This window comes from Bartonella sp. SD1336NMGDW (genome assembly GCF_042193565.1).
GTDB classification, from domain to species: domain Bacteria; phylum Pseudomonadota; class Alphaproteobacteria; order Rhizobiales; family Rhizobiaceae; genus Bartonella; species Bartonella grahamii.
Genome location: NZ_JBHILW010000001.1, coordinates 56,782 through 114,452, shown reverse-complemented (window position 1 = coordinate 114,452; position 57,671 = coordinate 56,782). Strand labels below are relative to the sequence as shown.

The window sequence follows — 57,671 nt, the reverse complement described above, 5'->3', positions numbered from 1 at the left end:
ACATTGTCTTTTAAGTTGATCCGTTTGCCGCCACGCAAGCCGTGATCAGCGGTAATGATGAAGGTTGATTCGCAGTCAACAAGGCGTCCTGCTATTGCCTCTGCAGAAAAGCCAGCAAAGATAACCGAATGAACAGCACCAATGCGGGCACACGCGAGCATAGCATAGGCTGCTTCGGGTATCATGGGAAGATAAATGGTTACTTTATCGCCTTTCTTAATGCCACGACTTTTCAAAAGATTGGCAAAACGACAAACATGTTCATAAAGCTCGTTATAGGTTATTTTTTTATCATGATAAGGATTATCTCCTTCCCAAATAAGCGCGATTTTGTCTCCATGGGTTTTCAGGTGGCGATCAATGCAATTATAGGCAACATTTGTTATCCCATCTTCGTACCATTGAATGGAGACATCTCCGTTAAAAGAAGTGTTTTTTACTTTTGTAAAAGGTTTAAACCATTCAATGCGTTGACCATGTTTGGCCCAGAAGCTTTCTGGATCATCGATGCTTTCTCGATACCATTGTTGATAAGTTTCCTCGTCGAGCAAAGTATTTTTTTTGATCTCTTCTGATACTGGATAGATTTTTTCAGTCATGTTTCCCTCTTTTTATTTTTTAGAAAAATCAGCCATTGTATTTTTATATTTGTGGCAGAGTCGTCCCTAAAGCTTTTCATTGTGAGGTTAGACTAAATGACAAAGATTGGAATAGTCAATTTTTAAAATCTGATGTGATGATATTAAAGAGGGTATTCTATGTTTTTAGGATACTCAAATGTGGCAAAGCCTATTGCGGTATAGAGCTTTTTATAAACGCATAAAGACATTTTAAAAATGTCTATTATAAAATATTTTTTATAAGTTGATATAAACCAATATCGTTAAATAAAAGACTAACAAGAAAGAATATACAGCTTATTAATAATGACTTTTTTAGAGAATCTTCCCAATTGTAATAAATAAACTTATAATAAAAAATATATATAAAACCAGAAAAAAACGTTGCTATAAGCGATTCAATAATTTTATGAGTAAAATCTGTCATTATAAATCATAACCACTCATTAATAGTATCGTCGCTACTTTATTCAGCGTGCTCGGAACTCATCCAATAAAGATTAATATAACCCAAAATATCTACGCAAAAAATTAGAAATAAAGAACATAATAAATGACGATAATGCCATTATAATAGACAATCTCCAACCTACGCCATTGAATATTTTAAAAGAAATGGCAATTATAGGAGTAATTATAATTAACATGCAAAACATTCTTACAACTTCATAATGAATATCCATTATAACAAAATCCTAGTTATAGTAATGAGATTAATAAATACTTATGAAAAAATTTGTTCAGTATACTCGAAACTCATCCGATAAATATTAATATAAACCGAAGTATCTACACAAACTATCAAAAATAAAAAACACAATAACTGACAATAAGGCTATTTTTATAGATAGTTTCCAACTGTAGCCACCAATTTTTTTTAAACCAATAGCATATATAGGGATAACGATAATGAGAATGCAAAACAGTCTTATGATTTCATAAAGAATATTCATTATAACAAAATCCTGATTATAAGAGGTGATCCGCAATAGATATCCCTGAAAAATATTTTATCCATAGATGTAGATACTTAACTTTGGTATATTCTTTCAAATATACTTACAAAAATACTAATTTCAGAGATATCTTTGTCGCTATTCTCTATAAATTAGAACTAACACTCATGACCTTTTTCTATAAAGCCCCAAGCAGCACCTCCTATGTATCCCAATGACAAAGCTCCCATTCCACCTGTAAATGCACCCACTGGTCCCCCAGTTATACCACCTTGAATTGCACCAACTACTCCTGCCGGAACTCCTACTTCCCTGCCACGTGCATTCATGTGAGACATAAAAGCACCAGGACTACATGCATTTCCATGAAAAGGTCTTGAATTGTGCGAATGACCAAAAGAAGGCTTTGTCACCATATGACCGAATGTGTTGAATGAACCAAACATATTAATTCTCCTTAATTATCCACATTAAAAGTAGTATCATAATGATACATTTGAAATGGCTATCGCGTATTTTTAGAAAAATGTAAAATATAAACTTTAAAAATGGCAATAAAATACTGTATAAATAATAACTATATTATGTATATGAAATATTATTCTTTATAATATAATAATATTATTTATAATATTTTTAAACACAAGAAATGACACCATATTTTTTATTAATTAAAGTTTAAAATTAGAAAAATGTGCATCTGAAAAAATTGGTGTTTTTCTCTTTGTTTATGAGATTGACAAAGAAATAATGATAAAGAAATATCGTTATTGAAATCGATCTCATTGCCATTGTTTTGCCTGCATGTATTATGCGCATATGCTTGGGATTAGTTCTTTTATTTTTCAGGCGAATATTGACCGTATTTTACGCTTTGTAGAGCATAGAAAGTCTTTATGCTATTGTTGGACCTTATAGATTGCTATTCATGTTGTTTAGCGCGGCTCTTGGTGCTCTATTGGGCAATTGAGATGTTTATTTTTCTCAAGTGGCTTACATGAAAGAGTTTTGTTACTGTATTATGCAGCCATAAGCCTCTTTTTGCCTGCTTTACGCCATTGGCATGTGGGGAAATTGTTTACGCGTGTTGGAGAAGTTAAGAGAATTCGTGGTTTTTAATGGAAATCATTGCGATAATCGTATTAAATATTCTTTTGTAATTAGTGATTTTGCGATAGTTTTTTCATGAATGCGCAACGCCCCTCTTATCATTTTGCCTTTATATAAGGATTTATTTTTTACGTTGCTTTTGCTGGAGAGGCGGTCAGAGGGGAGGCGAAGTAGAGCCAATGTGCGAGAATATGAGAGCCAAATTGCAATGCTATCTTGAAGCTATTGTACGCGTTGTGGATGTGCCGGTGAGAAATTTGAGAAGATCAGCTTTTTTGCTTATTTTGCTAACAGGATGAAAGAGGGACTGGAATCTTTTTTGCTAGAATTGCTCTTATTGATATTGAAGGAAATATTTTTTCTCATTTCTGTTGTTTTTGGCTTGTTCGTAGAATTTTCAATGGGAATTTATATGAAGGGGGAATGAATTTATATGAGAGGAAATTGCTTTACACAGGGCGTTTTCCAAATAAAGCGGAGCCAATGCGAAGGACGTTAGAGCCAAACTGTAGAGCGGTTTTGAAGTCACTGGACATACCCATGGAAAGCTTTGGAAGACCTGCTTGTTTTGCTAATTTTGCTAAGAGCGCGAAATAGGGTCCGGGGTTTTCATCGACAGGGGGGATGCCCATAAGACCGATGATATCAAGTCCATAGTTGTTTTTGCATTGGTTGACAAAAGATGTCGCTTCTTGTGGTGCGATACCACTTTTTTGCGGTTCTAAGCCAATGTTAACCTGAACATAGCAAGGAAGATGCCTTTTTTGTTTTTCCATTTCTTCAGATAAGCTTTTTGCTATTTTTTCACGGTCAACCGTTTGAATAACATCAAAAAGTTTGATCGCCTCTGCTGTTTTATTTGATTGTAGGGGACCGATGAGATGAAGCTTAATATTTTCAAATTGTTGACGTAAAGCAGGCCATTTTTGTGCCGCTTCTTGTACGCGGTTTTCTGCAAACAAAGATTGGCCTGCTTGTAAAAGGGGACGTATATCAGCGGCAGAAACAGTTTTTGAAACAGCGATAAGTTCAATTTCTTCTATAGGGCGTTGTAGCTCTTGACATGTTTCAGCAATGTCTTTTTGAAGGTTTTGCCATGCTTCAACGGAAGGGGCATTGAGGGGCGTTTGTGTATTCATATTTTTGTGCTTTACCTTTTTTATTCAAGAGTTGGTCGTTTTTTTTAAAGTTTTATAAAATACTTAGGGAAATATTTCACGAAAATGTTGACGATGAGGTTAATCCATGGTCAAGCATAATAAAACAAGTTTTTGGTTCTGTTTTATTAAAAGAGTATAATGGGAATGACGATTGGACATTATAATATAGGCGAACGCTATAATCCACGTGCGAGAGAAAAAAAATGGCAAGAAATTTGGGATGAAAAGAAAATTTTTCAGACTGTTCAAGAAGATGCTCGTGAAAAATATTATGTTTTAGAAATGTTTCCTTATCCGTCAGGCCGCATTCACATGGGGCATGTGCGCAATTATGCCATGGGGGATGTGGTGGCACGCTATAAAAGGGCAAAGGGATTTAATGTGCTTCATCCTATGGGGTGGGATGCTTTTGGTATGCCGGCTGAAAATGCTGCTCTGCAAAGTAAAGTGCATCCTAAAACTTGGACTTATCAAAATATTGCGGTCATGCGCGGGCAATTAAAACAATTAGGGCTCTCTTTAGATTGGACGCGTGAATTTGCGACTTGTGATGTGGAATATTACCATCGTCAACAAATGTTGTTCCTTGATTTTTATCAGAAGGGTTTGGTTGCGCGTAAAGTGGCTAAGGTGAATTGGGACCCTGTTGACCACACCGTTTTGGCCAATGAACAGGTTGTTGATGGGCGGGGATGGCGTTCTGGTGCGTTGGTGGAACAGCGTGAATTGACGCAGTGGTTTTTCAAAATTAGCGATTTTAGTGAAGATCTCTTGGCTGGGCTTGAAGAGCTGGAGCAATGGCCGGAAAAAGTTCGCACCATGCAGAAAAATTGGATTGGAAAATCACAAGGTTTGCTGATTCGTTGGGCTTTAAAGGCAACAAGTGATGCTAATGAAGTTTGTGAGACATTTGATGAGGTTGTTTGTTATTCGACACGTCCTGATACACTTTTTGGCGCCTCCTTTTTAGCTCTGTCTGTTGACCATCCTATTGCACAAGCTTTGGCAAAGAAAGATAAAGCGTTGAGTGCTTTTATCGAAAACTGTCGGTGTGGTGGGACGACAACAGCAGCACTTGAAACAGCTGAAAAACAAGGGTTTCTCACGACTCTTTTGGCAGTTCATCCTTTTGATTCAACAGTATATATTCCTGTTTATATCGCTAATTTTGTGCTCATGGATTATGGAACAGGGGTTGTTTTTGGTTGTCCGGCTCATGATCAGAGAGATTTTGATTTTGCGCGTAAATATGATCTTCCAATAAAACCGGTGGTTTTGCCAAAAGGAGAGCAAGCAGAAGATTTTGTCATTGCTGAAACAGCTTATACAGGTGATGGTGTGATGATCAACTCCAGCTTTTTGGATGGTTTGACACCTCAACAAGCTTTTGAAGAAGCAGCCAAAAGGCTTGAAGAACAAATGCTCAATGGGCAACCGCAAGGGAAAAAAACAGTGCAATTTCGTTTGCGTGATTGGGGGATTTCGCGGCAACGTTATTGGGGGTGCCCCATTCCGATGATCCATTGTACATCTTGCGGAGTGATTCCTGTGCCGCGTACTGATTTGCCGGTTGTGTTGCCTGATGATGTTACTTTTGATCAACCTGGAAATCCTCTTGCACGGCATGAAAGGTGGCAGAATGTTACTTGTCCTTCCTGTGGTCAACCTGCTAAACGTGAAACCGATACTATGGATACATTTGTTGACTCTTCTTGGTATTATGCACGCTTTACGGCTCCTTTTGCGCAGGAACCTGTCGACAAACAAGCAATCTCTGAATGGTTGCCTGTGCAACAATATATTGGTGGAATTGAGCATGCCATTCTTCATCTTCTTTATGCACGCTTTTTTATGCGTGCCATGAAATTGATCGGCCATGCGACTGTTGATGAGCCTTTTAAGGGGCTTTTTACCCAAGGTATGGTGGTTCATGAAACCTATCGAGATGATCAAGGGTGGGTTTCTCCAGCAGAAATTTCCATTGTTGAAAAGGATGGAAAACGACAGGCTTATAAATTGACTGATCAAAGTGAAGTGATGATTGGTTCGATTGAAAAAATGTCGAAATCCAAAAAGAATGTCGTTGATCCTGATGATATTATCGCATCCTATGGCGCGGATACTGTGCGTTGGTTTGTGTTGTCAGATTCTCCCCCTGATCGGGATGTCATCTGGACAGAATCTGGTGTTGAAGGAGCCCATCGCTTTGTACAGCGTGTTTGGCGCCATGTGGCTTTGAGTGCTTCTGTTTTAAAGGATGTGGCGCCTTGTGCAGGGCATCAGGGGGCAGCTTTGGAACTCTCAAAAGCTGCACATCGCACGCTTTGCGCTGTAGAAGATGATTTGGAAAAATTTGCTTTTAATCGGGCTATTGCACGCCTTTATGAATTCTTGAATATTATGGCACCGTTGCTCAACAAGATAGCAAGTGTTGACGATGAAATGAAAGCTTCTTTACGTCAAGCCATGGATTTTTTTCTTGCCATGATTGCACCGATGATGCCTCATTTAGCAGAAGAATGTCATGCTGCTTTAGGGGGAAAAACTTTAATGTCTGCGCTTGCTTGGCCTGTTTATGACAGCGCGTTAATCGTTGCGGAATGCTATACTTTGCCAGTACAAATTAATGGTAAGAAACGCGGTGAGGTGAGCGTTGCAGCAACAGCAAATGAAACGATGATTAAAGAAGCGGTTTTGGCTTTAGATTTTGTAAAGGCACAGCTGGTTGAAAAGCCTGTGAAAAAAATCATTATTGTTCCACAAAGGATTGTGAATGTCGTTTTTTAAAAGTTTGATTCTTGTCGTTTTAGCTGGTGTATTCACACTGTTGTGTGGATGCAAAGTTGAACCGCTTTATCGTCAAGAATTGCAGAGTGCAATGACAATGAATTCTGCTTCTTATGGGAAGCCTGTTTCTGGGCAAGCTTCTTTGGGGCTTTCAGCAAAGCTTGCTTCTATTGTTGTGGAAGAGCCTTCGGATCGTTTTGGTCAAATGGTGCGCAATCATCTGCTTTTTCTTTTGTATGGAAATGGTGCTAAACCTTCTCTACCTGCTTATCGATTGGCATTGCAGATATCTGTATCTACAAGAGAATCTATGCAGATAGAGGTTGATTTCGAGAAAAAACGAAAAGGACGACCTTCTGTTGGAACTGTTATGAGCAGAGCTTCTTATACTTTGCAGGATATGAAAAATACTCTTGTTGCAAAAGGAACAGCAATGATGAATGCATCTTTTGACCGACTTCGTCAAGAATATGCAACGATGCAAGCAGAAGAAGATGCAAAAAAACGGGTTGCTGAAGAGTTGGCTGAACAGATTTTTTTGTTACTTTCAAAAGATCTTTCCAATAAAAACTCTAGATATTAAGCAATATTTTGTCCTGTTTTTTTCCAGTCGTTGAGAAATATTTGCAACCCTTTATCAGTGAGAGGGTGTTTGACCAGTGCTTTTAAGATTGCTGGTGGAACTGTTGCAACGTCAGCACCACTGAGTGCTGCTTCTTTGACATGATTAACGGTGCGGATTGAAGCGGCCAAGATTTGTGTTTCAAAGTTATAGTTATCATAAATTGTGCGAATTTCATGAAGCAGTTCACTTCCATCATTTCCACAATCATCCAGTCTACCAATAAAAGGTGAAACGAATGTTGCGCCTGCTTTGGCAGCAAGTAAGGCTTGATTGGCAGAAAAACAAAGTGTAAGATTTGTTTTTAGTCCTTCTTTTGTGAGGGCTTTACAGGCTTTTAATCCATCGAATGTTAAAGGAAGCTTGATACAAATATTGTCGGCAATCTTTGCTAAAACAGCCGCTTCTTTCATGATGCTCTCAAATTCCGTTGCTGCAACTTCAGCAGAAACAGGTCCGCTAATGAGAGCACAAATTTCTTTTGTAACATCAAGAATATTGCGTCCTGATTTTAGGATAAGAGAGGGATTGGTGGTGACACCATCAACAAGGCTTAAATTCTGTAACTCTTGAATTTCTTCTATATTGGCGCTATCCACAAAAAACTTCATATCTAACCTCTTCTTTTTAGCTTTTATCCTATTTTTTGTTATGCGCTATTGTTGACTGCAAAAGCAAGAGAAAGAATTAATCTCTGTATAAAGAACAAGAATGCTATGATGTTAACCATGTACCCATTTTATATCGTTGCTCTTGATAAGGCATAGGGCTCATTGCGTACCAACATTTTTGCGTATTGGAATCTTTGCGTAGCGGTATTTTTATACTTATGAAAATAAGCTAGCATTATCACACACTTTGCTCATTTCCTATTTGCGATTGCTCTTGATATTTGAGAGAGCATCATAAGATACCTCCTTTTTTCAGGGGGGTACGTTTAACCTCATTTTTGATAGAAGTGAATGGATTTATTTTATCGTAAAACACCATTGAAGAAGGCATGTAAATTTTACATATGAAGTGTTTTTTTATGGTCAATACATTGATTTATTCTGTGTTACCCATTCTTCAACAATACGCTTTTGTGCTACTTGTATTGTTGCTTGATTCTCAATCAAGCTGAAAGATGTAGGCACGTGTTTTCACTTTTTGGCACAAAGCCAAGGTGAATATTGTAACGGTTCCATTTGCAATACTATTCTCCCTGTAATTCAAATCATAGGAGACTCTCTCATTGATAAGGATTTACAAATGTTCCTCGATGAGTTTGAAATGAGAAAAATTCATCGTACTGATGGTTTTTATTACAATAGGTATAATGATGATTATATTTTTATAAATCAGTTTGTTGAAGATAAATTGAGATATGAAGCGGTAAAAAAATAAACGTGTGTGTTGGGAAGAAGTTACACTATGGGATCGCTTTGTTGAAGAGCGCACTGACGATATCATGTTGAATGCTTAATAGTGATGCGCTTTATTTGCACAGAAGAAAGGCGCTAGTTTTTTTGCTATAAAGTTTTTTGTTATAGAGGATGAGATTGGTTCTTTTATTGACACTTTGGTGATGGAATGAGTGTTAAAAAGAATTCTTTTGAGAAAAGTGTTGTGATAGGGGGGATTGAATCCTGTAATGAATTTTATAAGAGTGTTTAAAGATAAGGTTTAGACCTGTTGGTGTTTAAGAGGTCGTAGATTGGTTTAAAAGATGAATTCAAACATGATAGAGGAAAAGATTGTATCCGTATTGGTTCCTCTTCCTGTTGCTCACGCTTATAGTTATAAAGTTCCATCTTCTATGGAGGTGAATGTTGGTTCCTTTGTTCGGGTTCCGGTGATGGGGCGTGAGCTTTGCGGTTTTGTTGTGGATGTTGGAGAGAAGGCAGCAGGTGGGCAAAGGTCTGGTTCGGTGGCACGTGAAAAATTACGCTCTTTGCTTCATGTTTTTGATTGTCCCCCCTTAAAGGCAGAAATGATTACATTTTTGCGTTTTGTTAGTCGCTATACAATGGCGCCTTTTGGTCTTGTGGCGCGATTGGTTTTGTCTGTACCGGCTGCTTTAGAGCCGGAAGCTCAAATGCTGGGTTTGCGATATTGTGGTGGAAATGTAGAACGTCTCACACCAGCGCGATTACGGGTTTTGGAATTGGTGCGTAATGAGAAGATATGGACACGTTCTGGTCTTGCGCATGCGGCTGGAACTTCGGTTTCTGTTGTTGAAGGTTTAAAAGCGCTAGGGGTTTTTGAAGATATTATAGTTCCTGCTCCTGATCTTGTGGCAATGCCTGATCCTGACTTTTGTCCTCCTCAGTTGCAGGGAGCGCAAAATGAAGCAGCAACAATGTTGCGGGAAGGTGTTTTATCTTCTCAGTTTCAAGTTTTTTTGCTTGATGGTGTTACGGGATCAGGAAAGACAGAGGTTTATTTTGAAGCGGTTGCTCAAGCCTTTAAAGAGGGCAAGCAGGTTTTAATTTTATTGCCGGAAATTGCTTTAACACAGCAGTTTTTAGATCGTTTTTATGCACGCTTTGGAGCTGCAGCAGCAGAATGGCATTCTGATTTGACACCACGTCGTAGAGAACGTGTCTGGCGGCAGGTTGCAGAAGGGCGGGTGCGTGTTGTTGCGGGGGCTCGTTCAGCGCTTTTTCTTCCCTTTCATGAGCTTGGCTTGATTGTTGTTGATGAAGAACATGATAGCGCTTATAAACAAGAAGAGCGCATTTTTTACCATGCGCGTGATATGGCTGTTGCTCGGGGATCTTTTGAGCATTTTCCTGTTATTTTATCTTCAGCCACACCGTCGATTGAAAGCCAAGCCAATGTTTTAAAAGGGCGTTATCAAAAGGTGCATTTACCTTCGCGTTTTAAAGAAGTAGCACTTCCACAGTTGCGGGTGGTTGATATGCGCCAAGGAGGGGTGCAAAAGGGGCGCTTTATTTCCTTTGCTCTTGAAAGGGCTTTAAAACAAACGCTTGATAAGGGCGAACAAGCTCTTCTTTTTCTTAATCGTCGTGGTTATGCACCTTTAACTTTATGCCGAATTTGCGGACATCGTTTTCATTGTACTGATTGTTCAAGTTGGTTGGTAGAACATCGTGCGCAAGGGCAATTGAAATGTCATCATTGTGGGTATCATGAACCACTTCCTCAAGCCTGTCCTGAATGTGGGACATTAGATCATCTCGTGGCTTGTGGACCGGGTGTGGAAAGAATTGCAGAAGAAACACAAATGCTTTTTCCTCAAGCGCGATCATTGATTCTTTCAACAGATCTCAAAGGAGGGATTGGGCAATTGCGAAGCGAATTACAAGCCATTGCAAATGGCGATGTGGACATTATTATTGGAACACAGTTGGTCGCTAAAGGACATCATTTTCCCAAGCTCTCTCTGGTTGGCGTTATTGATGCTGATCTTGGTCTTGCCAATGGCGATTTACGCGCAAGTGAACGTACCTATCAGCTGCTTTCTCAAGTTACCGGAAGAGCAGGGCGTGTGGGATTGAAAAGTTTAGGATTATTGCAAACTTATCAACCAGATCATCCTGTCATCAAAGCCCTACTTTCATGTCAGCCAGAAGATTTTTACACACGTGAGATTACAGCGCGTCAGCATTATCATTTGCCTCCCTATGGGCGGCTTGCCTCTTTGATTGTGTCTGCACAACAGCGCCAAGCAGCAGAACATTATGCGCGCGCATTGCGTCAAGCAGCGCCACGGGAAAAAAATATCTCGGTTATGGGACCAGCAGAAGCGCCTTTGGCTTTGGTTCGGGGGCGTTATCGTTTTCGGCTTTTGCTGCAAGGACAGCGCTCCTTTGATATACAAGGGTTTATACGTGCAATGCTTAGTGGTACACCCAAAATGCCCAGTTCTGTTCGGGTTCAAATTGATATTGATCCGCAAAGTTTTTTCTAAAACCAGTCTCGCATAAAGTGAAGGTCTCTTTAGCTTAAGGTGCTTTACTTTGATATTATATATTTCAGAATAAGCATTCAAGCAGCAGAATATGATACATGTGCATTGCATTAAGCAGAGCTACGGGAAAAAATATCTTTGTTATGGAACCAGCAGAAGCGTCTCTATTATTCGAGGACACTATCATTTCGGCTTTTACTCCTTTTTTGTTTTAGGGACAGTATCCTTTTGATAGGCGCATTCTTTTTATAAGGACGGATTATAGGGGCTGAAAATGCTTAGCTGTACACCCAAAATATCCAATTTTATACAGGTTCAAATTGATATTGATCTATGCTTTTTCTAAAATCAGTGCAATATAGTGCCATATAATATAGTGCCATATAAAGTGAAGCTATGTGGACTTAATGAAGGTCGTGTTTTTGATGTTATTTGACCTTAAAACCTTATGAAGCAGCATTCATAAGATGTATTAGTGCTGTACAAGTCGTACTTGCTTTTGTATGTTAGATTAGGGCGAGAATATTGCATATATCTATTTTATTTATCTTTGACGAGAACACAGACTCATTTTGGAGCGTAAAGGTCAAAATGAGCATTCATCGTTGTCGTCCTTATTTATGGCTCTAGAATTTTCAAAAGCGTCCATAATTATAATTTTTATAAATAATAAAATATTGATTTATAGTGATAATATGCCGTTATTCATATTACAATCTCAACTATCGTAGGATTCTCTTATTTTAAATCTGGTTATATTGATCCAACAAAATCATTCGTTTGCATTTTACAGATGGGGGAGTCTGTGTCGAGTGAAACTATATAAGAAAGGACTAAAATACCTCATCATCTCAAGTGTTAAGGGCTGTCGTAAAATTGGGAGATGGCAAAGTATGTGATGGTGCCGGCTTGTTCTTTCATAAGTGTAAAGATGAGGCTGCTCAATGGAGCTACCATTATAGCATTTATGGGCGCTGTCGTGAAATGGATATTATCCATTGCTTCATGCTTTTGTTACTTTTGTTCTCTAATGGGGGCACATTTTTCATGTAAAGCTTCATGTAAAGCTTCATGTAAAGCAGAACGCCCAAAACGGAATATTACAGAACATCTATTGTATTACTGTATTCATATGCTTTTTTAAACAAATGTTTCTCAGCATGCTCGAATTCATTTTACGATGTTTCTCGAGTGTAGAATGTAAAAGCTTTCATGAATGAAAAAACCGCGTTAAGGCTCCCCATTTTTATTTCATAAAGGTATAAAATGGCGCCATTTATTATTTAGCTTTTAGGATTACGAAAGCTCTTGGTACTTGAGAGCGTTTATACGAGGTGTTTTTTCTTTAATCATTTCATTTTTTGTTTGTGATGGAGCAAGGGAGTGATTTTGATAGAAAGATTTGAAATAAGAGAATCTTTCGATGTTTGGGGCTCATCTGGTATGAAAAATGATACATTATCATTATAAATCAATGCATTGTATGCTTAAAGAGTGTGTTTACAAGAAAATATACTTGGTGAATTTTTTTAAAAGGAGTGGGTATTTGAAGAAAAAAGATCAATTTTTTCTTTAATTTTTAGGAGGATATTCATTACTTTTTTTCTTATCAGTTTGCAATAATAGACTTTTTCAGTCGCATTCGCATCTCGTTAAAGGTCTTGTGGTGATAAAGGGAGTGTTTTTTAGAGAAGAAGTGTTTTATTATGGTGGCAAGAGCATTTGAAGCAAAATCAAAGAGAGTGAAAAAATCGCTCAGAGAATGTCAAAAAGAGGCATAAAAAAACTGTGTTGCCATCTTGTATATCTAAAAAAAATTCTTTTCAAAAATATTTTGAATATTTTATTAAAATTTTTAAAAAGCAGCGATTTGTGGTGTTGCGAGTCGGCTATGTCTATGCTAGAAACCAAGAGGTTTTTGTTCTAGGTTTTAAGAAGAAGATTCTTAAGATTGAGAATTTCTGTTTCATTTCATCTGATAACTATCAGAGAGTCGCTCAAGGGAAAGAGGCGGTATTTCGTGTCGGATTCATTTTCTCTCATACCGCTGCCGTTGGTAGATCAACGCTATGCGCAAGCGCTTTTTGATTGCGTTCAAGAAGCTGGAAATGTTGAAAAGGTTGAAAAGGCAGTGGAAGATCTTTTGCTTGTTTTGGAGCAAAATAAAGATTTAAAACGCTTTGTGCTTAGTCCATTCTTTTCAGTTAAAGAGCAAATTAAGGTGATGCAATCTGTTTGTGCAAACATCAAATTTGCTGATAAAAACGCAGGTCAGGTTATTGGTAATTTTTTACGCGTTATTGCAACAAATCGTAGGCTTAGTGCCGTATTTGGTATTTTACATGCTTTTCAGCGTTGTGTTGCACGCGCTCGTAGGCAGGTTACTGCGCAAATTATTTCTGCGCGCCCCTTAAGTTCTCAACAAAGACAAGAGTTGTGTGAGGCTTTGGAAGGTGTCGTTGGAGGAAAAGTTTTGCTACACAGCATTGTGAATCCAACAATTCTTGGTGGATTAATCGTTCGTGTGGGGTCGTCTCAAATTGATACGTCTCTTCTCACAAAATTGTCTTCGCTTAAGCTTGCATTGAAAAAAGAGGTCAGCTGATGGATATTAGACCATCTGAAATTTCAAAAATTCTAAAAGAGCAAATCAAAAACTTTGACCAAAAGGCTGAGGTTTCAGAAATTGGTTGGGTTCTCTCTGTAGGGGATGGTATCGCTCGCGTTTATGGTTTGGATAATGTCCAAGCAGGGGAAATGGTTGCTTTTCCAAACGGTGTGCGCGGTATGGCCCTCAATTTGGAAGTTGATAATGTTGGTGTGGTCATTTTTGGCTCAGATCGCGATATTCGTGAAGGTGATTGTGTAAAGCGGTTAGGCGCTATCGTCGATGTTCCTGTGGGGCCCGCTTTGCTGGGGCGTGTGGTTGATGCGTTGGGAAACCCTATAGATGGGAAGGGTCCCATTAAAGCAACGGAGCGTCGTCGTGTTGATGTTAAGGCTCCTGGAATTATTCCGCGTCAGTCTGTCCATGAACCGATGTCGACCGGATTGAAAGCAATTGACGCACTTATTCCTATTGGACGGGGGCAGCGTGAATTGGTGATTGGTGATCGCCAAACAGGAAAAACAGCAATTTTGCTCGATACATTTTTAAACCAAAAACCTTTTCATGAAAAAGGGGCTGGACGAGAGCAAGACAAAGTTTATTGTATTTATGTGGCTATCGGTCAAAAACGTTCAACGGTGGCACAATTCGTTAAAGTTTTAGAAGAACGTGGAGCGTTGGAATATTCTATTATTGTTGCAGCGACCGCTTCTGATCCAGCACCACTGCAATTTATTGCACCTCTTGCTGGATGTGCTATGGGTGAGTATTTCCGTGATAATGGGCAACATGCTTTGATCGGTTATGATGACTTGTCAAAACAGGCGGTGGCATATCGTCAAATGTCTCTTTTATTGCGTCGTCCTCCAGGTCGTGAGGCTTATCCGGGGGACGTTTTCTATCTGCATTCGCGTCTTTTAGAGCGGGCTGCGAAGTTGAATGCGGAAAATGGATCTGGGTCGTTGACAGCTTTGCCGGTTATTGAAACGCAAGCAAATGATGTTTCTGCCTATATTCCTACAAATGTGATTTCGATTACTGATGGGCAAATTTTTCTAGAGACTAATTTGTTTTATCAAGGAATTCGTCCTGCTGTAAATGTTGGTCTTTCTGTGTCGCGTGTTGGTTCTGCCGCACAAATTAAGGCGATGAAGCAAGTTGCTGGCTCGATTAAAGGTGAATTGGCGCAATATCGTGAAATGGCAGCTTTTGCGCAGTTTGGCTCTGATTTGGATGCGTCAACCCAGCGTCTGTTAAATCGGGGTGCGCGCTTGACAGAGTTGTTGAAGCAGCCACAATTTTCTCCACTCAAAACAGAAGAACAAGTGGTGGTTATTTTCGCGGGTGTGAATGGCTATCTTGATGCTTTGGCGGTTTCTGATGTTGCGCGGTTTGAGCAGGGACTTTTGGTGCTTTTGCGTAGTGATTATCAAGATCTCTTAAAGGCAATTGCTGAGCAAAAGCAAATAACAGACGAGCTGAAAGACAAGTTGATAACTGTTCTTAATACTTATGCGAAAAATTTCTCGTGATGAATTGATGGAATGCTTGAATGGCCTCACTAAAAGATCTTAGAGACCGTATCGCTTCGGTTAAAGCAACACAAAAGATCACCAAAGCTATGCAGATGGTTGCAGCGGCGAGGTTGCATCGTGCTCAAGAGGCAGCGCAGTCTGCGCGTCCTTATGCGAAGAAGATGGCTGATATTTTGACCAGTGTTGCTGCTGATGTAGATGGTGTTGATGCGCCTGCTCTTATGCGTGGTACGGGGCGAGATGATGTGCATCTCTTGGTGGTGTGTACTGCTGAGCGCGGTTTGTGTGGTGCTTTTAATGTGCAAATCGCTCGTCGTGCACGTGAACAGATTAAGGCATTGTTGGCAGCGGGTAAAATAGTGAAAATTATCACTGTTGGCAAAAAAGGTGCGGATATTTTATCGCGTGATTACAAAGGCTTGATAATTGATCATATCGATTTGCATGCTGTAAAGCGCATTGGTTTTGCAGAGGCGGTGATGATTAGTCAACGGATTGTTGATTTATTCAATGAAGGCGCTTTCGATGTCTGTACGCTGTTTTATTCTGAATTTATTTCTGTGATTAATCAGCGTCCAACAGCTTTTGGCTTGATTCCGATGATTGCTCCAAAAGCAGCTGTTGAGGCAATAGATGTTGAGGAGCAAACAGATCATAGCAAAGGTTCACAATCAATTGTCTATGAGTATGAACCTGATGCGGCTTCTCTTTTAGAGGCGCTTGTGCCACGCAATCTTTCGGTGCAAATCTTTCGGGCTTTGCTAGAAAATATTGCTGGGGAGATGGGTGCCAAGATGACAGCTATGGACAATGCATCGCGCAATGCAGGTGAAATGATTAATAAATTGACGGTAGCTTATAATCGTCAACGTCAGGCACAGATTACGACAGAATTGATCGAAATTATTGCGGGCGCTGAAGCGCTTTAAATGGAAAAGGTAAGGATTGATGGTAAAAGCAGTAACCTCAAGCAAAGGAACAGAAAAAGGTGAAAAAAAGAAACCAGCTGCTCGTTCCGGCGTGAAAAAAGCCGCTTCGAAGTCTCAAGTGGATGTAACGGCTTCAGTGGATGTAAAGGCTTCCTCTGCGCCTGCGCGTAGTGCAGCTAAAGATACACCTGTAAAAAAAGATACATCCGCAAAAAAAGAAGAGCGTGCACAAGGCGCTGTTGGTGAGATCAAGCAGGTTATTGGTGCTGTCGTTGATGTGCAATTTGAAGGTGAATTGCCAAATATTCTTAACGCTTTGGAAACAGAGAATTTAGGCAATCGCTTGGTATTAGAAGTTGCGCAGCATTTGGGTGAAAATACCGTGCGTACGATTGCTATGGATACCACTGATGGTTTGATGCGGGGCCAAAAGGTTGTGGATACAGGCACGCAAATTAGCGTTCCTGTAGGAGAAGCAACATTGGGACGTATTATGAATGTGATTGGAGAGCCGGTGGATAATGTGGGACCAATTCCTGCGACCAAAACGCGTTCTATTCACCAAGAGGCACCTGCATATGTTGAGCAATCAACCATTTCAGAAATTCTCGTCACCGGTATTAAAGTTGTGGATTTGTTAGCTCCTTATTCTAAAGGAGGTAAAATTGGCTTGTTTGGTGGCGCTGGTGTTGGAAAAACCGTTCTTATTATGGAGCTTATAAACAATATTGCAAAGGCTCATGGTGGCTATTCTGTATTTGCTGGTGTGGGAGAACGTACACGGGAAGGAAATGATCTTTATTATGAAATGATTGAAAGCCGCGTGAATGTGAATCCAAAAGAGAATAATGGTTCAACGGAAGGGTCGAAGTGTGCCCTTGTTTACGGGCAAATGAATGAACCACCAGGAGCGCGTGCGCGTGTGGCTCTCTCAGGATTGACAATTGCAGAAAGTTTCCGTGATGAAGGACAAGATGTTCTCTTCTTTGTAGATAATATTTTCCGTTTCACGCAAGCTGGTGCTGAAGTGTCAGCGCTTTTAGGGCGTATCCCTTCTGCTGTGGGGTATCAGCCTACCTTGGCAACGGATATGGGGGCTTTGCAAGAACGTATTACCAGTACAAAAACAGGCTCTATTACTTCCGTTCAGGCAATTTATGTTCCTGCCGATGACTTGACGGATCCAGCGCCGGCAACGTCTTTTGCTCATTTGGATGCAACAACTGTTCTTTCGCGCTCTATTGCGGAAAAGGGAATTTATCCGGCGGTTGATCCGCTTGACTCCTTCTCGCGTATGTTGGATCCATTGATTGTAGGAGAAGAGCATTACACTGTTGCTTGTCAAGTGCAAACCATTTTACAACGTTATAGAGCGCTTCAGGATATTATTGCTATTCTTGGAATGGATGAACTTTCTGAAGATGACAAATTGCTGGTGGGACGGGCGCGTAAAATTGAACGTTTCCTTTCGCAACCTTTCCATGTTGCGGAAGCCTTTACTGGTTCGCCAGGGAAACTCGTTCCTTTAGAAGAGACAATCAAAGGCTTTAAAGGTCTTTGTGCTGGCGATTATGATGATTTGCCAGAAGCTGCTTTTTATATGGTTGGTTCGATTGATGAAGCACTTGAAAAAGGAAAGCGTCTCATGGCAGAGGCGTCTTAATAAGAAGCTTCTTGTTCAAGAGAAAACTGTCATGAATATTTTTCGTTAAAAAGGACAAGTCGTTGAAGAAAACAGAGAGTCCTTATATCGGGTATTGTGGAGACTTTTGTGGAAAACAATAGAGAAGAGCATTTTTTATTTGAGCTTGTATCGCCTGAAAAAATTGTGTTTTCAGAGCAGGTAGTGTCTGTTGTTCTTCCTTCAGCTTCAGGTTATTTGACAGTTATGGCGCATCATGCGCCATTGGTAGCAAGCATTGTGTTGGGTAGTGTGCGTGTTCGCACCTCTTTGGGTGAAAAATTGTTTGCTGTATGTGGGGGCGTTGCAAATATCACCTTTTCGGGCTGCTCTTTATTGGTAGAGCACGTTGTGGCTGTAGAGCATCTTTCTTTTGATGTATTGGAACAGCGGATTTTGCAGGTTCAAGCGACATTAGAAGGAGGGACAAGAGATGAGGATAATCACAAAATAGAGGCTTTTTTCCAGCAATTGTCAGCTGATGGTGCTGTGTTGATAGAAGCGTAGCAGCGTATACAGGAAAAAGGTGACATGAGCGGAAAAAAGAGTACGGTTGTGTTTGCTAAAAGGGGCGGAAAACCTTTTCCTCGTCCTGGTCGTGTTTTTGCAGGACCTTTGCCGAAATGTTTTGTTTATATTTTTGCTTCTCTTATTTTGCAATGGGCTTATGGTTTAGGGGCTAATATTGTTCAGTCTAACATTGTCCATCTTACGGGTGATTTTCACGCAACTTTGACCGAGACAACATGGTTGGTAGCGGCCTATATGGCGCCAAATGTGAGTGTAGCGATTATGTTGATCAAAATCCGCTATCAATTTGGGTTGCGTGCTTTTGCTGAATTATCAATCCTTGGTTTCGTTTTGGTTTGCGTGTTGCAACTCTTTGTTACGGATTTGCGTTCTGCATTGATTATTCGCTTTTTTGCTGGGATTGCTGCTGCTCCTTTGGCTTCACTTGCGCTGCTTTATATGATGGAGGCTTTTGCTCCAGCAAAGAAGTTTACTGTTGGTCTTAGTTTGAATTATATGAATGCGGCTTTAGCGGCACCTTTATCGCGTTTGATTTCTCCTGATTTGCTGGAAAATGGTGGTTTTTCTAGTCTTTCCGCTTTGGAAATGGGGTTGGTTCTCATCAGCTTGGTCTGTATCTATACTTTGCCTTTAACGCCTGTTGTCCGCAGTAAGGTTATTCAAAAGTTAGATTGGATAAGTTATGGTTTGATTGCTCTTGGTCTTGGATTAAATGCCGTGATTATGTCTGTTGGCATATTGTATTGGTGGTATGAAGCGCCATGGATTGGTTGGGGGCTTGCACTTGCTATTTTCTCGTTGGCTATTGCTATTATTATTGAGCTTAATAGAGAAAAACCGCTGATTGATTTACGTTGGATTTTCAGTAAAGAAATGGTTCAATCTGTTTTTATTTTATTGATCTTTCATGTTTTTTTGTTGGAACGGTCAAATTTGCCCGTAGGTTTTTTTAATCTTTTTGGTTTGCTTAATCGTGAGATGGCGCCCATGTATCTTGCGGTGACATTGGGTACTCTGTTAGGGGGGGCTGTTTGTGTCTTTTTTTTACGGGCGGGGCGTGAAGATTATTTTTATTTGTTATCTTTAGGTTGTTTGGCGCTGGGAGCTTATTTAGACAGTCGTGTAAACTATTTAACACGTCCGAAAGATATGATGTTGAGCCAAGGGTTGGTGAGTTTTAGTTATGCACTTTTTTTGCCTCCTGCTCTTTTCAAAGGGTTTGTGATTGCTGGTGAGCGAGGACCGCGTTATGTTTTGAGTTTTATTGCGGTTTTTTTGCTAACACAAGTGACAGGGGGATTGATGGGATCGGCTTTTTTTGGCAGCCTACAGTTTTATTTTGCCCATAAAAACTTTGAGTCCTTAACACAAAATATTGTTGTGACTGATCCGCTTATTTCTGGTGAGATGAATACTTTGTTTTCGCCTTCTTATGGTGCTTCTGTTCCCCATGGCTTGAGGAGTGAACAGGGTACTTCTATGTTGATAGAAAAATTTAAGTTAATAGCAAATATTTTTGCTTATGATGACGTTTTTCGGCTTTATTTTTATATTTCAATGATTGTATTCATTATTTTTCTTGTCACAATGGTTGTTAAGTCATGCTCTTTGCGGGCGTTAGAAAAGTAGAATGATGCCCATAGAAGAGGGGTGCAAAAAATGATAAAAGCATTACGGTCAAAAGCTACGATTGTTGCATTCTTGTCAGGTGTTACGGGTGTTTTGCTGATTTTGTGGGCTTGGAGACTTCCTCCTTTTGTGAGTAACATTCAAATAACGGATAATGCTTCCATTAAGGGCAATGTTACTCTGGTTAGTTCACAGATCTCTGGGGTGATTGCACGGATTTATGTGCAAGATTATCAACGTGTTGAAAAAGGAATGCTGCTCTTTGAGCTTGATGATTCTCTTCTTCGTCAGCAGCTTGCACGGGCACAGGCTGTTCTCGATTCAAAAAATGCAAAACTGGCAAGTATTGAATTGCAAGCTCAGATTTTACAGGGAGAAGTTAATGCTGCAGAAGCAGAATTAACGCGTTCACGAGCATTCTCTAATGTTGTTCCTGATAGTAAAAAGTTAGGCTTTGGTGATGCTGCAATTTCTGTTTCTCGCCCTCTTTCACAACTCTTGGCAGCCCTAGAAACAAAACGACAATTGCAAAAACAATTAAATCTTGAACGGCAAAGTTTACAGTCAGAAGTTTCGGGAGCAAAGGTGAGTGTTGAGTTGGCAAAACTTAATCTTGATCATACGAAGATTTTATCTCCTAGAACAGGCTATATTGGATTGGTTGGCGCTAAGGTAGGGCAATATGTTATGCCGGGTACGCAATTGGTTTCTGTTATTTCTGATGATATTTGGATTATTGCTAATTATAAGGAAACGCAACTTTCTCAGATGCGTGTGGGACAACCGGTTGTTTTTTCTGTTGATGCATTGAACAACAAAAAGTTAACGGGGCGTGTGGTTCGTTTTGCTCCGGCGACAGGTTCAGAGTTTTCATTGTTAAAAACAGATACGACAATTGGTAATTTTATCAAAATTGCGCAACGTATTTCAGTACGGATTTCTTTAGATCCTGGGCAGGAGGGGATTGAAAAGCTCATTCCTGGGATGTCTGTGGTTACGTATGTGGATACTTCGCAGCGGGTCGATTCTGGAGGATAAATTTTGGGTTTTTTCAGTTTAATTCTTGTGTCATTTACTTATAGCAAATGGGTATTCACATTGGAAGATTTCGTTTGGTTTTTTATAATACATCTTTTAAAGCTCTTAGGCTCCTTAATCTTCTATATCATGATGTAAAATAATGTTCCTTAAAATATTAAAGCGCATGCATCTTTACTGACTTCCATTTCTTTTGAAATAACTCGGTAGGGGGGATAGATGCAATGTTGAAAACTTTTCTTATAGTTTCTCACAACACTGTCCTTTGAGATGTGGTGCTACCGCGTGTTTTGAGGATAGGGGTAAGGAGACTGCCAGATAGAAAATTGGATAATAGATTGGTGGAATGGATGGAAAACTTATCTTTTGGAGGAAAGCGTAAAGTTAGGGGGAAAGATGTAAAGTTTATATTTTGTAAACTATAAAAAATGCCCGCTTTGAGTCGGGCATTAAAAGGGAAGGTTGTTGGTTGTGTTGTTAATTTTTACGGATCAGCAAGAAGCTTACTAAAACGACTCCTGCTGTTAGTGCGAGGGTTTTTTTAGGATTTTCTTTCGCTTTTTTCTTTAATTCTGCAGCATGTTCGTTGAGGTGATAAAGCGCGTGACGGACTTTTTGTTTCCATGTATCAAACAGCTCAGAAATGTTTTCAAAGTTATCATTTTGAGAACTCCAATGATTTACGGGGACCAGCTCTCTTTTTAATTGTGCTATACGTTTTTTAATTTTAGCATTTTTTCTATGGGGTGAAAATAGACACATTTATTGACTCCTTCATGTGTTAAATTGTTGCGTGACAGTTGGAATTGTGTTTGGGGTTTTGCTATAACGGCTTGAAAATTGAAAGGTTGCATTGATAATGCCGCGCGTGGGTGAGATGAGAATTAAGAGTTTGGTTTTAATGAGGCATTTCTTAATGTGCTCGAGTTCATTTCGTGATGGTGTTTGTTAAGGATTTAAGGTAAAAATTTTTACAAAATGGTGTAAAATTCATTCTATCATCTTTATTTTATAAAGATGTAAGTCGGTGTCTTCATTTTTTTGTTTGTTTAAAGTGTTGGGATAGCTTTTGGCACTTGAAATAGTTTATAAGGAATTTTTATCTACTTGTTCTTTTGTGGCTTTAGGGAGTGGTATTGATTCAATTAAGAAGATTTAAAATGAGAAAATCTTACGATATTTGGGGTTGCCATTCAAATTTGTAAAAAATTGATTATTATAAATCAATGTGTTGGATTAATTGGGCGGTGTCTTTCATGCATTTTTAAAAATTGCGCTTTGATAGGTGTTATCTGTTGTGTTGTAAAGCACTGTTTTGCGATGACGTGGATGTGCGGTATAGGCATGCAACTTAAAAATACAGTATTGTCTCTATTTGGTTTCAGTTTCTTTTTGAATCAACCAAGTGTAGAAGTATAAACTTGAACAGAAGTAGTAGAACTTATCCGGTGCGTCTATAGGATGAATCGCACCTATGAGTTGAATTGCATCAGTGGTTAGTAGGTGGAACCTTTTGAGAGTAATCTGTTAAGATTGGGGGGCGGTGTAATTTTCGTCCTTTGAAGCGTGGAGGAAGTCAATGTAAATGATGATTGATAGCGCAGGTTTTAAAAATTTGAGGACTTGATGAGTACGACCTATTTTTTATCTAAACCACTTGAGCGTCGTCGATCTGTTGGTGTTGCTGTTGGTGATGTGATCATTGGGGGGCAGAGCCCGATAGTTGTACAGTCAATGACCAATACGGATACAGCTGATGTTGATGCAACTGTTGCTCAAGTGGCTGCTCTTTGGCAAGCTGGTTCACAATTGGTTCGGATTACTGTTGATCGTGATGAAGCGGCGGCAGCTGTACCAAAAATACGGGAGCGATTGGAGAGGTTAGGATTTTTTGTACCCTTGGTTGGGGATTTTCATTATATTGGACATAAGCTTTTATCTGATCATCCTGCGTGTGCTGAGGCGCTTGCAAAATATCGCATCAATCCTGGAAATGTTGGTTTTGGCGCAAAAAAAGATCGTCAATTTGCAGAAATTATAGAGATTGCTTGTCGGTATCATAAACCTATTCGCATTGGCGTGAATTGGGGCTCTCTTGATAATGCATTGTTAACACGGCTTATGAATGAAAATGCACAGCAAGAAAATCCTTTATCGGTTGCTGAAGTGATGCGGGAAACTGTTGTGCAGTCTGCTCTGCAATCGGCTCTTTGCGCTGAAGAGATGGGGTTGGGACGTGATAAAATTATTCTCTCTGCTAAAGTGAGTGATGTCCAAGATCTTATTGCTGTTTATACCACCTTGGCGGCGCGTTGTGATTATGCTCTTCATTTGGGATTAACGGAAGCTGGGATGGGAACAAAGGGCGTTGTTGCTTCTTCGGTGGCTTTGGGCATTTTATTACAACAAGGGATTGGCGATACAATACGAATTTCCTTAACACCAAAACCTGGTGGTGATCGGACACGAGAAGTAAAGGTGGGGCAAGAACTTTTGCAAGTAATGGGTTTTCGGCAATTTTTGCCTGTGGTTGCGGCTTGTCCTGGTTGTGGGCGCACAACCTCAACGGTCTTTCAACAATTGGCGCAAAAAATTGAAGCAGATTTATACAAAAATATGCCTGTTTGGCGTGAAAAATACCCTGGCGTTGAAAGTTTGAAGGTTGCCGTGATGGGATGTATCGTCAATGGACCGGGGGAGTCAAAACATGCAGATATTGGAATCTCTTTGCCTGGAGTGGGGGAAAGTCCTGCGGCACCTGTTTTTATTGATGGACAAAAGGTAAAAACTTTGCGGGGTGATCACATTGCTGAAGAATTTGAAGCGCTTTTGAGTGATTATATTCATACACGCTTTGGACAGGGTTGAAATAAATTCTTGGAGTGCATTTTTTCTTCATTAAAGGCTGTGTTTTTGCTTGTAAATCAATATTCAGTCCTCATTGTGGTTGCATGTTGAGAACAAGATGATCGTTCATAAATTGAGGCGCTTCTTCATTGTTTTCAAGTATTTCTCTTTGATAATACTGTCTTCAAACAGATCCAATAGAAAACTAAACGTGACATTATTTCCAGCAATTTTCAGAATATCAAATTGATAGGATTGGAGTTCTATATAGCGGCTATTGCCATATTTGTTATAAAATTTAAGCTTTTATCTTTATATAAAAGGATGTATTGACACCTTTCGTGGTGTTATTGGGGAATAGATGACAAATATATTAGCGTTTGGATTTTTATTTAACGGTATAAGAATTTTAACAGGTGCCTTTATTGTATTTTATATGCTTGAAAAAGGGCTAACTCTTATTGATATCGGGATCATTAAGTCGTTTCAGGCTTTTATTATGATGGTTACAGATATTCCTCTGGGATATTTTGCCGATAGAAAAAGTTATAAAATATCTATCGTTTTGGCAGCGGCTTTTGCTGCTACATGGCTATGTCTCATGGGATTTTCTACAAGCTTTTATGGTTTTCTTTTGGCAGAATCTTTTAATGCCTTATCGCTGACATTGATTGCTGGCGCCTATAATGCTTTACTTGTTCAATATGCAAAAGCAAAATTGACATCGACTAAAAAAGTGCTTGGTTCTAGCTCTCAATATAATTACATCGGCATGTTTATATTCAGTTTAATCGGCGCATATTTTGCTGATTATTCTAGCCAATATATATGGTATATCGCGGCGTTTTTAATGTTGATGACAACACTATTTGGTTTGTTTTTTCTTGATGACCTGAAAGGAGAAAAACAACCAAATAAAGCGAATTCTCTCATTTATGATGCTAAAGAGATGTTGTCTATTTTTATTAAAGTTCCTTATATCTCTTTATGCTTTTATTTTTCACTGATCTTTTTCAATATATTCTCGCAGTATTGGCAGTGGATATTTAAAGATCATAATATTAATGTCACTTATTTTGATCTTGGTGTGACATTTTCACTGATATTGCTCTCTCAGCTCTTGGCTAGTTTTCTCTTTACAAAACTAAGTGAAAGAGTGAATTTTATTTTACTACTGTTTCTTTCGGCTTCACTGATTTTTACAATGGTTTTCTTTGAGCCAAGAAAAGAAATTGCTGTTATTTTAGTCTGTATGATTTTTTACTTAATTAAGTATACATATCTTCGTGTAGAAGTTATTTTGCACGATAGTATTAGTGATCATTTCAGGGCTACATATGAATCTTTTTTGTCAACCGTTGGGAGATTTAGCTTATTGGTATTTTTTTACATGAGTGCGTATATGGTCAATATATTTGGCTTTTTCTCACTCGTTTATATTTTGGGTATTTATTTATTGGTTTATCTGTTGGCAATGTTTTTTTTGGAAGGAGCCCTAAAGAAATCTCAGTGAAAATAGTAACGTATTATCACGTGTGTTTCATGCAGTGCTATAGTGGGGCTAGGCTTTTATTTATTAAGGCGCATCATTGTTTTGCATGTTGAATGAGAAAGCTGAATAGTGTCAGTTACTCTCATTTAAAATCTATGTATGTTGAAGCAATCAAAGTCATCTGCTTGTACGTTATAAGTGGGCATGGCATAACAATCATTAAAAAGGAAATAAAAATGCTTCTCATGAATATTGTGCCAAGAGTTGCTGACAAGGTTGGACGCTGATAAAGAAAATGATTGTGCCGGATTATATGCTTATTAAGGAATGGTGATTGCGCATTATTTCACATTTTCTTTTTTCATTCTTTAATGGAAGGCACTTTTCATGCAAAATAGGATACCCAGAATACACTTGTGTTATAAATTCACGCGGCTTGTTTTAATGAAATTCCTCTCAAGATTTGTCGCATCCATTTCATGATAAGGACTATAATGGAGATTAATGGTAACGTTTCTTTGAAAAGTCTATTATGCATTTAACAAAGATGACGATTTACACTACGTGCAATAGCGTGGATGAAGTTTAATTTTTGCGTAGTGCACTAAAGTGTGCTGCTTGTTGGAGCGGGAGTGCTTTAGCGCCAAAAGGATGTAAGAATGCTTCTGCTTTACTGATGAGTGTATCTCGCTTTTTTTGGGTTTCTTCAATGCCGTAAAGATGAACAAAGGTCGCTTTTTGTGCCGTTTCATCTTTCCCAGCCGTTTTTCCTAGGGTTTGCGTGTTGGCGGTGACATCAAGAAGGTCATCGGTTAATTGAAAGGCTAAACCAAGATAGGTACCAAAATCAGTAAGCTTTTCGGTTAATTCTTTGGACGCATTGCCAATGATGGCGCCTGCTTGGCAAGCAAAGCTTATCAGGGCTGCTGTTTTCATGTGTTGTAGAGTGGTGATGTCAGTACTTTCTTGCGGTCTTTTTTCAGCTTCAAGGTCCAGCATTTGTCCACCTAACATACCGCCAAGTCCTGCCGATTGTGCAAGAGACGTGATCAGTTTGATTCTAATGTCTGTCGATAGAGTACTGGCTTTATGGGCAATGATTTCAAAGGCAAATGTTAAGAGGGCATTGCCTGCTAGAATTGCTGTTGCTTCATCAAATGCTATATGGACGGTGGGTTTTCCACGCCGGAGTATATCGTTATCCATAGCGGGAAGATCATCATGAATGAGCGAATAACAATGGATACATTCTAAGGCACATGCAACATCAAGAGAATGTTCTACAGGAACATCAAAAAGTGCAGCACTTTGAATCACAAGAAAAGGACGCAGGCGTTTTCCACCGTTCAGCACACCATAGCGCATGGCTTTGATTAAGTTTTTAGGGCGTGAAATTTCACCATTTTGGATTTGATCACTTAACAGGGTATCAAGCCGCTTTTCAACGGTGTATCCATGTTTTGCAAGAAGGGTGGTAAATTCGTGCATTCTTGCTTCCTTTGTTTTTACAAAAATGAAATTATGAAGTTTAAAAAGAAAGGTTGTCGCTTTTTCTTTTTTTCATAAATTGGCGTCGTTTTTTATTAAAAATCAACTTCTCTTTTTATCCATATCTCTATTGTATGCGCAAATCCCTTTTTAAACTAAATAAAAATTGAATGAAGGTCTTATAAAAAAGATTTCATTGGTGTATAAAATTCTCAAATTTTGCGGTGTTTTGGATATTCATTTGATCATTTTGACACCATTTTTGATGAAAAGAAGGTCATTTTGGTAAGAGGAGAAGCATTTTGACATTGCCTCTTCTTTTTTATCAGTGTATAACATCTTCAAATTTTATGGTGTTTTTAAATGAAGCATTGTCATTTTTGACATTGCTTTTTCTGTTTTAATGGATTTGGAGTGTCTTTTTATGGCTGTACCTAAACGAAAAACCTCTCCAGCGAAGAGGGGCATGCGCCGTTCGGCTGATGCTCTGAAGGCGCCGACTTATATCGAAGATAAAAATTCTGGTGAATTACGTCGTCCTCATCACATTGATTTGAAAACGGGAATGTATCGCGGGCGTTCCGTTTTAGTGGTTAAAGACTGAGCGTTTTATCTCTTTTCCAGTAGTAAGCTTCTTTTGATTCATGAGTGAATGCACGTTTGTGGCGTGCATTTTCGCTTTAAGATGAATGTTGAGGTGTCTTTGTATCGCTCTCATCACATTGATTTGAAAACGGGAATGTATCGCGGTCGTTCCGTTTTAGTGGTTAAAACTTTAGCGTTTTATCTCTTTTCCAGTAGTAAGCTTTCTTTGATTGATGAGTGAGTGCACGCTTTGGGCGTGCATTTTCGCTTTAATGTGGGTGTTGAGGTGCCCTTACGTCCTCCTCATCACATTGATTTGAAAACGGGAATGTATCGCGGGCGTTCCGTTTTAGTGGTTAAAACTTTAGCGTTTTATCTCTTTTCCAGTAGTAAGCTTTCTTTGATTGATGAGTGAGTGCACGCTTTGGGCGTGCATTTTCGCTTTAATGTGGGTGTTGAGGTGCCCTTACGTCCTCCTCATCACATTGATGTGGGAAAGGGAATGTATCGCGGGCATTCCGTTTTAGTGGTTAAAACTTTAGCGTTTTATCTCTTTTCCAGTATTAAGTTTCCTTTGATTCATGGGTGAATGCATTTGGTAAGATGTGTTTTTCGCTTTTTCTTGAGAGGATATAAAGGATTGCTTGTGTCAGTGTCTTTTATGATGACTTCGTTAAGAGCTGGAATATTGATATAAGTTAGCTCAGTAATGGAAGCATTTTGTATCGCACTTAATTTTTATTGACTGTAGAGGGAATCCTATTAGACCGTAAAATATCGTCGTTTAAGGCGGTTGTCCCATGTAAGGCTTTAAGCATACCGGTGTTTTTTATGAGAATATTTAAGGCAATGGTTTGTCTATAGGCTTATATTGTGACATGTGATTCTCAGTAAAAAAATAGAGATTTACATCACATTGATTTATAAAGATCATTCGTTTTTTTTACGCCTTTAATGAAAGGTCTATCGTAGGATTCTTTCATTTTGAATCAATGACAATGACTTGCTTTTCGCTCACAAGTGGGGCTGGCATGTGGGTAAAAACTCTATAAGAAAGGAAAAAATGTCTATAATGAATATTTTCAAATGTAAGGATTGTTGTAACATTGGGGGTTAAGTGTATGATGATGCCAGCGTGTTTTCTTATAAGCAGAAAAGAGAAAACCGTTACAAGACAAAAGGTGTACACATTCAATACTCTTTAGTGCTTTTGATGATAAAGACATATGAGACTTTTCTGTGAATATCACGCTTTCTTTTCATATTTTTGTGAATATAAGGGATTTGTTACGAACAGCTTGTAAAATAAGTAAACTTAAAATCAGATGTTTTATGTATGGGGTTGAGCAAAGTATTTTATCAAAGCTAATATGATTCTCCAGTTCATAGCTGGTTTATAAATGGTTTTATGGTGTTACTTACCTAAGTTTGTGATTTTTTTGTTATCTGTTCATCAATATCTAATCTTTAGCGGTCTGTTTAAAACAGAGGTTCAGACTTTTAAGAGTTCTATGAATCATTTTAGATTTTGTATGTCCGATTGGGGTAAGAATATTGCGTACATCTCGTAATCTCTGAAATGAGAATATAACCTCATTTTGGAAAAATATGAAGTTGCAAGGGATAATACCAACGCTCGTTTGTATTGTTATTTTTTAAGTTAACTTTACAGCTTTCAAAAATATTTGGAATGCCTTTTATAGAATGGAGATGATGGTTTATTTCATGCTTTTGTTTATCGCGTTCTTTAATGGGGGAATGCTTCTCATGCAAAATAGAGCGCCCAAGACAAAATATATTTATGCTGTACCGTTACGCGTTTTTGAAAAAGAATATTTTCAATATTTGTTGCATCCATTTATGACGGCGTTTTTGAATGTTCTAATGGTTTTGTAGAAGGGCAAAAGGTAAAGTCTCGGTGCAGTGTATAAACGGCACTATGATCTTTACGCTTAATAAAAAAGCAAGCCCGCACCCTTACACATCTTACCAGATTCCAATGTTGGTATATCCTTTGGCACTTGAGACACTTCTCGCTCTTTTTGTATAGTTTTTACCCACAGATCAGCCCCGCTTGTGATTGACAAGCAAGTGATTTTGATTGATTCAACATGAGAGAAATTTGAAATGAGAAATCTTACGATATTCAAGATTCTAATTTAATATGAATAATGCTAGATTATGATGATTAATCAATTTTTTATCTATGAAGCAAGAAAATGAGGAGGAGGGATTTGTCGAAAAGTTAGATTGTTTATAGATTGGCGCTGGTTAAGAAATTTTGTCCTTAAGGGCAGAGAGGATATTAAAAAAATAAAACCAGCGAAAAGCTGGTTTTATCAAAATATCTCATTATGATGAAAGAGTGTGTTATGCAGCGTAGACAGCTTTACTGTTTTCATCTGTTTCTTCTCTCTCAGTTTTAAATTCGCATTTTGGCTTGTTGGAGAGATGCATCTCTATGAGATTGATAGCTTCTGTTTCAGAAAGACTATTAATAACTGCAATTTCGCGGGCCATTCTTTCAAGAGCAGCTGTATAAAGTTGGCGCTCAGAGTAAGATTGTTCAGGCTGTAGATTAGAGCGAAAAAGATCACGGACCACTTCGGCGATACAAATAAGATCTCCTGAGTTGATTTTAGCATCATATTCTTGCGCACGACGTGACCACATGGTTCGTTTAACGCGTGCTTTTCCACGTAAAACTTTTAAGGCGCGTTCGACAGAGTCACTAGCAGATAATTTACGCATTCCAACGGAAAGGGCTTTTGCAATGGGGACTTTGACATCCATCTTATCTTTCGCGAAATGAATGACAAAAAGTTTTAATTTATGTCCTGCAACTTCTTGATCTTCAATCGCTATAATTTGTCCTACTCCATGCGTAGGGTAGACGATATATTCAGAGGTTGCAAATTCTTTGGTCTTGGAAGACGCTCCATGTTGGGATGCCATATTTTAGTTTACTCCCTTATGATCAACAAATGTATCGGAAAACAGGTTATAAACCTGAGGGTTGAGTTTTCTTTAACCAAGTATATTGTACCAATTAAGTGAGCATAAAAGCCGAGTACTTTTAAATCCAAAAAAAATACACCGCTTTACTATAAAAAGCAAAGAAAAATACTTAGAAAGATGATCATGTTAAAATAACACTAACATCAAACTTCCAAAGAATCAATCATTTCGCTTAAGGATTTTTTTATTTTTAAAAGGGAAGTCTTTCAATTGTTGAAGGAGGAGGGTTCGCACTGTATCATTAGTCTTCGCCGCTTCCTGGATTTTCTGAAAAATACTTTTCTAATTTATTTGGAACGCCATCCATTTCTTTTGCTTGAGGAAGAGGATCTTTTTGGGTGGTTATATTAGGCCATTTGTTTGCATAATGAAGATTAAGTTCTAACCACTTTTCTAATCCTGGTTCTGTATCAGGTAAAATTGCTTCTGCTGGGCATTCTGGCACACAAACACCACAATCGATGCATTCGTCGGGGTGAATAACAAGCATGTTTTCCCCTTCGTAAAAACAATCAACAGGGCAGACTTCAACGCAATCCGTATATTTGCAGTGAATGCAGTTGTCGGTTACTACGTGGGTCAAGATCAAACTCCATTTGTTACTTTAATTCTCTTTAGAGGAAAGTGTATGCGTGTTTTTATGATTGGTGAGTTGATCGCGTAGTATAGCTAGTTTCGCAAAAGGTGAATCAGGATTAAAGCGCTTTTCTTTTTGAAAAGGCTTATGATTTGCATGTTTGCCTTGGGATTTGTGGAACTTATGAGAGCGTTTTGTTTGTGATGGAGCTTCTTGAGGGGAATTTTCATTTGTGTGTTCCGCTTTTTTTACAGCGCTCTTCGATTTATTTTGCCACTTATTTCCTAATTTATCACGTTTTTTTTGTGCGTGGTGGTGAAATTGATGTCTATAATGCCATAGTAAAATAACTTTATCTTCTTGTGTAGGGAGAGGGGGGGGGGCAAAATTCCCAACAGGTTCAGCTGCCGGTAAATGATTGGTTTTATGGGGATATTTTTCAATACCAGAGGATAAAGTATTTGGGTATGAGGTATTTTTTTCTTCTCGTGTTGTTTCTGAATCGCTTATTGTTTTCCATTGACTGCCAACGCATTCTGCTGCAGGAACATCTTGCATTGTTCCATTGACAGAGGAAGAGGCTTGGTGTGCAAGGAGATTTTGTTCAAAAACAGTATTGCTTATGCTGTACGATTGATAACCAAGTCCTTTGAGGATTTCTTCCATATCGTTTCCATTGGCCCCAAGAATGGACATCATGGTTGGTGTAACAAAAAAACTTTTGCCATCATAGGCGCCATCGGGTTTGGGATCATTTCCTTGTTTCCAATGAAGTGCGGGGCGGATGAGATTGGCGAGACGTTCTAAAATATCAATCCTTACAGCACGTTGTCCTAAGATTCGGTAGCCTGCTAATTGATAAAATTGGCGGTTATAGGTAGGGTCAACAATCAAAGAGGTTCGACCAGCAGATAATGCTGACAAAATTTCACCCACACCAGTTTGATCTTGTTCCGCATTTTGAAGATTCCACAGGAGAGTAATGGCTTGAACCGGAGCAGGTTTAAGCATTCCGGCAACATAGATGTGAAAAGCGCCAAAACGTACGCCTAGACGCCGAAGCACGGCACGTGATTCTTGCGCAAGTTCTTTGACAATGTCTAAGACTTCGCGGCGTGGTAAAATCCCTAAAGAGTTAAAAAGTTGTAAAGCAAGACTGTTTGTTGAATCCGTTAAACTATCAGCATTACGCAAATCAAACAGGGGTTTTAAAGTCGTTTCAAAATGAAAGGTGACAAAGCGTTCTAATCGCTTCACAACGTTATTGCGGGATTCTCCAGTGAGTTGTTCATCTGCTAAAACAATCAGTTTTGGTTTGAAAAAATCTTCTGTTGCTACAAGCTGTCCTACGGGTTGACCAATCCAGCGCACAATTCCATCAGAACTGAGGGTAAAATCTCCATTTGCACAAGCACAAAAACGTGTTGCGCGTTTGGAAAAAGCAAGAATCAAATTTTCATTCTCTGTTGAAATTTGCTTCTCAGCTATTTGATCGCTACTGTTTTTGTTGGCATAAAAACGAAAACCTTCAAATTTACCCCTTCCGTGTTTTTCAATGAGAATATCATCTTGAAGAATTTCATCCTGTTGAACAATCTTGCTATCCATGATCATTTTCTTTCTCAGTGCGAAATTGGTCAAAAGCTTTTTGCGACAATTTCATAATGCTTCTCTTTCTTTAACACGTTTGTTGCGTTTGCTTCAATCACTCTTGTCGTTTTTTGCTGTTTCTTTTTGCGTCTTTAAAACTTGGATGATTCTTTTTTTTTATTCAGTTTTCATTCAGTTTTGATGCTTTATATTTGCAAATTACACTTATTGGTTGTATTGTAAGGATGAAAGCATAAATAAATTCTTCAATTTAAAAGGAAACAGAACCGGTTATCAAAAAACAGCTTTTGTTTTACATGATCATTTTATTTTTTTTGTTGTTTTGTCATGAAAAGTGAAGAGAAAGTTTTTTCAAATATTTCATAGGCTAAAAGGCATATTGTAAAGGCATTTTGCAGGTGAAATTGTGTCTTATGACAAGAATTTTTACCATGACAGTAAAAAAAAACAATTGCGATTATAAAAATACACGTTAAAGTAGTGGGTACAGAAGTTAACAACTTTTGCGTTCTTTTTAAGCAAAGAACAATGATGTCGTTGCCAAATCAATTTTGATAATTTTAATCGCAAGGGGTTATTATGGGTAATCTTTCAAATGCTGTTTATAAAAGCAGCAAAAATTATAGCGATGCAGACAAAAGCTTAGGACGTAATATGATGCGTTCTGCTATGCAAGCGCCTTATCTTGAACGGCAAAAAGAGCATGATTTGGCTCTGCGGTGGAAAGACAAACGTGATGATGATGCCATGCATCAAATTGCAGCAGCTCATATGCGTTTAGTGATTGCTATTGCTAACCGCTTTAAACGTTTCAAAATGCCATTGGGGGATTTGGTACAAGAAGGGTATGTGGGACTATTGGAAGCAGCTGCACGTTTTGAACCTGATCGGGAAGTGCGTTTTTCAACGTATGCAACGTGGTGGATACGCGCTTCTATTCAAGATTATATTTTGCGAAATTGGTCAATTGTTCGAGGGGGAACGAGTTCTTCGCAAAAAGCACTTTTCTTTAATCTTCGGCGGTTGCGTGCAAAACTGATACAAGATGATAGTGCTTTGTCAAAACAGGATATCTTTCGCACAATCGCTGAAAAGCTTGGCGTTTCCGTGCGCGATGTTGAAACGATGGATTTTCGTTTTTCCAGTTCTGATAATTCCTTGAGTGTTTCTGTTTCTGAGAACAGTGATAATCCCATTGCTAAGATGGATGTTTTGGTGGATGATAGTCCTCTTCCTGATGCTTTAATTGAGCAAGTCATTGATGGTCAAAGGCGTACACAATGGCTTTACGATGCGTTGCAAATTCTCAATGAACGGGAGTTGGAAATTATTCGCTTTCGTCGCTTAAATGAAGAGGGTGCGACTCTTGAAGTTTTGGGTGAAAAGTTAGGAATCTCGAAAGAGCGCGTGCGTCAAATTGAAGCTAGGGCTTTGCAAAAGTTGCGTTCTGCTCTTCTTACGGTTCATTCAGAAGACGCTTACGATATATAAGCAGTGAAAAAGGCTTTGGGGGGGGATGGAGGAAAGAGAACGTATAAGTGGGGGCATATGAGGATACGATGAAGTCAGTTTTAGGGGATGTCCAGATTTGTTTAGGAATATGCCTCCTTGGGGATGCTTTTGGTGCTATTGATGAACAGAGGAAGATTGGGGGTGATGTTGGTTGGTAGGAAATATGTATCAAACGGAGACCTTATAAAAGCATGATGAAGTTGGATTTTAAAGTGTTTCTCTTTATTTTCGAATATGCTTTAAGGGGGAGGACATGATACAGATAGAAAAGAATCAAAGCTGTAGAAGATGAGAAAAAGGCTTATTCTGTAATAATTTTCACTTTTGTACCTGCGGGTAAAGTTTGTGTTGGTGAGAGGGCGTTGAGGATGCGAAAGAGTTTTTCTTTATCTGGTGTGTGTTGCATTTTATTGGCTAGGTTTGCAACGTTTTCTCCTTGTTTAACGCGGACAACACGGATTTTTAAGGGCTTCAGTTTTTTTAATTGTGAAGATGAAAGAGAATGAAAGCTTTGTAGCGTTTTTTGGGCAACCTCTACAAAATTTTGAGAATTATGTGGGGCGGCTGTCAGAAAACGAAAGATGTGGTTGTTGAATGGAATGACAACTACATCAAATTGCCATTGCTCATTGGTAGCATGGGCTCGTGCTCCAAGTAAACTTTGGCTTTGGAATCCTTGACGCGTAAATTCTTGATGGGGGAGCCCCTGAATTGTGATGGGGCGGATAGATGATTGGTCTAGCCCGATAATCCAGCCGCTTTTCAAATAATCACTCGCAGATATTCCAGTAGGATGCGGAATAGCATCAAAACGAATCGCAATTTTATCTGGTCCACTGGCCCAAACAGTGTGTGCTGAATGTTCTATTGTAAAATTATTTGGAACAGAAAAAGCTATGCGCAACTGTGGGTGAATAAATTGGTTACCTCGTACAAAACCTGTATAAAACCCTCCTCCAAAAATCATGCCATCAATGCTTTTGAGAAAAGAATCGCGATCGGTTGTTTTACTATTCCCTTTACTGATTTTACGCGCCTTTTCTATCGCAAGCCGAATGCGTTGAGGGGTGGTTGGGTGAGAAGCTAGAAAATCTAGAGAAGCATTTTGAGTGCCGGAGATATTACGCAAAGCACTATAGGCTTCCATTGTTTGAAGAAAGCGCGGTGAAGCAAATGGATCATATCCTGCTTGTTGGAGCATTTCAAGTGCAAGGGAATCAGCTTCCAGCTCTTGATTGCGGGAAAATTGCGCGAGTTGTTGCTTGTTTTGCACAGGGTTATGAAGTTTTTTGCCAATAGAAGAAAGAAGATGTGAAGATATGTGATTTGCCATCTTTAATTGGGCTTCTTTTTGCAGGCGTAAAATGCCATGATTGGCTCTAATATGTGCTATCTCATGGGCTAAAATGGCTGCAACTTCTGAAGAATCATTGGCTAATGCCAGCATACCACGAGTGATGTAGATTGCGCCATTGGGGAGCGCAAATGCGTTAATACTTTCTGAGTTTAAAATTGTTACAGAATAGTTTTGATGAGAACTATGGGATGCAACTGTCAGTTTACGGACAATCTTTGCTAAAAGGTGTTCAAGTTTTGCATTATAATAAGCGCCGCCATACATTTGCAAAATACGCGGGTGTTGCAAAGCGCTTAATGTGACATAGATATTGTGATTGTTGGTACGTTTGATTGTTTTAGAAGAAGTGGAAGAAAGCTTATCATTTTGAGAGAGGGGCGTATGACAAGCCGAAAGGAGAAACGTTAAACTTATGAGAGTGGCTTTATACAGGCACGAGTGAAAAAGAAAATTGCGTTGAAAAATGGGGTGCGTTGGACCATGGTGCACATTATTTCTGCGGAGTAATTTGGCAAATTGCATTTGTATCTTTTGTATCTTTGTATCGTATGTTTCTTTAAGAAAGACATTAGGGATAAGGATTCGTTGGGCTATATCACGCTTTTTGTTTATAAAAAATGACTCTCACTTATAAAAGGATGCGCTGTAAAGGAAATTTTGTGAAAGGCAAAGTATGGCATGACAACATTTACGATATTATTAAATGGAGATGTTCATATCACTGATCGTTTGCTTAATCAAATTCAAAACAGTCGGGTGATTGCTGCTGATGGTGGTATGCGTCATGCGGCAGCGCTTAATGTGTCGCCTGAGTTGTGGTTAGGCGATTTTGATTCGTCAGATGAGAATTTAATACGCAAATATAGTCATGTTCCGCGTGAAGTTTTTCCCTCTGATAAAGATATGACAGATAGTGCTCTGGCTTGTGAAAGAGCGCTGCAAAATGGCGCTAAAAAGCTTATTTTGTGCGGTGCTTTGGGAGGTGAGCGAAGTGATCATAGCCTTTCTCATATGACGCAAGCGTTAATGATGGCTGAAAGGGGCATTTCAGTGTTGTTGACAAGCGGTTTGGAAGAAGGCTGGCCGGTTTTGTCAAAACCCTGTTCGTATGATTTGCCTAAGGGATGTTTGTTTAGTATTATCGGTTTTTCTGATTTAAAAGGCTTAACTCTTAAAGGGGTAAAATGGCCAATTTGTGACAAAAATGTGTCATTTGGCTCTTCTTTAACACTTTCTAACCGTATTTGTGGAACCTTTTCTTGCCATTTAGGTTCTGGAAAAGCTATATTGTTAGCGTCTGTGCCTATTCCATAAAGCTCTTCCAATAATATTTTGAATAAGGCAGGGGGGGGCCTAGTGATTAAGTGCCGACATAAACGATATATTATGTATTGATCTTGAGAAGGAAAGGTTTTGATATGCTAAAATCAATTTTTAAAGTGGCTGTTGTTTCAGCCATTGGTTTCAGTTCAGTTGCTTGTACCACAAACGATGAACGCGTTGCACGTTACGGCGTAGGAGGAGCAGCAATTGGTGCTTTGGCTGGAACTGCTATTGCTGGAAGTACTCCTGGAGCAGCACTTACCGGTGCAGCATTTGGTGCTTTGGCTGGAACAGTAACAGGTGCAGCTGCAAATCAAAGAAAACAACAAAGACAGGCATCACAATTGTGCACGTATCGTGGTCGTAGAGGGCATGTTTACCAAGCACCTTGTGCACAAAGAGTCCCTGTACGACAATTATGTGCTTACCGTGATGCAAGAGGGGTGATGTATAAAGCACCTTGTCCGCGCCGCGTTCGTTAATGGCGGTGCCGCTTCTGCGGCTTGACCGCATTTTCTTAAATTTTGGAAAAACGCCTTTGCTCAATCAAGCTTCTTTATCGGTTGAGCAGGGGGCGCGTATTGCGCTGGTCGGCCGTAATGGTTGTGGAAAATCGACCTTATTAAAAATTGCCGCAGGAATATTAGAACCTCATGGTGGCGAAATTTTTCGCCACCCGCGAGTAACGCTCCGTTATGTCTCACAAAATCCGGATTGTTCAGGATTTGAAGATATTAACGCTTATATGGAAGCGGGGCTGGACAGTACATCTGATGTCCAGTGGATCAATACGCTTCGCACAAATTTAGGGTTTTCGGGGGCGGAAAAATTGGAAACGCTTTCGGGAGGCGAAAAGCGACGTGTTTCGTTGTTACGGGCCATTGCTGCAAAACCCGATATTTTGTTCTTAGATGAACCAACCAACCATCTTGATTTACCAACCATTGAATGGCTGGAAGCTGTTTTGTGTTCTTTGCGTTCAGCGATGGTGGTGATTTCCCATGATCGGCGATTTTTAGAAAATGTTACGCGGTCAACGGTATGGCTTGATCGTGGCACAACCAAAAGACTGGAAAAGCGTTTTTCTGAGTTTGAAAATTGGCGTGATAAAGCACTGGAAGAAGAAGCCATCGAACAGCATAAATTGGGGCGCCAAATTGTTCGTGAAGAGCAATGGTTGCGTTATGGTGTGAGCGCACGGCGTAAGCGTAATGTACGGCGCTTAGGCGAATTAAAAGACTTAAGACAGCGTCATCAAACCTATAAAGGGCAGCCGGGAAATGCACTTTTGACAGCAGCGAAAAGTCATGATTCTGGGCAATTGGTGCTTGAAGCAAAGAAAATTTCAAAATCCTATGGTGATCGCATTATCGTGAAAGATTTCTCTTTGCGCATTCAGCGTGGTGATCGGATCGGTTTGGTAGGACCCAATGGAATCGGAAAGACAACTCTCATTTCTGCATTAATTGGGCAAGAAGCCGTGGATAGTGGAACGGTGAGGCATGGCTATAACCTCTCTATGGCATTGCTTGATCAGCAACGTATTTTAAATGAAGAAGAAACTTTAGCGCATTATTTAACGGGAGGAAGAGGTGACACTCTTGTGATCAATGGACAAGAGCGGCATGTCGTTTCTTATATGAAAGACTTTTTATTTTCACCTGAACAAGCACGCACTCCCCTTAAAGAATTTTCCGGGGGAGAAAGAGCACGCCTCATGCTTGCACGACTTCTTTCACGTCCTGCAAACTTTTTGATTCTTGATGAACCGACCAATGATTTGGATATGGAAACTTTGGATTTGTTGCAAGAATTTATTGCTGATTTTGCGGGAACAGTATTGTTGGTTAGCCATGACAGAGACTTTTTAGATCGTACTGTAACGCATATGTTGGCACCTCAAGGTGATGGTCAGTGGGTTTTGTATGCGGGCGGTTATAGTGATATGATGGCGCAAAACCAGTATGCTCTGAGTTTACAACGCAAAAAAACAGAATTATCGCAGCGTAATGCATCTTCAAAATTTCATGCGGGAAAGCTTTCAAAGCAGGACACATCAACAGATCATAGCTTGATAGGGCGGGAGAAAAAAACACGAGGTAAATTGTCTTATAAGCAGGTTTATGCATTGGAAAAATTGCCTGAAGAAATTGCTGTTTTGCAGGACGAAATCAAAAAAATTGAACAAGAGCTCTCTGATCCAGCCCTTTATCGCAGTGATAAAGAGCGTTTTGAGCGTTTATCAACAGCGTTGGAAAAAAAGAAAAATACTTGCACACAAAAAGAAGAAGAATGGTTAGAACTTGAAATTTTACGCGAAGAAATGGAAGCGTGTTCACGGTAATGTCTAAAACATTTTAAAAGATTTGTATTGCATTATCACTTTTCTTGGATTTGTTACAAGAGTTTGTGGCTGATTTAGCGGGAACAGTGTTGTTGATGAGTCATAGCAGAAACTTTTTAAATCCCACTGTAACATATAGCTTTTCAAGGTGATGGTCATTGGGTTTTGTATGTGGGCAGTGATATGATAGCGCACAATAAGCATGATCTGAGTTTACAAGGCAAAGAAACAAAACTATCTTTGCCGTGAGTTTTTTCAAAATTTTGTATATGGAAGTATACCAGTTCCATTACACACTTTGCCAGTTCCCAATGTTGCTACAGCGCTCCTTGGAACTTGAGAGCATTCGTAAAAAACATTCCCTTGTCTTTACCTTATGCTTTAAACATACCACACCTCCGCTTATGACGGAAAAGTAAATGATCCTCATTGATTCTAACGTAAGAAGTGTTGTGATGAGGAAAGCTTACTGTATTCGACGTTATGATTTAAGTTTAAAAATGATGATTTGTTAGGATAAATCAACGTGTTATTGTAACATTTCTAGGAGGAGAAAATGATAGCAATTAAAACAAAGCGAACAATTTCCACATTGATCGGTTTAGAAGATGCAGCTGAACTGTCTTCTTATTACCTCCGTAATGCGAATCATCTGCGTCCTTTTGAACCGTTAAGATCTGATGGTTACCACAGCCTAACAGCTTGGGAAACACGAGCCAATGCATTTGCTTATGAAAATGCACAAGGACAAGCATACCGATATGCTGTACGATTAAAAAATGAAAACACAGTCATCGGTGTTGTCAACTTTACAAATGTGGTTCGGGGTGTTTTTCAAGCCTGTCATCTTGGTTTTTCTCTTGATGAAAAACAACAAGGCAAAGGTCTCATGTTTGAGAGTTTATCGGCTCTAATACGCCATATCTTTTATGTTTATCATCTGCATAGAGTGATGGCAAATTATAGACCTGAGAACATAAAAAGCGAACGTTTATTAAAGCGCCTTCATTTTGAAAAAGAAGGCTATGCCAAAGACTATTTGATGATTTCTGGAAAATGGAGAGACCACATTCTAACCTCTCGAATCAATGATCTGTATGAGTCCGTTAATAGATTCGAATAAAGTTTTATTAAAAGTTCTATCAAGGGGCTTTTTATCAAATGTGTAAATATGCCGAATTTCTGCCTATCCTAAAAGATAAAGATCCTTAACCAGCTCTTCTTTTGTAAACAGTTCAGACTCTCATTTAGCGGATTTCAACTGCTGACCACTTTATATGTTTCTTTTTGTAGATAATGAATTGATTTATCATCATAATTCATTTCTTCAATTTGAAGGAAGAGAGTCCTTAATATCGTAAGACTTTCTCATTTCAAATCTATTGATGTTTAATCATAAAAATTACCTCTCTTGCACATCACAAATTGGATTGGCGTACAAGTGAGGGGTTGTGTGGATAAAAATGATTGGAGGAGAGGGATAAAAATGCTCTGTATAAATCCTTTTAATGTGAGGGCTGTTGCAATATTGTGTATTTTGTGACCGATAGTCTCGTTACAAGTTACACAAACAGCTTATTATTGGGTGAAATTTTTATACATTCATTTGTTTTTTTGCATTTTCTTTTCTTAAGAAATTTTCCAATTTTATCAATAGCTTTAACTCATACCAAGCGCATTTTTATAAAGCTCAATGATTGCTTCTTCTTCCATTCGTTCATGCTCTTCTTTTTTACGCAACCGTATAATGCTGCGAACGGCTTTACTATCAAAACCAGAGCCTTTAAGTTCAGTGTAAACGTCTTTAATATCATCAGAAATGGTTTTTTTCTCTTCTTCTAGTCGTTCAATACGTTCGATAAAAGAGCGTAATTGGTTTACGGATATGGCGTGTGTTTGATCGGTTACTGTATCGTTCATTGTATTTTTCTCCAAGTTATATATTCTAAGTTGTTTTTCGACGACGAATTTATGTTGAAAAAGCTTGAAAAACAAAAAGCAAATCAAGCTACACTGTTTTTTTACAAATTGACTTTAAATATTTTGTAAAATTTTTAAGATATATGCATTGATAAAAGGGCTATAAAAAGAAAAATATAAAAATATACGTTTTAGACTTGAAAAGCTTTTGAAAAAGAAGTGTGTAATTTCTTTTGAGAATTTGACATTATAGAGGAAGTTTTGTGATTTTAAAAAAACGATATTGGGTGTTTCAGAAAGGATTGAAGGTTTTTCTCTTGAGCATTTTGCTCTTGTTTTCCCTTGTTGTTTTTGCAAAAGCTGACTTTAGGGTTTGTAATACAACCCAACAGTCTGTAGGGGTTGCTCTTGGATATCGTACATTTTCAGGGTGGGTGAGCGAAGGCTGGTGGACGGTACCCGTGACGGAGTGTAAAACCTTAATTGAAGGGCCTCTTGCTTCACGGTTTTATTATTTTTATGCGGAAGGGGCACAAAAAAAAGGGAATTGGGCAGGCTCTGTAACCATGTGTGTGCAAGATAGCCAATTTACCATTCAAGGGGTTCATGATTGTTTCCCTCGAGGATATCAAAAGGCTGAATTTAAAGAAATCGATACCGGAAATCAAACCAGTTGGATGATACAGTTGACGGATGAGTCTTTGTTAAACAATTCAGTTATACCTTCTCTTTCAGGAAATTCTCCACCGTGAAACGTGCACGTAAAGTGAAAATTATTGCGACTCTTGGTCCTTCTTCTTTTTCCAGTGAAATGATTGAGAAGCTTTTTAGGGCAGGAGCAGATGTTTTTCGTCTTAATATGAGCCATACTGACCGTGATATGATGGGTGATTTGGTCAAGTCTATACGAGAAGTTGAAAAAACAGTTCGGCGACCCATTGGTATTTTAGTTGATCTTCAGGGGCCAAAACTGCGTGTGGGTCGTTTTACTAAGGGTCAAGAAGATTTGCGTGTTGGGCAAAGCTTTACGTTAGATAATCGCGATGTGTTAGGTGATGCACAGCGTGTTTTTTTCCCTCATGAGGATGTATTTTCGGCTGTTAAACCAGGGGATCGGTTATTAATTGATGACGGAAAACTGGAACTGCGTGCGCAAGTTTGTGATGGTCATTCTGTACAATGTCGCGTGGTTGCTGGAACACGTATTTCTGATCGAAAGGGTGTCAGTTTTCCCGATACAATTTTGCCTTTTGATTCGATGACGTCAAAAGATAAGGAGGATCTTCAGGCTCTTTTACAGCAGCCTGTTGATTGGGTTGCTCTTTCTTTTATTCAACGTCCAGAAGATATTATGGCGGTGCGTCGGTTGACGAAAAGCAAGGTGTCTTTGATGGCTAAAATCGAAAAGCCTCAAGCCTTAGAGCATATAGAGAAAATTATTGATGTATCCGATGGTATTATGATTGCACGGGGTGATCTCGGAGTGGAAATGCCTTTGGAAAGGGTTCCTGCACTTCAGATGGAGCTCATAAAAGCTTGTCGTTTAGCAGGGAAGCCTGTTGTGGTGGCAACACAAATGCTCGAATCAATGATCACATCTTCTGTTCCGACACGCGCAGAAGTGTCGGATGTTGCTACAGCAGTTTATGCAGGAACAGATGCGGTGATGTTGTCTGCTGAATCTGCTTCTGGTCGCTATCCTGAAGAAGCTGTGCTTATGATGGACCGAATCGCGCGGCAAATCGAACAAGATCACACTTATGCCGCTCAGGTTGGGGCACAACATCCAGCACCAGAATCAACAGGAACGGATGCGATTTCTCTTGCTGCGCGTCAGATTGCTGAAACACTTGCGCTATCAGCTATCGTTGCCTATACGGCTTCCGGAACAACGGGGGTGCGTGCCTCTCGTGAACGCCCTAATAGACCGATTATTGCTTTATCGCCCATTGTGGAAACAGCACGGCGTTTGGCTTTAGTTTGGGGGCTTCATTGTGTGGTCACGCAAGATGCACGGAGTTTAGAGGATATGGTTGATCGTGCAGCAGCCATTGCATTTCAGGAAGGCTTTTGCAAAGGGGGAGATCGCTTTCTTGTGACAGCTGGGGTTCCCCTTGGAACGCCTGGAGCGACAAATCTCTTGCGTATTGCTTCTGTCTCTCAAGATGGAACGAAAGGGATTTGAGCCGTTTATGCATGATGTTTTTTTATGCGCCTTTAAACAGGCTTTAAAAACAACGGGTGTGCGTTTTTTGTGAATGCTTCCATAGACCTATTATTCTTTTACCTCCCATTGTAAAGATAGCAAGGTGTTGCGTTAGGTTATAAGGTTTGGTGATGGGAGCAGATGCGGTGATGTTGTCTGTTGATTTTCTTTTAGTTCTGAGGAGGCTGCTTTTACGGTAGGGTATTGAATGGAAGCCCCTCTTTTATTTCATTGAGGCATATTGGGGATTGCTTTATTGATGTTTATACGAGCCAGATGTTCATTGATAATGAGAATTTATTCTTTTTCTTTTTAAATGAGAGCCTTGAAATTGTTCTCATTTTAAAATTTTGCAAACAGAATTGAATAAAATTAAAATTATGTGCCTAAAAAATCATGATGGTATGTTATGAGAAAAAGTGATGGGTGAATGTGTTTTAAAAATATGCTTTGTCGGCGCGTTTGCAACATATTGATTTATAATGATAACATAGCGTTCTTTATATTGAATTAAAACCCTGAATACCGCAAGGTTCTCTTAACTTTAAATTTGTTTATGTTTTGTCAATCATAACTATTTGCTTGCACGTCACAAGCGGGGCTCTTGTGGGTAAAAACTGTACAAGAAAGGTGTCCCTCTTATGAATCCTTTTAAGGGCCAAGGGGGCTGTCGCAATATTGAGGGCTGTTTATAATGATGGTGCCGGTTTGCTCTTTTATTAAGCGTGGAGATTTTGAGGGGTGGGGAGAGAGGTATGGATGAATTGTTTGTTATAAGGATAAAGATGGTGGTAGAGGATGTTTTCAAGAGCTATTATTGTCGTTTATGATGTTTGAGGTTGTATGAGATTAACATAATCTTCGGGTTTGGCTTTTTTCCTGCTCTAAAGGATGAAAATACTAAAGTTCACGCTGGTTTATAAATGATACGGTTCTTCTAGGTGGGTTTCATCTGATGGACATTCTAGGTGCAAAGACTCCATGGTGCTTATATTATCAAATGGCGGTGTTTTACGGGATAATAGATAAGGTTATTTTTTAAATATATTTTGAATCTGCTTGACCTTATCTAAGGACAAGGACTTTATGGTATGCATTCAGAGGAAACATGAATAGAGTTCTTTTTTTCGAAGGATGCTTTATTTGTTTGTTGCTGTTGTCATTTATATGATTTTTTTACAATGATGTTGGTTTTGTTATCTTGTTGCACTGTTAAAGACATCTCATTTGAAGTGTGGTGATATAAGGTTGCCTTCTTGATATAAGAAGTGTTTGTGCGGAGATGAAAGATTCAGGGTCAGGTTTTTTTGTTGAGTTTTAAGTTAATCCCATAAGTGGTGAGTAGCTGGAATCCTTCCTATAAGAAACCAGACTGTTTACAGACTGGTGTGGGTTTAAGAATTTTTATCCTGTGAGGTGTGGCGGACAAGTCAAGTCTCTGGTTTATTACGCGCTGATGTACTTTTAGAAATCTTCCTGTTCTTGTTCTTGAATGTTTGTGCTGTTTTGATCATCTTTGAGCAATTGGTTGGTGAGATTTTCAATGCGTTGGGTGGTGTCACGCATAATTTTTCCCATGGTGCGGTCTCTTTCGTTGTGGAGTCGTAAAAGAGCATTGTAGTCTTCTTGTAATTTTTTATTTTCTCGTTTTATTTCTTCCATTTCATCAATAATCATTATGCCAGCCATAACCGATAAACGATGGTCGCCAATTTCACCAAAATTGTTCTTTAAATGTGTGATATATTGATCTAATTGAGCAGCAAGCGCAATAAGACGACGTTCTTGTCCTTTGTCACAAGCCATGCGATAAACTTTACCATCAATGGTAACGGAAACAGTTTCCATACATTCAAACCTTTATCTATCAATGACAACACGAATTGTTTCCATTGCTTTAATAAGACGTTTGGAAACTTCTTTGTTTACGGACTCTAAGCGTTCAATTTGGGCTTCAGCTTTGTCAAGCGCTTGGGCAAGATGGCTGCGGTCAGCATTCATTCGTTGGATTTCTTCTTCCCATTCGTTATTTTTATCAATAACGGCATTGCGGTTTATTATGGTGATCTCTAAAGTTCTAAGTGCCTTTTCTAGGTGCTCTAAAGCATCTTGTAGAACTGTAGTCTCTTGGTTCATTGCCTTTATCCTTTGGGTAATTGTATCCTTTATCAATGTGTTATGCAAAAACGAATCACTTTCACTCTTGTATTGTGCGCATTTTATTTTTAAGTATGTAGGATATTTTAGCAAGCAAAGCAGGGGATGGATATAAATTAAAAGCTGGATTTTTTGCGCGTATTGGCATAAATGACATGGATATACAGGACGCGTGAGGGGAATGTTATTAATGTTATTGAAGTGGTGGCAAGAAGTCTCACACTAATGGTTAAAAAATAGTATTTCTTGAGAGTTTTAAGAGAATACGGAAAAAGCAACGGAATAACGTATTTAACGAAATGGTCGATTATTCATGACAAATACCCACCAACAGAATCAGATGGCCAATGCTATCCGTTTTCTTGCTATTGATGCGATTGAAAAAGCAAATTCTGGTCATCCGGGCTTACCAATGGGGGCAGCCGACATTGCTACAGTCCTTTATACACAATTCCTTGCTCATGATCCTAAAAATCCTCGCTGGCCTAATCGTGATCGTTTTGTGTTATCGGCGGGGCATGGGTCTATGTTGCTTTATGCTCTCTTGTATCTTTCTGGTTATGAAGATATTGGCATTGAAGATCTCAAAAATTTTCGCCAATTAGGGGCAAAGCTTGCTGGGCATCCAGAATATGGGCATGTGGCGGGAATCGAAACAACCACTGGACCACTTGGACAAGGGTTGGCAAATGCCGTGGGAATGGCTCTTGGGGAGCGTTTGCAAAATGCCCGTTTTGGTGATCTCATCAATCATTACACTTACGCGTTGGTGGGCGATGGATGCCTTATGGAAGGAATATCTCAAGAAGCGATTTCCCTTGCTGGTCATTTGAAACTCAATAAGCTTATTGTGTTGTGGGACGATAATAATATTTCCATTGATGGAGAGATTTCCCTTGCTGATAGTACTGATCAGATTGCGCGTTTTAAAGCTTCTGGTTGGGAGACACATAAAGTCAATGGGCATGATCAAGCAGCAATTGCACGGGCTATTGAGGCGGCACAAAATTCCGATAAACCAACTTTGATCGCTTGTAAAACAACAATTGGTTTTGGAGCGCCAAATAAAGCGGGTACCAATAAAGTTCATGGGTCCCCTTTGGGCGCACGAGAAATTACTGAAACCCGTATCGCTTTAGGGTGGGATGCTGAGCCTTTCATTATTCCAGCCGATATTCTCGATAATTGGCGCTTGGCTAGTCTCAATGCTGCTAAAAAACGCCAAAAGTGGGAAGCAAAATTTGCTGATCTTCCTGTCTCAGAGCGTGTGGAGTTTGAAAGATTGATGCGGGGCGATCTCGTGGGCGGATTTGATGGCGCTATTGATACTTATAAACAGAAACTGGTTGAAGAGCGGCCTGTTGTTGCTACGCGTAAAGCTTCGGAAATGGCTCTTGAAGTTATCAATGGAGTCGTTACTGAAACTATTGGTGGTTCGGCTGATCTAACCGGATCTAATAATACAAAAAGCAGCCAGATGAAAAGTATCTCTGCTGAAGATTTTTCAGGGCGTTATCTGCATTATGGAATTCGCGAACATGTAATGGGAGCCGTGATGAATGGTCTTGCCCTTTATGGCGGCTTTATTCCTTATGGGGGAACCTTTTTATGCTTTTCTGACTATATGCGTCCTGCTATGCGGCTCTCTTCTCTTATGGGATTGCGGGTGATTTATGTCATGACACATGATTCTATTGGTCTTGGTGAGGATGGTCCGACCCATCAACCCGTGGAACATTTGGCTTGCCTGCGCGCAATACCTAATCATCTTGTGTTTCGACCTGCTGATGCTATGGAGACAGTCGAGTGTTGGCAATTGGCTTTGAAAGCACGCAAAACGCCTTCTACTTTGGCTTTGAGTCGACAAAATCTACCGCTTTTGCGTCAAGAGTATGAAGAAGAAAATCTCTGTATGCTCGGTGCTTATGAATTCCTAACAGCTAGTGATGATGCACAAGTGACGCTGTTTGCTTCTGGTTCAGAATTGCAAATTGCGGTGGAGGCACATGCGGTGTTAGAAGAAAAAGGCATCCCAACGCGTGTGGTTTCTGTGCCTTGTTTTGAACTCTTTTCTCAACAGTCTCTCTCTTATCAGCGTGCTCTCATTGGGGAGGCACCGATTAAAATTGCCATTGAAGCTGCTGTCGCCCAAGGGTGGGATCGTTTTATTGGCTGTGATGGTGTGTTTATTGGTATGGAGGGCTTTGGGGCAAGTGGAACAATTGATGCCCTTTATGCGCATTTTGGTATTACTTGTGAGAATGTGGTCGCTACCGTTGAAAAAGAGCTTGGAAAGATCAAAGAGGAAAAGACAAAGTGATAGTTTGTGTTGTCATGAATGGGGTGGTTTTAGGGCATCATATTCTGTCTAGTGTTGTGGATGATCTTGTGCATTATTGTGGATAAGTGAGTGATTGATCAAGATATTGACATTGTGGGAATTAATGATTTTGGATTGGTACCCATTTATTGTGTTTTAAATGTTGTGCTTAAAAAATTGATGAGGAAACATGTGAAATGACAGTTCGTGTTGCAATTAATGGGTTTGGTCGTATTGGTCGCAATATTTTACGTGCACTTGTGGAAAGTGAACGGCAAGATATTGAAGTGGTCGCAATTAATGATTTGGGATCGGTGGAAACAAATGCCCATTTATTGCGCTATGATTCAGTTCATGGGCGTTTTCCTGGGACCGTTAAGGTGGTAGGGGATGCCATTGATGTGGGGGGTGGTTTAATAAAGGTATGCGCAGAGCGTGATCCTGCTCAATTGCCTTGGAAAGATTTGGATATCGATATTGCTTTAGAATGTACGGGCATTTTTACTACGCGTGATAAAGCAAGTGCTCATTTGGATGCGGGGGCAAAGCGTGTTCTTGTTTCTGCGCCTTCTGAAGGAGCAGATCTTACGGTTGTCTATGGGGTTAATCATCTCTCTTTAAGAAAGGAGCATCGTGTTGTTTCAAACGCCTCTTGTACTACCAATTGCTTGGCGCCTGTAGCACAAGTTTTGCACAACACGGTGGGTATTGAAAAGGGCTTCATGACAACAATCCATTCTTATACGGGTGATCAACCTGTGTTGGATACAATGCATCGTGACCTTTATCGTGCACGTGCAGCAGCTCTTTCTATGATTCCTACCTCAACAGGAGCGGCAAAAGCTGTGGGATTGGTCTTACCAGAATTAAAGGGATTGCTTGATGGTGTATCGATTCGTGTTCCGACCCCTAATGTTTCTGTAGTTGATTTGACATTTATCGCTAAGCGTTCCACAACAATTGAAGAAATTAATACAGCTATTGCTGCTGCTGCACAAGGTCCTTTGAAGGGCATTTTGGACACTACAGAAGAAAAACTCGTGAGTTGTGATTTTAATCATAATCCTCATTCAGCTATTTTCCACAATGATCAAACAAAAGTGATTGATGGTAAGCTCTGTCGCGTTCTGGTTTGGTATGATAATGAATGGGGCTTTTCTAACCGTATGAGTGATACGGCTGTGGCTTTTGCTAAGACAATATAAGAGGACCTCAGGGTCCTCTTTTTATAGGGAAAAGTCTCATTTTTGTACAATTTTGAGAAAAACAGATAGAGGCTGTTGTTCTCATACGCTAGAGAGAAGAGAATATTGAAAAATTGATGATGTGTTTTGTTTTAATACCGTGTCAATACGTGCTTTTAAAAGCTGCATGAAAGAGTAAACTTTGAAAAAGTAAGATCTGAACGAGATACCCTTTGAGAAAACGTTAGAAAATTAGGAGATGTAAACTCTCTTGCTTAGAAGTAAAAGGCAAGCTTTAATAGAGATCAAGTTGAGCGAATGCATTTGTTTGCCACAATTTGTTTGCCACAATGGGATATGAAGATTAAGAGCAATGGTGGGCTTTTGTACATTTGATGATGAAAGCTTTGGCTTTTCAAGCAGAGGGTGAGAGATAAGCTGTCGTGGATCTCTTGTAAAAGCAAAGAGGGGATAAGTGGAAAGAAAAGTGGGCAGGGTTGTTGGATGCGTTTTTATTTGAAACAATGGAAAGTGAAGAGGAAGCAGTGATGGGGTTTCGTACACTTGATGATGTTGATGTCACTGGAAAACGTGTTCTTGTGCGGGTGGATTTTAATGTGCCAATGGCACACGGCAAGGTCTGTGATACGACGCGCTTAGAGCGACATAAAGAGACAATCATTGAGCTGCAAAAGCGGGGTGCTAAACTTATTCTGCTTTCTCATTGTGGTCGCCCTAAAGGAAAGGTAGAGCCAGAGTTTTCACTCCGTCCTGTTGTGCAAGTGCTGGAAAAGATCATTAATCAGCCTGTTTCTTTTGCTCCTGACTGTATCGGTTCGGTGGTGCAGGTTGCGGTTGAGTCATTACAAAATGGGGGTGTTTTACTGCTTGAAAATGTTCGTTTTTATGCTGGTGAAGAAAAGAATGATTGTTCTTTTGCGGAAGCTTTGGCTCATAATGGGGATCTCTATGTCAATGATGCTTTTTCAGTTTCTCATCGTGCCCATGCTTCGGTGGAGGGAATAACGCATTTGTTGCCTTCTTATGCAGGGCGCTCTTTGCAAGGTGAGATGCAGGCGTTAGAAAAAGGACTTGGCAATCCAGCACGTCCTGTGGTTGCCCTTGTGGGAGGAGCGAAAGTTTCCAGCAAGCTTTTTGTGCTCAATCATTTGGTGGAAAAGGTTGATCATCTCGTGATTGGTGGGGGCATGGCTAACAGTTTTTTAGCAGCGCAAGGTGTGTCTGTTGGTAAGTCACTGTGTGAACATGCACTGATGGACACGATAAAAAAAATTATTAAAAAAGCACAAGAGTGTCAATGTACGCTTCTGCTCCCTGTGGATGCTGTCGTTGGATTTCGTTTTGAAAAAGATGCACCGCATCGTCTTTATGACATTGAAGATATTCCACAAGATGGCATGATATTGGATATTGGGACGCGCTCTATTGCGCATATCAATGCTGCGATAGATGAAGCTGCTACTCTTGTGTGGAATGGACCCCTTGGTGTTTTTGAGATGTCTCCCTTTGATAAGGGAACCATTGCCGTTGCACGCCATGCAGCAGAACGTAGTTTGACGGGAAAGTTGGTTTCAATTGCGGGAGGGGGCGATACGGTTTTTGCCCTTAATCATGCTGGTGTTGCCAATGATTTTACTTATCTCTCGACTGCTGGAGGGGCTTTTTTGGAATGGATGGAAGGTAAGGTTCTGCCTGGCATTCTTGCCCTTATGCAGGCTTAAGGGGTTTCTTTGAAGGGAAGGTTAAAGAAAAACTATACGGTCTTGTAGAGTGTTTTGATAGTGTTGCGCATTTTTAGAAATTAAGACAAAATAAAGAGGAATTTTTTATGAATGAACGGCTTGAAGATATTGCACTTGCTTTGGTGCATGCGGGTAAAGGTATTTTGGCGGCAGATGAAAGTACGGCGACCATTGGAAAGCGTTTTGAAAGTATTGGTGTTGAATCCAATGAAGATAAGCGCCGTGCTTATCGTGAAATGCTTTTTAGTACAAAAGAAGCGATGGAAAACGCCATCTCTGGGGTTATTTTATTTGATGAAACCATTCGGCAAAAAGCATCAACTGGGAAAATGTTGACGGATCTTATTCGGGATTCAGGCGCTTTGCCAGGGATTAAAGTTGATACCGGTGCAAAACCTTTGGCCGCTTTTCCTCAAGAGACAATTACCGAAGGGTTGGATGGTCTTCGTGAGCGGCTAAAAGACTATTATGCTTTGGGAGCACGTTTTGCTAAATGGCGTGCGGTGATTGCTATTGATGAACACACTTTGCCAACAAGAGGAGCCATAAGACAAAATGCACAAGCTCTTGCACGCTATGCTGCCTTGTGTCAGGAGTTCAATATTGTGCCGATTGTTGAGCCGGAAGTGTTGATGGATGGACCATCGTGTGGGCATTCCATTACACGTTGCTTTGAGGTGACAAAAGCTGTTTTACAGACCGTCTTTAAAGAATTGTTTGAAGCTCGTGTTCTTTTGGAGGGGATGATTTTAAAGCCCAATATGGTGATTGATGGTAAGGATGCGCGCAAGGCTTCTGTCGAAGAAGTTGCTGAAAAGACCGTCCAGGTGCTTAAACAGACTGTTCCTGCTGCTGTTCCTGGAATTGCTTTTCTTTCTGGAGGACAGTCTGATAAGGAAGCAACGGCGCATTTATCTGCTATGAATTCTTTGGGCGCATTTCCTTGGAAATTGACCTTTTCCTATGGACGAGCATTACAAGCAGCTGCTTTAAAAGCATGGGCTGGAAAGGATGAGAATATTGCTGTTGCACAGAAGGCATTTAGTCATCGAGCTTTGATGAATCATCTTGCGGCTTTGGGACAATGGACAACAGAACAAGAAAAAGCGTGCGCTTGAAGCACAAACTCTGTTTTTAAATGCGGAGAGATTTTGCTTGTTTCTGCGTGTTTTTTGGGTGCCCTCATCATGATAAAAATGGCAGGGGCGTTTTGGGCTTGAAAGCTTTCTCAGAGAGTTTTCTCCTTGGACCTTTTAAAAGTTTCTAATGGGTGCTATCGAGAGATAAGATTGCGCAAGAGGTGCGATTTCGGGAAGGGGAGATGGTGCTTTAAAGGAAATTTGTGAATGCACAGCACTTTAGTATGGTGTCGTTCATGGGTAGGCACTTGCTTTTTGAGTGAAAATCATAAAGCTAAGACTTTATTGAAGAGTTTGATATTGTGATATTTTTTCTTTTTCATGTTATCATTACTTGTCATCAGCAGAATCCATTTTATTACAGTTTCAAAGGTGGAAAAGCGGGTAGATTGGAGAGTTGCGATTTCTGAGCGGATTGGAATACAGCTTATGAAGCTTTTCTGCGTCAGGATAGCTTCCTCTTCAATGGGAGTAGTTTTTCTATTGACGAACGGATTGAATAACTCTTGCTAACAAAATAGATTTGCACCTCAATAAAACACCTATTTTTTCGTTAAAATGGATAAATTTTTCTTGTATTTTGTGATGATATAATTAAAAATGAATAACTTCATAGCATCTTGGCTTAAAACGGGGGGAGTTGTGGACGGTATATCTTCTAAAAATAACAGTATATCTTCTAAGAATACAAGCATCAAAAGAAAAAATCGATACGCAGAACAGAGCTTTTCTGCAATTATGATGCGAAAATTGTGCAATATGGTGCGTAGAACATTCGCTGTAATATTTGGAGTGTTTACTTTCATAATTTTTCTTATCCTGTTCCGCATGCGTGGATTGGTTCATGCCGTACTAAGCTTCTTTGCGGGTGCGAGTGGATTAGCGTGCTTTTTATTTTTTTTCGGATACCTCTTGGAACACCGTGAAGCAACGGCAGATGAAGCCGGTATATCGCTCACATTACTCTTAGCAATTAGTGAAGGCGTTTTTTCTGTTTGCTGCATGTCTGCTGCGTGGGGTTACGACGCTCTTTTATTCCGTTTAGCACCTCCTGAGTATGAAATTATGCTCTTTGAATAAATAGGGTGCAATTCGTTTGTGTATAAATCAAGATGAGAGGCTGTTTGCCTCTCAAATTCTTAATAATCGCTCTCCAAAATCGTAACATTAGACCCGCGTTTAATGAGAGGACTAACAAGCCTTGGTCCTTAAGCTTAAGGCAATCCTTTAAAGGTTACGCCTATCGGCATCCTTGACCTTAAGACACCCAAACGGCTTATTTTGTTTTTCTCATGCGGCTTTTGAAATCATGATATAAGGGGAAAGCTTCTCATGGTGCCTAAATGGTACCTTATCGTGTGTTAAATGGAAAAATGAGAAGTTCAAATTGATAAGCCTGTCTGAAAAGGAGTGCTGTTTATGTCCTTAAAGATATTGTCTTTATAATGATCACTTACTCAGGTGAAAATTGGAGTTTTGCCAAATAGGCATAGACGCCATTTCTTGCCACAAGTTCTGCATGGGTTTCCTCTTCCACAGGAGCGCCTTTATCCATCACGAGAATACGATCAGCTTTTAAAATTGTTGCCAAACGATGTGCAATTACCAAGGTTGTACGATTTTGCATCAATCCTTCTAAGGCGTCTTGCACCAACTTTTCACTGTTTGCATCTAAAGCAGATGTTGCTTCATAAAGCAGCAATGTTTTGATTTATAATAATAATTCACTGTTTTGTATGTTGCATGGGGATCCCGAATATTACAGGATTTTTTCATTTCAAATCTGTTCCGTGTTGAATCAACAAAAACCATGTCTCTTGCACGTTACAGGCGGGGAGAGCCCGCGTGAATAAAAAAATATTAAGAAAGGACTTAAAATGCCTATAATGAATTGTCTCAAGTGCCAAGGTTGTAGCAATACTGACGAGCTGGCAAATATAATGATGGTGCCGGCTTGCAGCAACAGGGGTGTATTTCTTAGAATTGACCATACAATACCGATGCGTTGTTTTGTCCCCAGAAAGCATGGCACCACGTTCTCCTATTCACGTATCCAAGCTATCTGGTAAAGCTTGAATCAATTCAAGCGCATTAGCCGCTTTAGCGGCAGCAAGGATGTCCTCTTCATGGGTATTTTTCAGTTCCAAAAAAGAAGGATAGTTTGCAATTATTTTATTTCAGGTCGTTATACTCTAAGAGGAAGGATTTATGCTCGTATTTCAAACTGATTTTTAAATTTAAAAAACGCAGCCACCAAGATTTATTAGTGCCTAAGATCCCATCTATTTATGTTGGATGCGTTTTTGAATTAATATTTAAAGTGCACTCTTTACAGCATAAAAAAACAATCACTTACAATAGAGCAATCATTTTTTAAAACTTGTGCTCTTTATAATCAGGAATAGGCTTTTACATGCCAATATTACCAAAACGATTTTTGAATTTAGAAAGACGACCGCCACGGTCTACGAGTGTCTGGGAGCCACCTGTCCATGCTGGATGCGTTCTTGGGTCAATATCTAGATTAAGAGTATCGCCTTCTTTTCCCCAAGTAGAGCGCGTTTTATATTGGGTTCCATCCGTCATAACAACGGTAATTGTGTGATAGTTGGGATGAATATTCGCTTTCATGCGTAAAAACCTTTTGCGTTTACAGAATGAAACAGCACTTGCTCGATTTTTTAAGTGCGCTTCCTTTGTCTTTTTGATACATTGATTAAAGTATTTATTCCTATAGCTGAGCATGCATAAAAAAACAAGTGTTCAAGATGCATCATTGTATCAAGTGTTATAAATTCAATATAGTGAGCGAAACCTTATGAATCTCTTTAATCATTCAGAAAAATCTACAAAATCTTCTCCTAGAAAATCTTCATTCTCTTCGCTTGCAATTTTTTTTCCTTATCTTTTGCGCTATCGTTGGTTGTTTATCTTTGCCTTTCTAGCGTTATCTGTTGCGGCTCTTGTCACATTAGCTTTGCCTGTGGCTATCCGCCAAATGTTTGATCATGGGTTTTCTACTTCAAGCCATGGACATATCAATTTTTACTTCGGAATTTTGTTTATCTTAGCCTTGCTTCTCGCATTTGCTTCAGCAGCCCGTTATTATTGTGTTATCACATTGGGAGAGCGGATTGTTGCCGATTTACGGCGTGATGTGTTTATTCATATTATGAAACTTTCTCCTGCTTTTTTTGATCGGTCGCATTCAGGAGAAATTGTTTCAAGGCTTCTAACAGATACAACACAAATAAAATTAGCTGTGGGTTCTACCGCCTCTACTGCTTTGCGTCAGTTGATTATAGTGATCGGAGCCGTCGTGATGATGGTGATTACCAATGCTAAATTGTCTTTGTTGGTTTTGGTTGCTATTCCTGTTGTGGCCATTCCCTTAGTGGTTTTTGGGCGGAAAGTTCGCTCTCGTACACGTGCGGCGCAAGATCGTCTCGCAGATGCCAATGCTGTTGCTACAGAACAGGTGAGTGCTATTCGCACTGTGCAAGCTTTTACCGCAGAAAAACTCGTTGCAACACGTTTTTCACAATTGATAGAACGTGCTTTTCAAACAGCACGTGCTTCCGTGATCCTGCGCTCCTTTTTTACGGGTTTTGCAATTTTTTTGGTTTTTAGCAGTGTGGTTGCTGTTTTATGGATTGGGTCGCGCGATGTTTTAAATGGAACGATGACAGGCGGGACATTAGGGCAATTTGTCCTTTATGCAGTTTTTGGAGCTTCTACTTTTGCGCAATTATCGGAACTGGGGGCAGAGTTAATCCAAGCCGCAGGCGCTGCTGAGCGGCTTTCCGAATTGCTACAAGAACAACCTACTATTGTAGCTCCTAAAAATCCTTTATCATTGGAACAACCTGTTCGAGGCGAACTTGTTTTTGATCAGGTTGATTTTACCTATCCTTCTAGACCTCAAGAGAAGATTTTACGCTCGCTTTCATTTTCTGTAAAGGCAGGCGAAACGGTTGCTTTTGTTGGGGCTTCCGGAGCAGGAAAAAGCACCATTTTTTCTTTGATCCTTCGTTTTTATGACCCGATAAGTGGAACAATTCGGTTAGATGACATGGAAATTAATCGCCTTTCTTTACAAGATTTACGCAGCGCAATTTCCTATGTTCCACAGGATGTCGCCATTTTTGATGGAACATTGCGTGATAATATTATTTTTGGAACTGAAAATACCCATGAAGAGGAAATCCTTGCTGCCGCTAAAGCGGCTAATGCACTTGAATTTATTCAAGCTTTACCAGATGGCTTGGATACGCAAGTAGGAGAACGTGGTACCATGCTTTCTGGGGGGCAAAAACAACGCATTGGTATTGCACGGGCAATTCTAAGAAATGCACCCCTGTTGCTTCTTGATGAAGCAACATCTGCTTTAGATGCAAACAGTGAAAAGTTGGTGCAAGATGCCTTAGAAGGATTGATGCAAAATCGTACAACCTTGGTAATTGCACATCGTTTGGCAACAATTTTAAAAGCTGATCGTATTCTCGTGATGGATAAAGGGGCTCTTGTGGAAGAAGGAACCCATGCTGAACTTGTGGCAAAAAATGGCGTCTATGCTTACCTCGCAAAACTCCAATTTTCACCTGAGTAAGTGATCATTATAAAGCTGTAAGTTGTTGACATAAACATCCGCATTCTTATGAGAATAACATCGGTTTGCGGTGTTCTTTAATGCATAGAATAGTATCAATATATTATACGGTTTGATATTCTTTAAATTCTCATGAAATTCTACACTCTCTTGCATCATTCAACCGCGCTTTTTTAAGGCGTTACATTGACGTGTAAGGAAAACAGACTCTTGTGATAATCTCGCACGATGTGAATGTTTAATCATTTATAGTATTAACTGAGGCAATATATTGGTTTTTATAAAGCGAGGCTTTCAAATGGTTTGCATAAGGTGTGCGTATTAACACGCAATTTTCTTTGGAGTATCAAGCTGTTATTTTTTCACAAAAGTTATTATGGATTCAAGATTTTGTATTTTTTGTAATCCATTCCTCATCAATAGGTAAGGTGTCTTTATTTATTTGACACTTTTGCGTGCCCTATTTCAGCTTTTTGTAGGAATGATTTTTCTGTTTTTGGTAAAGACTCTCTCTTGATGACAAAAACACGCATTTGCCGGATTTTAGGAGTTCAGAACGCATCTTGAGACATGCCAAATTCGTACAGCGGCATTATTAAATACAATTTGTTTTTAGAGACTGTATATCTAGTATTTTAAAACTCAAAATACCACATAATGATACTATAATACTGAATTGATAAGAGAATCGTAAAAGTATTGTTAAAATAAGGGATCATAATAATGGATGACTTTGTCAAAGAATGGGTAGCACGCCTAATGTCGCCTATAATTTTACCCATTTTGGGGAAAGGAAAGGAATGTTGGAATGCAATACTCAGAGTTTGGGGGAAAAGGAATGGATGTTGGGTTGCAGTATTCGGAGCTATGATTTTACTCGTTATAGTGATGGGGGTGCTTTGGTCTTTGGGAGCTTCCGTGATCACTTTGTTAGGTGTGGCAGTTATAGCGTATTTTATCGTGAATTTAATGCTTGGATTAGCCAATTATCAGAAAAAACAATTCGAGCAACTAAAAAATCGAGAGGTAGCGATATATCAGGAGATCATTAAAAAATGGGAGGAAAGGCTTTTTCGAGAAACTCAAACAATATCGCA

At 39.5% G+C, this 57,671-nt stretch carries 44 protein-coding genes and 1 pseudogene (2 of these 45 only partly in view); 30 read left to right on the top strand and 15 right to left on the bottom strand.

All coding sequences use genetic code 11. From position 1 onward, the window contains the following. The 3 genes from acs to ACFIKH_RS00520 form a co-directional block, all read right to left on the bottom strand. A protein-coding gene (gene acs, locus ACFIKH_RS00530) for an acetate--CoA ligase (protein WP_375670722.1) crosses the window boundary here: on the bottom strand, positions 1–599 show its start. It extends 1,345 nt beyond the left edge of the window; the window shows 599 of its 1,944 coding nt (coding positions 1–599); it begins with the start codon at positions 597–599; its stop codon lies beyond the left edge, outside the window. A 1,135-nt stretch (positions 600–1,734) separates the two neighbouring features. Then, the gene (locus tag ACFIKH_RS00525) at positions 1,735–2,022 is read right to left on the bottom strand and encodes a hypothetical protein (RefSeq protein WP_375670720.1); all 288 of its coding nucleotides are present in this window, start codon (positions 2,020–2,022) and stop codon (positions 1,735–1,737) included. A 1,113-nt stretch (positions 2,023–3,135) separates the two neighbouring features. Then, positions 3,136–3,825, bottom strand: coding sequence for a YggS family pyridoxal phosphate-dependent enzyme (locus tag ACFIKH_RS00520; RefSeq protein WP_375670718.1), 690 nt, complete (start codon positions 3,823–3,825; stop codon positions 3,136–3,138). Between the two features lie 165 nt (positions 3,826–3,990). On the opposite strand from ACFIKH_RS00520, the gene leuS reads away from it, so the two are divergent. Both leuS and lptE read left to right on the top strand, forming a co-directional pair. Further along, positions 3,991–6,633 carry a leucine--tRNA ligase gene (gene leuS / locus ACFIKH_RS00515; protein ID WP_375670858.1) on the top strand — a complete coding sequence of 881 codons (2,643 nt, stop codon included), beginning with the start codon at positions 3,991–3,993 and terminating at the stop codon, positions 6,631–6,633. Beyond that, on the top strand, positions 6,620–7,216 hold the full coding sequence (gene lptE / locus ACFIKH_RS00510) for an LPS assembly lipoprotein LptE (RefSeq protein ID WP_375626612.1): 597 nt from the start codon (positions 6,620–6,622) through the stop codon (positions 7,214–7,216). Before leuS ends, lptE begins: the two co-directional genes overlap by 14 nt. Here the strand turns inward: lptE and fsa are convergent. Continuing rightward, positions 7,213–7,866 (bottom strand): fructose-6-phosphate aldolase, encoded by a 654-nt coding sequence (gene fsa / locus ACFIKH_RS00505; RefSeq protein ID WP_375670716.1) that lies wholly within the window; start codon positions 7,864–7,866, stop codon positions 7,213–7,215. The two genes, lptE and fsa, sit on opposite strands and share 4 nt — an antisense overlap. Before the next feature lie 538 nt (positions 7,867–8,404). On the opposite strand from fsa, the gene ACFIKH_RS00500 reads away from it, so the two are divergent. From ACFIKH_RS00500 to ACFIKH_RS00460, 9 genes are all read left to right on the top strand, one after another. Then, a complete protein-coding gene (locus ACFIKH_RS00500) occupies positions 8,405–8,641 on the top strand; it encodes a hypothetical protein (RefSeq protein WP_375625223.1) in 237 nt (78 codons plus the stop codon). 334 nt (positions 8,642–8,975) lie between these two features. Further along, complete coding sequence (locus tag ACFIKH_RS00495; RefSeq protein ID WP_375670714.1) at positions 8,976–11,171, top strand: primosomal protein N'; 2,196 nt, start codon at positions 8,976–8,978, stop codon at positions 11,169–11,171. Between the two features lie 2,020 nt (positions 11,172–13,191). After that, entirely contained in the window at positions 13,192–13,776 is a 585-nt protein-coding gene (gene atpH, locus ACFIKH_RS00490) for an ATP synthase F1 subunit delta (protein ID WP_375626606.1), read from the top strand. Beyond that, complete coding sequence (gene atpA, locus ACFIKH_RS00485; RefSeq protein WP_026500438.1) at positions 13,776–15,311, top strand: F0F1 ATP synthase subunit alpha; 1,536 nt, start codon at positions 13,776–13,778, stop codon at positions 15,309–15,311. Before atpH ends, atpA begins: the two co-directional genes overlap by 1 nt. Positions 15,312–15,331: 20 nt before the next feature. Next, complete coding sequence (locus ACFIKH_RS00480) at positions 15,332–16,243, top strand: F0F1 ATP synthase subunit gamma (protein ID WP_273787654.1); 912 nt, start codon at positions 15,332–15,334, stop codon at positions 16,241–16,243. A gap of 19 nt (positions 16,244–16,262) precedes the next feature. Continuing rightward, entirely contained in the window at positions 16,263–17,906 is a 1,644-nt protein-coding gene (atpD, locus tag ACFIKH_RS00475; protein ID WP_375670712.1) for a F0F1 ATP synthase subunit beta, read from the top strand. Positions 17,907–18,014: 108 nt separating this feature from the next. Next, positions 18,015–18,431, top strand: coding sequence for an ATP synthase F1 subunit epsilon (gene atpC / locus ACFIKH_RS00470; protein WP_375625229.1), 417 nt, complete (start codon positions 18,015–18,017; stop codon positions 18,429–18,431). A gap of 24 nt (positions 18,432–18,455) precedes the next feature. Beyond that, on the top strand, positions 18,456–20,084 hold the full coding sequence (locus tag ACFIKH_RS00465) for an MFS transporter (RefSeq protein WP_375648174.1): 1,629 nt from the start codon (positions 18,456–18,458) through the stop codon (positions 20,082–20,084). A 30-nt stretch (positions 20,085–20,114) separates the two neighbouring features. Next, entirely contained in the window at positions 20,115–21,122 is a 1,008-nt protein-coding gene (locus ACFIKH_RS00460; RefSeq protein ID WP_375625231.1) for an HlyD family secretion protein, read from the top strand. Between the two features lie 477 nt (positions 21,123–21,599). Here ACFIKH_RS00460 and ACFIKH_RS00455 read toward each other — a convergent pair whose 3' ends face one another. Further along, the gene (locus ACFIKH_RS00455; RefSeq protein ID WP_375648175.1) at positions 21,600–21,884 is read right to left on the bottom strand and encodes a hypothetical protein; all 285 of its coding nucleotides are present in this window, start codon (positions 21,882–21,884) and stop codon (positions 21,600–21,602) included. Positions 21,885–22,748: 864 nt separating this feature from the next. On the opposite strand from ACFIKH_RS00455, the gene ispG reads away from it, so the two are divergent. After that, complete coding sequence (gene ispG, locus ACFIKH_RS00450; RefSeq protein ID WP_375625233.1) at positions 22,749–23,990, top strand: flavodoxin-dependent (E)-4-hydroxy-3-methylbut-2-enyl-diphosphate synthase; 1,242 nt, start codon at positions 22,749–22,751, stop codon at positions 23,988–23,990. 340 nt (positions 23,991–24,330) lie between these two features. After that, complete coding sequence (locus ACFIKH_RS00445; protein WP_375625234.1) at positions 24,331–25,482, top strand: MFS transporter; 1,152 nt, start codon at positions 24,331–24,333, stop codon at positions 25,480–25,482. 564 nt (positions 25,483–26,046) lie between these two features. Here ACFIKH_RS00445 and ACFIKH_RS00440 read toward each other — a convergent pair. Next, entirely contained in the window at positions 26,047–26,949 is a 903-nt protein-coding gene (locus tag ACFIKH_RS00440) for a polyprenyl synthetase family protein (protein WP_375651721.1), read from the bottom strand. A 424-nt stretch (positions 26,950–27,373) separates the two neighbouring features. On the opposite strand from ACFIKH_RS00440, the gene rpmF reads away from it, so the two are divergent. Continuing rightward, a complete protein-coding gene (gene rpmF, locus ACFIKH_RS00435) occupies positions 27,374–27,553 on the top strand; it encodes a 50S ribosomal protein L32 (RefSeq protein ID WP_005774555.1) in 180 nt (59 codons plus the stop codon). Between the two features lie 267 nt (positions 27,554–27,820). Beyond that, a complete protein-coding gene (locus ACFIKH_RS00430) occupies positions 27,821–27,949 on the top strand; it encodes a hypothetical protein (protein WP_375670867.1) in 129 nt (42 codons plus the stop codon). A gap of 1,955 nt (positions 27,950–29,904) precedes the next feature. On the opposite strand, the gene ACFIKH_RS00425 is transcribed toward ACFIKH_RS00430, so the two are convergent. The 3 genes from ACFIKH_RS00425 to ACFIKH_RS00415 form a co-directional block, all read right to left on the bottom strand. Continuing rightward, positions 29,905–30,489 (bottom strand): CarD family transcriptional regulator, encoded by a 585-nt coding sequence (locus ACFIKH_RS00425; protein ID WP_375626593.1) that lies wholly within the window; start codon positions 30,487–30,489, stop codon positions 29,905–29,907. A 304-nt stretch (positions 30,490–30,793) separates the two neighbouring features. Then, positions 30,794–31,135, bottom strand: coding sequence for a ferredoxin FdxA (gene fdxA / locus ACFIKH_RS00420; RefSeq protein ID WP_375648180.1), 342 nt, complete (start codon positions 31,133–31,135; stop codon positions 30,794–30,796). A 21-nt stretch (positions 31,136–31,156) separates the two neighbouring features. Beyond that, positions 31,157–32,737 carry a hypothetical protein gene (locus ACFIKH_RS00415; RefSeq protein WP_375653585.1) on the bottom strand — a complete coding sequence of 527 codons (1,581 nt, stop codon included), beginning with the start codon at positions 32,735–32,737 and terminating at the stop codon, positions 31,157–31,159. Between the two features lie 582 nt (positions 32,738–33,319). Between ACFIKH_RS00415 and ACFIKH_RS00410 the strand changes: the two genes are divergently transcribed. Both ACFIKH_RS00410 and ACFIKH_RS00405 read left to right on the top strand, forming a co-directional pair. Continuing rightward, positions 33,320–34,231: an RNA polymerase factor sigma-32 gene (locus ACFIKH_RS00410; RefSeq protein WP_015856975.1), complete on the top strand. Its 912-nt coding sequence runs from the start codon at positions 33,320–33,322 to the stop codon at positions 34,229–34,231. A gap of 47 nt (positions 34,232–34,278) precedes the next feature. Continuing rightward, complete coding sequence (locus ACFIKH_RS00405; protein ID WP_375648182.1) at positions 34,279–34,410, top strand: hypothetical protein; 132 nt, start codon at positions 34,279–34,281, stop codon at positions 34,408–34,410. 143 nt (positions 34,411–34,553) lie between these two features. On the opposite strand, the gene ACFIKH_RS00400 is transcribed toward ACFIKH_RS00405, so the two are convergent. Then, positions 34,554–36,131: a M48 family metalloprotease gene (locus ACFIKH_RS00400; protein WP_375670709.1), complete on the bottom strand. Its 1,578-nt coding sequence runs from the start codon at positions 36,129–36,131 to the stop codon at positions 34,554–34,556. Positions 36,132–36,287: 156 nt separating this feature from the next. Here ACFIKH_RS00400 and ACFIKH_RS00395 point away from each other — a divergent pair, with 156 nt between their 5' ends. From ACFIKH_RS00395 to rimJ, 4 genes are all read left to right on the top strand, one after another. Next, positions 36,288–36,923, top strand: coding sequence for a thiamine diphosphokinase (locus tag ACFIKH_RS00395; protein WP_375625240.1), 636 nt, complete (start codon positions 36,288–36,290; stop codon positions 36,921–36,923). A gap of 104 nt (positions 36,924–37,027) precedes the next feature. Then, positions 37,028–37,414, top strand: a complete 387-nt coding sequence (locus ACFIKH_RS00390; protein WP_375625241.1) for a hypothetical protein — start codon at positions 37,028–37,030, stop codon at positions 37,412–37,414. Further along, a complete protein-coding gene (locus ACFIKH_RS00385; RefSeq protein WP_375670856.1) occupies positions 37,414–39,276 on the top strand; it encodes an ABC-F family ATP-binding cassette domain-containing protein in 1,863 nt (620 codons plus the stop codon). Before ACFIKH_RS00390 ends, ACFIKH_RS00385 begins: the two co-directional genes overlap by 1 nt. 556 nt (positions 39,277–39,832) lie before the next feature. Then, on the top strand, positions 39,833–40,399 hold the full coding sequence (gene rimJ, locus ACFIKH_RS00380) for a ribosomal protein S5-alanine N-acetyltransferase (protein ID WP_375670707.1): 567 nt from the start codon (positions 39,833–39,835) through the stop codon (positions 40,397–40,399). 536 nt (positions 40,400–40,935) lie between these two features. On the opposite strand, the gene ACFIKH_RS00375 is transcribed toward rimJ, so the two are convergent. Continuing rightward, on the bottom strand, positions 40,936–41,196 hold the full coding sequence (locus ACFIKH_RS00375) for a DUF2312 domain-containing protein (protein ID WP_039760779.1): 261 nt from the start codon (positions 41,194–41,196) through the stop codon (positions 40,936–40,938). Positions 41,197–41,459: 263 nt separating this feature from the next. Between ACFIKH_RS00375 and ACFIKH_RS00370 the strand changes: the two genes are divergently transcribed. Beyond that, positions 41,460–41,948 (top strand): DUF1036 domain-containing protein, encoded by a 489-nt coding sequence (locus ACFIKH_RS00370; protein ID WP_375670705.1) that lies wholly within the window; start codon positions 41,460–41,462, stop codon positions 41,946–41,948. Beyond that, a complete protein-coding gene (gene pyk / locus ACFIKH_RS00365) occupies positions 41,945–43,381 on the top strand; it encodes a pyruvate kinase (protein ID WP_375626580.1) in 1,437 nt (478 codons plus the stop codon). Before ACFIKH_RS00370 ends, pyk begins: the two co-directional genes overlap by 4 nt. A 1,485-nt stretch (positions 43,382–44,866) precedes the next feature. Here pyk and ACFIKH_RS00360 read toward each other — a convergent pair. Further along, positions 44,867–45,250, bottom strand: coding sequence for a cell division protein ZapA (locus tag ACFIKH_RS00360; protein ID WP_375626578.1), 384 nt, complete (start codon positions 45,248–45,250; stop codon positions 44,867–44,869). A gap of 12 nt (positions 45,251–45,262) precedes the next feature. Continuing rightward, positions 45,263–45,538, bottom strand: a complete 276-nt coding sequence (locus ACFIKH_RS00355) for a DUF4164 domain-containing protein (RefSeq protein ID WP_005774573.1) — start codon at positions 45,536–45,538, stop codon at positions 45,263–45,265. Positions 45,539–45,872: 334 nt separating this feature from the next. Here ACFIKH_RS00355 and tkt point away from each other — a divergent pair, with 334 nt between their 5' ends. From tkt to ACFIKH_RS00330, 5 genes are all read left to right on the top strand, one after another. Further along, positions 45,873–47,879, top strand: coding sequence for a transketolase (tkt, locus tag ACFIKH_RS00350; protein ID WP_375670703.1), 2,007 nt, complete (start codon positions 45,873–45,875; stop codon positions 47,877–47,879). 197 nt (positions 47,880–48,076) lie between these two features. Beyond that, entirely contained in the window at positions 48,077–49,084 is a 1,008-nt protein-coding gene (gene gap / locus ACFIKH_RS00345) for a type I glyceraldehyde-3-phosphate dehydrogenase (RefSeq protein ID WP_375670701.1), read from the top strand. A gap of 527 nt (positions 49,085–49,611) precedes the next feature. Then, a complete protein-coding gene (locus tag ACFIKH_RS00340) occupies positions 49,612–50,805 on the top strand; it encodes a phosphoglycerate kinase (protein ID WP_375670854.1) in 1,194 nt (397 codons plus the stop codon). Positions 50,806–50,912: 107 nt separating this feature from the next. Next, the gene (locus ACFIKH_RS00335; RefSeq protein WP_375648187.1) at positions 50,913–51,944 is read left to right on the top strand and encodes a class I fructose-bisphosphate aldolase; all 1,032 of its coding nucleotides are present in this window, start codon (positions 50,913–50,915) and stop codon (positions 51,942–51,944) included. A gap of 933 nt (positions 51,945–52,877) precedes the next feature. Beyond that, a complete protein-coding gene (locus tag ACFIKH_RS00330) occupies positions 52,878–53,045 on the top strand; it encodes a hypothetical protein (RefSeq protein ID WP_375626570.1) in 168 nt (55 codons plus the stop codon). Between the two features lie 373 nt (positions 53,046–53,418). Here the strand turns inward: ACFIKH_RS00330 and ACFIKH_RS00325 are convergent. Both ACFIKH_RS00325 and rpmE read right to left on the bottom strand, forming a co-directional pair. Further along, positions 53,419–53,667: pseudogene (locus ACFIKH_RS00325) on the bottom strand (ABC transporter); the annotation flags it as partial. 707 nt (positions 53,668–54,374) lie between these two features. Beyond that, positions 54,375–54,596, bottom strand: coding sequence for a 50S ribosomal protein L31 (rpmE, locus tag ACFIKH_RS00320; protein ID WP_015856961.1), 222 nt, complete (start codon positions 54,594–54,596; stop codon positions 54,375–54,377). Positions 54,597–54,783: 187 nt separating this feature from the next. On the opposite strand from rpmE, the gene ACFIKH_RS00315 reads away from it, so the two are divergent. Together ACFIKH_RS00315 and ACFIKH_RS00310 are read left to right on the top strand one after the other, a co-directional pair. Continuing rightward, positions 54,784–56,574 carry an ABC transporter transmembrane domain-containing protein gene (locus ACFIKH_RS00315; RefSeq protein ID WP_375670698.1) on the top strand — a complete coding sequence of 597 codons (1,791 nt, stop codon included), beginning with the start codon at positions 54,784–54,786 and terminating at the stop codon, positions 56,572–56,574. Between the two features lie 723 nt (positions 56,575–57,297). Continuing rightward, positions 57,298–57,671, top strand: the beginning of a protein-coding gene (locus tag ACFIKH_RS00310; RefSeq protein WP_375670696.1) for a hypothetical protein. It continues 1,075 nt past the right edge of the window; 374 of the gene's 1,449 nt are visible here — the first part of the coding sequence; it begins with the start codon at positions 57,298–57,300; the stop codon falls past the right edge of the window.

Coding starts and splice junctions, on each gene's coding strand:
- ACFIKH_RS00525 (WP_375670720.1), bottom strand. CDS start 2,022: ATGTTTGGTTCATTCAACACATTCGGTCATATGGTGACAAAGCCTTCT.
- ACFIKH_RS00520 (WP_375670718.1), bottom strand. CDS start 3,825: ATGAATACACAAACGCCCCTCAATGCCCCTTCCGTTGAAGCATGGCAA.
- leuS (WP_375670858.1), top strand. CDS start 3,991: ATGACGATTGGACATTATAATATAGGCGAACGCTATAATCCACGTGCG.
- lptE (WP_375626612.1), top strand. CDS start 6,620: ATGTCGTTTTTTAAAAGTTTGATTCTTGTCGTTTTAGCTGGTGTATTC.
- fsa (WP_375670716.1), bottom strand. CDS start 7,866: ATGAAGTTTTTTGTGGATAGCGCCAATATAGAAGAAATTCAAGAGTTA.
- ACFIKH_RS00495 (WP_375670714.1), top strand. CDS start 8,976: ATGATAGAGGAAAAGATTGTATCCGTATTGGTTCCTCTTCCTGTTGCT.
- atpA (WP_026500438.1), top strand. CDS start 13,776: ATGGATATTAGACCATCTGAAATTTCAAAAATTCTAAAAGAGCAAATC.
- ACFIKH_RS00480 (WP_273787654.1), top strand. CDS start 15,332: ATGGCCTCACTAAAAGATCTTAGAGACCGTATCGCTTCGGTTAAAGCA.
- atpD (WP_375670712.1), top strand. CDS start 16,263: ATGGTAAAAGCAGTAACCTCAAGCAAAGGAACAGAAAAAGGTGAAAAA.
- ACFIKH_RS00465 (WP_375648174.1), top strand. CDS start 18,456: ATGAGCGGAAAAAAGAGTACGGTTGTGTTTGCTAAAAGGGGCGGAAAA.
- ACFIKH_RS00460 (WP_375625231.1), top strand. CDS start 20,115: ATGATAAAAGCATTACGGTCAAAAGCTACGATTGTTGCATTCTTGTCA.
- ACFIKH_RS00455 (WP_375648175.1), bottom strand. CDS start 21,884: ATGTGTCTATTTTCACCCCATAGAAAAAATGCTAAAATTAAAAAACGT.
- ispG (WP_375625233.1), top strand. CDS start 22,749: ATGAGTACGACCTATTTTTTATCTAAACCACTTGAGCGTCGTCGATCT.
- ACFIKH_RS00445 (WP_375625234.1), top strand. CDS start 24,331: ATGACAAATATATTAGCGTTTGGATTTTTATTTAACGGTATAAGAATT.
- ACFIKH_RS00440 (WP_375651721.1), bottom strand. CDS start 26,949: ATGCACGAATTTACCACCCTTCTTGCAAAACATGGATACACCGTTGAA.
- rpmF (WP_005774555.1), top strand. CDS start 27,374: ATGGCTGTACCTAAACGAAAAACCTCTCCAGCGAAGAGGGGCATGCGC.
- ACFIKH_RS00425 (WP_375626593.1), bottom strand. CDS start 30,489: ATGGCATCCCAACATGGAGCGTCTTCCAAGACCAAAGAATTTGCAACC.
- ACFIKH_RS00415 (WP_375653585.1), bottom strand. CDS start 32,737: ATGGATAGCAAGATTGTTCAACAGGATGAAATTCTTCAAGATGATATT.
- ACFIKH_RS00410 (WP_015856975.1), top strand. CDS start 33,320: ATGGGTAATCTTTCAAATGCTGTTTATAAAAGCAGCAAAAATTATAGC.
- ACFIKH_RS00400 (WP_375670709.1), bottom strand. CDS start 36,131: ATGCAATTTGCCAAATTACTCCGCAGAAATAATGTGCACCATGGTCCA.
- ACFIKH_RS00395 (WP_375625240.1), top strand. CDS start 36,288: ATGACAACATTTACGATATTATTAAATGGAGATGTTCATATCACTGAT.
- ACFIKH_RS00390 (WP_375625241.1), top strand. CDS start 37,028: ATGCTAAAATCAATTTTTAAAGTGGCTGTTGTTTCAGCCATTGGTTTC.
- ACFIKH_RS00385 (WP_375670856.1), top strand. CDS start 37,414: ATGGCGGTGCCGCTTCTGCGGCTTGACCGCATTTTCTTAAATTTTGGA.
- rimJ (WP_375670707.1), top strand. CDS start 39,833: ATGATAGCAATTAAAACAAAGCGAACAATTTCCACATTGATCGGTTTA.
- ACFIKH_RS00375 (WP_039760779.1), bottom strand. CDS start 41,196: ATGAACGATACAGTAACCGATCAAACACACGCCATATCCGTAAACCAA.
- ACFIKH_RS00360 (WP_375626578.1), bottom strand. CDS start 45,250: ATGGAAACTGTTTCCGTTACCATTGATGGTAAAGTTTATCGCATGGCT.
- ACFIKH_RS00355 (WP_005774573.1), bottom strand. CDS start 45,538: ATGAACCAAGAGACTACAGTTCTACAAGATGCTTTAGAGCACCTAGAA.
- tkt (WP_375670703.1), top strand. CDS start 45,873: ATGACAAATACCCACCAACAGAATCAGATGGCCAATGCTATCCGTTTT.
- gap (WP_375670701.1), top strand. CDS start 48,077: ATGACAGTTCGTGTTGCAATTAATGGGTTTGGTCGTATTGGTCGCAAT.
- ACFIKH_RS00340 (WP_375670854.1), top strand. CDS start 49,612: ATGGGGTTTCGTACACTTGATGATGTTGATGTCACTGGAAAACGTGTT.
- ACFIKH_RS00335 (WP_375648187.1), top strand. CDS start 50,913: ATGAATGAACGGCTTGAAGATATTGCACTTGCTTTGGTGCATGCGGGT.
- rpmE (WP_015856961.1), bottom strand. CDS start 54,596: ATGAAAGCGAATATTCATCCCAACTATCACACAATTACCGTTGTTATG.
- ACFIKH_RS00315 (WP_375670698.1), top strand. CDS start 54,784: ATGAATCTCTTTAATCATTCAGAAAAATCTACAAAATCTTCTCCTAGA.